This window comes from Polaromonas sp. JS666, from assembly GCF_900103405.1.
Classification (GTDB): Bacteria; Pseudomonadota; Gammaproteobacteria; order Burkholderiales; family Burkholderiaceae_C; genus Polaromonas.
The window spans coordinates 1-42,000 of sequence record NZ_FNHX01000018.1; the positions used below are offsets into that span (position 1 = coordinate 1).

Here is a 42,000-nt window from a genome sequence, read left to right on the forward strand (position 1 = left end):
CCGTCCTGCCAGGTCAAGCTGCTCAGGTTCTTCGCGCCATCGTAGGCAGCCGTGATGGTGCGGCCGTCGGGCGCGGTGATGGTGGAGATCAGGCCATCCGAAGTGGCGCTTCCGCCCACGGGCAGCGTGTAGCCAAAGCTGATGGCACGGCCCATGTTGTCCGTCACCTGCGTCAAATAGCCGGCGGCCGGCACACCGGCACCCGCCGCCGTGCTGTAGCTGTAGGTGAGGGTATTGCCCTTCTTGTCGGCGGAGGAGGTCAGCTGGCCCGCGCTGTTATACGTTTCCAGCACACCGGATGCTGAATCAAGGAAGCGGTAGCCACCGCCGGCGGCGGTCACGGTGTCATTGATGCCGGCATTGGCCGCATAGCCGCTGCCGCCCGTGCCCAGGCCAAAGCTGGTGATGCGGCCGGTGCCGCGGTAGGCCTCTATGCCCGCGCCACCCACCTTGACGTTCAGGCGCTTATGGAAGCTGCTGGACCACAAGGGGCCAAACGAGGGCAAGTCCTTGAGCTGGGCGGCCGAGGTCAAGCCGTCGGCCTTGGCCACTATCTGGCGCGTCGTGTCGTAGGTGATGTACAGCGGCTGCCCGCCTATGCTCACCTCGGTGGGCACAACTTCCTGCTTGGCACCCGTCATGGGTGTGATGGAGCCACTGCCGCTGAGCCGGCCCTGGCAAACCGGGCAGTCCTGCAGCCCTGAATAGACGTCGATGATGTTGGCGCAGGCACCGGCAGTCTTGTTGACGCCGGTTTTGATGAGACGCGAATCCTGGCAGGAATAGGCCACGTAGGCATGCAAGCCCATATCCTTGTTTTCGGTGACTTGCACGACGCCATCCCAGCCCTGGCAGGAAGCGACGTTGCAGCTCCAGGTGGTGGTGTCCGTTCTCTTCAGTCCGCAATAGGCATTGTTGTTGACCGCCGCCGGGCTTGAAGGCTCGACGCAGTTGTTGTACTGGCCTTGGCCGGACAAGTCGTTATAAGCCTGTTTGGCAAACGTGGAGTAGGTGACAAAGGTGGCGTCGTAGCACGAGCCGAAATCGCAGCGACCGGCTCTTCCAGACGGGTAAGCTGCGCTGTAGTAGGTATTGATGGTCGACACCATCGCGTCGTAGAAATCATTGACCGTCGCGAAGCAGTTGCCGTCCAGATGGTAGTCGCCATAGACCTCGGCGGCACTGTTCCCCACCGAGCCCCCGTTGCTCCAGCAATAGTCCAGGCGCGGACTCGCCGTCGTCGTCGCGGCCAAGGCCGGCGCCATGCAGGCCAGCAAGACCAGGCCGCAAAGCCAGCTTGCAAAAGTGATGCCTTGACGGCGGATGTAGTGAGCTGGATTTTTCAATTGCTGGCTCCGGTGATTTGCTGGACCCGGTTCAATGCGTCGTAAACGCGGGTGATATTTCTTTGCAGGTTGCCCGAGGGATCCTTGACCTGTTCACCTGTCTTGTTGCCGGCGTTGTCGAGGGTGTAGGTGATGGTGTTGCCTTTGGCGTCGGTGACGCCGGTCAGGCGGTGCGCAGCGTCGTAGCTGTAGCCCAGGCTTGTACCGTCGGGCAGGGTCGCGCCCGTCAGCTGGCCCGCGTTGTCGTAGGTGTAAGTCGTGGTCCGTGCTGTGCCACCTGGCGGTGTCACCGTCACGCTGCTGGTCCAGCCGCGTGGGGTGTAAACCATGTCGGTCACCACGCCCTTGGGGTCCACCATCTGGCGCACGCGCCCTGCTCTGTCATACAGCGTGAACTGGGTGACATGGCCGGCGGGGTTGGTGATGGTCTGCAGGTCGCCGGCGGCATGGCCGGTTTCATTGGGTGCGGTGCCGCTGAAGGCGGCCGCCGTGTAATAGGCATACGTCGTCGTGCGGTTCAGCGTGTCCTTGGCCGTCAGCACGCGGCCGGCAGCGTCATAGGTGTACTGGGTGGTGACGACGGAGGCATCCACCGGCACGCTTGCCACGTTGGGCGCGGGGTAGGCCGAGGGAATAAACGTGCCGGTGTAGCGGGCCTGCCCCTTGGTGATGCGGATGTCGTCGTAGTAGACGGCATTGGACGTGTTGTTGTAGCCGAACATCATGCCGTTGGCGTTACCGACGGCCGCGGTCCAATTGCAGTTCCCATTGCCCTGGCCGTTGATATAGGAATAAATGGTGCCGCCAATCCTGACATAGGCCACATGAATCCACGTGTTGGCCAAACCAGCGAGATTCCCCCCAAATATGCAAGCTGGGCCGCTGCTACTTTGCAGCACAAGGCGATTGCTTCCAAAGTAGAGGTCGTCATACACGGCGTTGTTGCCAAGCCGGACTGCAATCGTATTGGCCGTGGTACTGGCAGGCTTCATCCAGAATTCCACCGTGAAGTCCCCGGGAAGCGAATAATCGCCGGGAACAATCCCGAGGTCACCGTAGTCGGTCGATCCGGGGATGTATATGGACGATCCCCCAAACTTGCTTTCCGTGGTGCTGATCTGCGCGTTCCGGATAAGCGTACCCGTACCTGCCCGCGGGCTGCTGTCTATAACGACCTTGGAGCCATGGGCGCCGTCGGCATGCAGCAGCAAGATGTTTTTCGCGTAATGGGTGTCCGCCACCTTGGGCTGCGCCGGGTTCAGGTCCAGGGGGTCGCCAAACTGCTGGGTCGGAGGCGTGAAGCTTCCCCAGTACCGGATCGCGCCATTCGTGATCCTGACCTCATCGAGGTAGCCATTGAGGCTTCCGCCCCCGTTGAACACCTGGCGCCCCAGCTCAAAGCGCCCGTAAGAAAAAGCATCCGAGTTGTTATGGTTCACGACGGCACCCGCCTGAACCCCGTCCAGGTGCATGATCCAGTTGCCGTTGCTTCGGCTCAGCGCCACGTGGTGCCACACACCAGCCGTAATGACAGGGCCTGTGATGGAGCGGTTATTGGCCCAATAGCTCTCGGCCCAGTAAGCGTTGAGCTTGCCGGTTGAATCGACGGCCACACGGCCGCTGGCGTTTCCCGACGAAGTATCTCCACCCCAGCCAAATATGATCCGGTCCGAGTTGATGGGCGCATTGAGTTTCACAAACGTCTCAATGGTGAAGTCCCCTGTGAGTTTGAGCGTGTTGTCGGGGCCGAAGCCAAAAGCGCCCCCGCTGGTCGTGCTGTCCAGGTTGATGGAGCCTCCGCCGAATTTGCTGTGCGCGCTGGTGGCAGAGGCAGAACCCGCCCGGCCGGTTTGGTTTTTCCGGTACGTGCTGCTGTCCGCAAGCACGGGCGAGCCATTGCCGTCTTCACCGTGCAGCAGCAAAACCACCTTGTCGATCAGGGCATCGCTGCTGGCGGCCGAGGGGTTGTCAAAGTAGGCGCCACTCGCCATCTCGACCACCGACTTGCACAACAGGTTCAAGGGCACGCCGTTGGCCAGCGCGGCAGCGGGCGAGCAGCTGGCCGCCGCGCCGCCGTTCTTGGGATCGGGCTGGCCCTGGTAAACCAGGGTGGTGACCGAGCCCGCCTGGGTCGTCTGCTTGGGCACGCGCCAGTTGTTGTCCCAGGTGGTGGTGTATTTGCGCGCGCCGGCAGGTAAGGTGGCCGTGGTCGGCAGCACCGTGGCGCAATCCACCGTGTTGGCCAGGCCCTCGACACGCGTGACTTCCTGGTTCTTGCCGTCATAGGCATAGCAGCTGCGCACGCCCTGGAAGTTGTCATGCGACAGCAGGTTGCCACGCGCATCGTAAGTCGAGGCATTGCTGGTCGCCGGGGAGCCTGAGCCCGCAGGCTGGCTAATGCCGGCCAGCACGGGATAGCCGTTCGGCATCACGACATTGGTCGTTGATGTTGTTCCGGTGGCATCTGTCACCTGCAGCCCCGTGGGGGCCTGCCAGGTATGGGTGCGGTAATAAGTGTTGCCCACCAGGGTTTCGGTGACCACGGCTTGAGGCGGCGTGGCATAGGTGGCGCTGTAGTGGTTCGTGCCCAGGGCGCCGTCGCTGGAGATGGCGCGGCCGGCCGTGTCGTAGGCCCAGGTGGCCAGGCGCACATTGTTCTCATCGGTTTTGCCGGTCAGGGCCCAGGGCAGGCCGGTGTTCTCATACTGGAAGGTACGCGTCTTGCCATCCTGCCAGGTCAAGCTGCTCAGGTTCTTCGCGCCATCGTAGGCGGCCGTGATGGTGCGGCCGTCAGGGGCCGTGATGGTGGAGATCAGGCCGTCGGAGGTGGCAACCCCGCCCACGGGCAGCGTGTAGCCGAAGCTGATGGCACGGCCCATGTTGTCGCTCACCTGTGTCAGGTAGCCGGCCGCCGGCGCGGCGGCACCTGCCGCCGTGCTGTAGCTGTATGTGAGGGTATTGCCCTTCCTGTCGACCGACGAAGTGAGCTGGCCCGCGCTGTTATAGGTTTCGAGCACACCCGAAGCCGAATCAAAGAAGTGGTAACCGCCACCGGCGACGGTCACGGTGTCATTGATGCCGGCATTGGCCACATAAGCGCCGCCGGCCAGGCCAAAGCTGGTGATCCGGCCGCTGCCTCGATAGGCCTCCAGGCCCGCGCTTCCCGCCTTGATGTTCAGGCGTTTGTGGAAGCTGCTGCTCCACAAGGGGCCAAACGAGGGCAAGTCCTTGAGCTGAGCGGCCGACGTCAAGCCATCGGCCTTTGCCGTCATCTGGCGCAGGGTGTCATAAGTGAGGTACAGCGGCTGGCCGCCTATGCTTACTTCAGTGGGCACGACTTCCGTCTTGGCGCCCGTCATGGGCGTGATGGAGCCGCTGCCGCTGAGCCGGCCCTGGCAAGCAGGACAGTCCTGCAGCCCCGAATAGACGTCGACGATATTGGCGCATACCCCTGCGGTGGTGTTGGGGCCGGTCTTGATCAGGCGCGAGTCCTGGCAGGAAAATTTGACGTACGTGTGCAGATCAGCGTCATTAACATCCGACACCTGCACGCTGCCATCCGATCCTGTCGTGGTGTCGGTTCTCTTCAGGCCGCAATAGGCAGTGTTGTTCGTCGCTGCCGGGCTCGAGGGCTCCAGGCAGTTGTTGTATTGGCCCTGGCCGGCCAAAGCGCCACCCGCATGCTTGGAAAAGGTTGAAAAGGTCACATAAGTGATGCCATAGCAGGCGCCAAAATCGCATCGCCAGGTTTTTCCTTGAGGCCAGGCCGCGTCGTAATGCTGCTGGATCGTGGACACCATCGCGTCATAAAAATCATTGACCGTTGAATAGCAATTGCCGGCCAAATAGGGGGTGCCGTATAGATCAGGATTGGAATTGCCTTGGGAATACCCATCCGTCCAGCAGTAATCCAGGCGAGGGCTGGGGGTTGTCGTCGCGGCCAGAGCCGGCGCCATGCAAGCCAGCAAGACCAGGCCGCTGAGCCAGCGCCCAAAGGCCATGTTGATGAAACCGATGTGTTGCAAACCTGCCGCCGCGCCCGAACGCAGTCGACTCACCCACACCCCACTCGGCGCAAGCCCTCGAAACCATCCCATGGAATCCCTCGTTGATTTGTTCTTGTCGCTTTTATCGCGCGCGAGCACGCAAATGAGCCCGCAGTCTAGTGAGGGGTATGGCGCTTGTCACCCTTCATCTGCATGAGGCAAATCGTGAGTGTGCGTATGAGACAACGAAATCTTGCGCCTGGAAAATTTCACGCTTATCAATTTCACAGGCTTCTGGCAGAATCCCGCCGGCCTATGCCATGCCGAGTGCGGTTTCAATTCAATCTCAATCTGAATTGAGTACCTTCTCAGTAGTTGAATGCGCGAAGTTACGAAGAAATAATTTGCGCATCAACGTGCGCATCTAGGCAACCCAGGCTGGCTAAAAAATATTTTTTTGTTCGCGTGTATCCGGCGTGCTCAAGCCTGCGGTGCAAGCTCATAGTCCATCACATACGAATGCCTGCCGTCGGCAATCTGTATGCCCAGCGTGCCGCTCAGGCCCGTGAGCTCATCGGTCCCTGAATCGGGCACCACGCTGACAGTCAACTGCGGCGCGCCGCGGTTCATGGTGCCGCTGTGCTGCAGCACAAAGCTGCCGCTTTTGCCGTGCAGCGTGCCCGTCACGCGCTCGATCGCGACATAACCGGCCGAGCCCTTGACGGCCGTGCCGGCGCTCAGCATCTCGCCCTGGCTGGTGGCCTGCAGGTCGCCGCTGAAGGTCTTGTTGATGGTGAGGCGTCCCATCAGCGGACCGGCGTCCGCATTCGCAAGCGCTTGCGGAGCTAGCTTGACTTCAAAGGTTCCGGTGGCTTGGGGCATGGCGTTGGCTTTCAAGAAGAGGTGGCAATACCAGCCATGATGCCAGAGCGCCCTCGGCTTTACCTCTGCCCGAAAGGCCTGGCCGGCACCGTCTGCAGATACGCATACAGCGCCTGCGCATCGACGTCGTTGAGCGCGCGCAGCGACTCAAAGGGCATGACGCTGATGGCTGTGCCGTCGGGGCGCTTGCCGCTGCGCAGCATGGCGACAAAGGCGCCGGCGTCCTTGTAGCGCGGCATGGCGCTGCCCTCGCCCGGTGTCAGGTTGGCGGCGGGTGCCCAGTCGGGCGGGCCGCCGGGGATCTTGCCGCCGGCCAGGCCCGCGCCGTGGCAGCCTATGCACATATTGGCGACGTAAGCGCCGTGGGCGGGGGTCACGCCTTCCGCAATCGGTTTGGCGGGCGGCAGCGTGTGGTCGATTTTTTGCGCGGCATCCTTGATGACATCAAAGGCATAAAGCACGCGCACCGGCAGGGGCAGGTCCAGCATGGCGGCGCCGCCCATTTTGGGCGGCATGGCCTTGACGTAGGCGACCAAGGCGCCCAGGTCTTCGTCGGTCAGGCGGTTGTAGTCTTCGCTGGGCATGACAAACACCGGCCGGCCGTCGGGCTTGACGCCGTGGCGCACGGTGCGCACCCAGTCTTCGGGTGTGTAGCGCGCCACCACATTGCCTTCGCCGGGCGTGATGTTAGGGCCGGCCAGGCGCATGCCCTTGCCGTCGTTCATGAATTCGCGGCCCGCGCCGCTGGCGCCGTGGCAGTCGGCGCAGCCGCGCGAGTTGTAGAGGTAGGCGCCGCGCTCCAGCGCCTGGGCCGTGGCCGGAATGGCCACGGCTTGCACGGCCACCTTGACCTGCCGCTGGCTTTTGCTGCCGGCCATCTGGCTGCCGACCACGGCCGTGCCGGCCAGCAGCAGCACCACGGCGCCGGCAAAACCGACGCCCCATTTGATCCATTGTTTCATCGCTTTTTTTCGGGGTCTTGTTGTGGGGTGCAGGCTGGGTCGCTTCATGGCCGCTTGTGCTGTTTTGGGCAAAGGCGGGATTTTAGAAGTCCCCTAAGGAAATAACAGCGGAAATATTTGCCTGCGCTGGGCTACGCGGGCCAAATAGGGCCGAATCATGTCGAGCCGGCGGTGCCGGCTAGCCCGAATTGCTATGCTTGCCGGGTGAGCGACCCGTCCCCTTCCCCCGCCGCCAAGATTCGCCGCATTGCCCACCTCGACATGGACGCGTTTTTTGCGTCCGTCGAGCTGCTGCGCTACCCGCAGCTCAAGGGCCTGCCGGTGGTCATAGGCGGTGGTTGGCGCAAGGTTGATGAGGAGCTGCGCGCCGCGCAGGGCGAGCGTCCGCTGCGTTTTATCCCGGTGGAAAGTTTTCCGCTGCTCAAGGACTATGTGGGCCGCGGCGTGATCACCACGGCCACCTATGCGGCACGGCAGTTCGGCGTGGGTTCGGCCATGGGCATGATGAAGGCCGCCAAACTCTGCCCGCAGGCGATTGTGCTGCCGGTGGATTTTTCGGAAATCCGCAAGTACTCGCAGCTCTTCAAGAGCACCATCACCGAGATCGCGCCGCTGATGCAGGACCGCGGCGTGGACGAGGTGTATATCGACTTCACCGACGTGCCCGGCGGCCAGCGCGAAGGCGGGCGTGTGCTGGCGCGGCTGATCCAGAAGGCAATTTTTGAAAAGACCGGCCTCACCTGCTCGGTGGGCGTGGCTCCCAACAAGCTGCTGGCCAAGATGGCCAGCGAGTTCAACAAGCCCAACGGGATATCCATCGTTTACGAATCGGACCTGCAGGAAAAGATCTGGCCGCTGCATGTGCGAAAAATCAACGGCATAGGCCCCAAGGCCGGCGAGAAGCTCGCGAAGCTGCACATCCACACGATCGGCGAACTCGCTGCGCAGGACCCGGGCTGGCTGGTCGACAACTTCGGCAAGGCCACGGGCGCCTGGATGCACGAGGCCGCCTGGGGCCGCGACGACCGCCCGGTGGTGACCGAAAGCGAGCCGGTCAGCATGAGCCGCGAAACCACCTTCGACCGCGACCTGCACGCGGTGCGCAACAAGGCCGAACTGGGCGCCATCTTCACCGACCTGTGCCTGCGGCTGGGCGAAGACCTGCAGCGCAAGGGTTATGTCGCCAAAACCATAGGCATCAAGCTGCGCTACGACGACTTCAAGATCGCCACGCGCGACCAGACCGCTGACAGCTATACCGATGACGGCGCCACGATCCGGCGCCTGGCCGGCCAGTGCCTCAAGCGCGTGCCGCTGGAGAAAAAGCTGCGCCTGTTGGGCGTGCGCGCATCCACCCTGGCGCGCGCCGGCGAAGTGCCGCTTGCCGATGAGAAAAAACCTTCCGGTGCAGCTGAGCACGCGGAATCGAACACCACCGACCAACTGTTCTGACTTCCTTAAGTTGGCAACTGCAACGCCTCCCATTGGCGTAGCAATTCGACCTGTCGGTGGAGTTGGCCAGTCGTCATGGTTTGGGAACCCCAAACCGGTACGCGTCCCGCGTACTCTCCCAGCAACCAGAATTGCCGGACCGCCATGAAGCGTGCGATGGCGGCAAGGTCGGCATCTGGGACCGGGCGTCTATCCCGGTAGGCGGAGATGAAATTTTTCCACTGCATTTTCACCTTGCTGCTCACCTCACCGTCAGGCACGCGCGGGTAGAGGTTCCATGGGTAGACCGCAAGCTCATACGCCAGGTAGCCCGGGCCCGCCTCGTCGAAATCGAAGAATATTGCCTGGCGTTGTCCTTCGGCGTCGGTCGTGACGAAGTTGTTCTGGCCGTGTGCGTCACCATGGCATAGCACGCGGCTCAGTTCACCCATGGCCAGGATGTCATCGTGCAGCCGCAAGCCCAGCTTCTCGAATTGCGGACGCAATTCGCCGGTCATGGACGGCGCACGAAGCAGTCCCTCCAGGGGCCTGAGGAGAAGGTAGTTCAGGCCAAGCACATAGGCGCTCTCCGGCCCCTGGTAGCTTTCGCCCCCTTGGTGCAAGGCGGCCAATCCGTGCGCAAAGGCCTGCACGTCAGCTGCCGCTTCACCCGTGAACTCCCCATCCAGATATTCGAAGAGCATCAGCATCCGGGTGCCTTCCGGCAGCGGCACCTGTATGGCTATTTCGCCGGTCGCCGTTGTGACGCAGCGAGAGACCTGGCAGCCGACGTGGGCCCAATGCTCCAGTGCGGCGGCCTCGAACAACGCGTTGGGATCACCCCGCGGCCGCTCGGCACAGAGACGCGCCACAACGCGCCGCCCGCTGGCAAATCCCAGTCGATAGACCTGATTGAAACTTCGCCGCAGGAACTCGCTCTCGACGACTTCGCCGAGTCCATAGCGGGCCTGCACAAGGGCGGCGATGCTGCTTGCCGTTGGCGTCGATTGCGCGATTTCCAGTTGCATGTTTGTCCCGCAAGAAAGAAGGGCGCGATTATGGCGCAACGGCGCGCAGACTCGAACGGCCGCTTCTGGCCGGATGCCGCCATCCTGGCTCAAGCCGCAAGGGCCTAAAGCAGGTGGTCGCTATTGAGCCGCCGGAATTTCGTACCGCGCAAATGAGGTGGCCCCTTTCTGAACGACGCTGTGCAGCGTGAAGCCGAAGTCCTCATAGAGCTTGCGTAGCCCTTGCCGGTCCGCGACGCAGTCCAGCCGAAGATAGGCGCGCCCGAGCTGTTGGGCGCGAGCCCGGGCATACGTCAGGAGCTCAATCGAGACCCCTTTCTTTGCCCACGCTCGACGAATGGCGAGCTTGTGAATGAAGGCAGAGGTGCCCGGCAGGATCTCGGGCCAAAAATAGGCATCCGCCAACTCGAACTTCATGACGCCAACCACCTGCTCGCCGTCAAGGGCGACGTGAAAGAGCCCTGCGCTTGTGTCCTGCAGGACACGTTCGTGGCCAATATCGGCTCCTGACCAAAGTGCCCTACCGCCGTCGGCGAGCCAGCGGGCAGCGTCCTGCAGGACGGAGGCAATCATTGGCGCATCTGAGGGGCGCGCTTCCTGGATGTTCATCGCGGCAAAGAGAGGTTGATGTCAATGGTGGAGTGACCGCACTGAAGATCCCATGTTGGCCTGCAGTCGCCGATGGGATAACAGGCATTCTGCCAGCGCTTTGGGCCCGAAGCGGGCGTAAACCGCCCGCATGCCTCAATCCAACGAAGATATCTCAGCCCCCGTCAAGGACCCCGGTCAGCGCGCCACCACCACGATTTCATCCTGGTGGTTGGCAATGTGAAACGCATGGGCCATAGCGAAGTCGGCCTTGCCGAGCGCGCCATAAGCAAAGTGCGGCTTGAGCGGGCCCTGGTGGCGCGTGAAGCGCTCAATCGCGGCACGCAGCCGGGCCGATGCGGGATGCCAGTCGCCTTCGCGGTGAAGGGCCGGCGCGCCGGGAATGGGCTCGCTGAGGCTGTGGCTCATCTGCCCGCGCCATTTAAAAAATGCAAACGCGGCTGCACCGGCGGTGTTCTGGAAAAAAGCGCTTTTGGGCTGCGGAAAACCGTCCAGGCTCATTTCCACGCTTTGCGCCATATGCTCCAGCACCGAGACCATGGGCCACTGGCCGGTGGTTTTGACGCCGGCCGCCTTGTCCAGCGTGTCCAGCCAGCGCAGGGCGTCATCGAGCGAGCCTACTTTGGGGAGGTCGGCCATTACAAAGTCTCCGGTCAAAGCCAGTGTGGTGGCGGCTAGGAAGTTGCGGCGGTTCATAGCCGGAATGCTAGCAGTCGAGGGGGCGGCTGCGTGTTCCCCAGGTGACTGGTTGCCGGGTCTTGCTCCGGCGGGGCGCGCTCCCCTCCTCCCTCTACCTTCATCTTCCTGTCCTCTCTGCTGAGAGCTGCTGACCGGGGTTGCCCGGCGGCAACTCACTTTTCTTTGCTTCGCCAAAGAAAAGTAAGCAAAAGAAAGGCGACCCTGGTGTCTGCGTCCCCTGCGCTTCGCTCCGGGGCAACCTGCGGTGCTCGGTTCAGGCGGGGTCTCGCTCGAACTCGCTGCGCTGCGCTTCGCTCAGACAATCGCGATCCCTTATCCGCCTGAACCTGCGCTCCTCGGCGCATACACAAGGGGTGGGGACAGAAATACCAAACAGCCGAAAACAGAAAACCGAATACCTAAAACCACAAGGACACGCCATGGCGTGTCCTTGTTTGTATTTGTCTTCTTGGTTTTCTGTCCCCGCTCCCGATTGCCCCGTCCTGGCTGGGCCGAGGAGCGCAGAGGCAAGCGGATCAGGGCTGGCGTTGTCTGAGCGGAGTGAAACGCAGCGAGTTTAGCCAGACCCCGCTTGGCTCGAGCACCGCAGGTTGCCCCGGAGCGAAGCGTAGGGGACCCAGACTGCGGGTCGCCTTTTCTTTGGTGACTTTCTTTTGGCGAAGCAAAAGAAAGTTACTTGCCGCCGGGCAACCCCGGCCAGCAGAAGCCAGCAGAAAACACCCTGTTGGAAAAAACAGAAAAAAGCTGAATCCACCCCACCTCCCCGCCCGTATTCAACAAAACCCAACAAACCCAAGCCCACATCATGCAAAAAGCCTTTTACCCCCTCCTCACCGGTCTGCTCATGGCCGCGGCCGCCCACGCCGACACGGGCAAACTCCTCCTGACCGGCGGCGTCAGCAGCATTGAAGGCGCGGCCGGCGGCGGCCTGACGCCCTGGGCTGTGATCGGCAGCAATGCCACGGCGGGGGAGATGGGCGGCTCGGCCTATCTGACCCATGTCGGGACCACGGACTACGGCCTGAACATCTACGGCGCAGCGCTGGGCATCCATGACCGCTACGAGCTGTCGATTGCGCGGCAGGACTTCAACACCCGGGATACCGGTGTGGCGCTGGGCCTGCCCGGGCTGCACCTGAAGCAGACCATCGTGGGCGCCAAGTGGCGTGTGCTGGGTGATGCCGTGCTCGACAGCGACACGCTGATGCCGCAGGTGGCGGTGGGCGTGCAGTACAAGAAGCTGGGCTCGACCGGGCTGGACGGCACCCTGGCCGCGCTGGGTGCCAAACGCTCTGGCGTGGATGTGTATGTAAGCGCCACCAAACTTTTCCTGGGCCAGAGCCTGTTGCTCAACGGCACGCTGCGCGCGACCAAGGCCAACCAGAACGGCCTGCTGGGCTACGGCGCGACCTTGGGCGGTAATGAAAACCGCTACACCCTGCAGCCGGAGTTTTCCGTCGCCTACCTGCTCAGCAAGAACGTCGCCGTCGGCGCCGAGTACCGCTTCATGCGCAACAAGCTTGAAGGTGCGGGCCGCGCCGCGGGCCTGGGCAACGGCCTGCGCTCGGAGGACTGGAAAGACATCTTCATCGCCTGGGCGCCCAGCAAAAACCTCTCGCTGACGCTGGCCTATGTGGACCTGGGCGTGATCGTGCCCGCCACGACCGGCAGCCGCAAGCAGACCGGTTATTACCTCTCGGCCCAGGTCGCTTTCTGAGACTCCCCTCCCTCATTCCACCAAGGACACGTCATGAACAAAACCCTGATCTGCCTGGCGCTTGCAGCCGGCAGCCTGCTGTCATCCGCCGCCTCGCTCGCGCAAACCGCGGCCCCTGGCGACCAGCTCTACAAAGCCTTTGGCGAAAAGCCCGGCCTGGTCGCGCTGATGGACGACTTCATGGTGCGGCTGCTGGCCGACCCGCGCACAGGGCCGCACTTCCAGCCGGCCAACCAGCAGCGCGTGAAGGAACAGCTGGTGGAGCAGCTTTGCGCGTTGAGCGGCGGCCCCTGCGTCTACAAGGGCGCGGACATGAAAAGCGCGCACGCCAACCTGGACATCAAAAAATCCGACTTCCACGCGCTGGTCGAGGTGCTGCAGCAAAGCATGGACGCCAAAGGCATTCCGTTTCGCAAACAGAATGAGATGCTGGCGCTGCTGGCGCCCATGAACCGCGACATCATCACGCCCACGGAAAGCGCGGCCAAACCATGAACGCACGTCTACACGCCATCAGCTTTGCCGCACTACTGATGCTGAGTGCCGCGGCGCAGGCCGGCACCCTGGTGGTGTCGGTGCTCGACAAGGAGGGCAAGCCGGTGCAGGACGCAGTGGTGGTGGCGACGCCGGCCAACAAAAACGCCAGGCCGAAAAACCCGCTGCCGCCGCAAGCCACCATCAGCCAGGAAAAAATGCAGTTCATCCCGGCGGTGACAGTGCTGCCCGTGGGTGCGAAGCTGCAATTCGTCAACAACGACCCCTGGGACCACCATGTGCGCAGCTCGCCGGCGGGCATGGGCCAGTTCAACGCGGCGAATGCCGGCTTCGAGCTGCGCCTGGAAGGCAAAACCGAGGGCAAGCCCGCCAAATCCGGCGAAGTCACACTGGACAAGGCCGGCGCGCTGGGCGCAACCTTGCTGGGCTGTTTTATCCACGGCTCCATGCGCGGCTACATCTATGCCAGCGAATCGCCCTGGGCCGGCAAGACCAGCGACCAAGGCATTGCCACCTTCGAGGACCTGCCCGAGGGCACGGCCCAGGTGAAGGTCTGGCAGGCCGACCAGCTGATAGACATCGCGCCGCAGCAGGTCACGGTGGGCACGGTGCAGGCCAAAAACGTCATGCAGCTCACGGTGGTGCCGCGGCGGCGCAGGTCCTGAGGCCACCCTTAACGCTGGCTGTCGTCCTTGTGGGAGTCCGGCTCCAACGGCGCAAGGTCGGATGAATAAATCCGGTCGCCAATTTGCATGGCCCGGCCTTTCTCCCAGGCGGCTTCAAAGGCCGCGAGCTCGTCCGCCGTGGCGCGCTCATGGCGCCGCACCGGCGGCCGCGAATCGCCCGCGTCCTGGCCCGTGCGGAGCACGGCGGGACGGCTGGCCGAGAAGCCCTGGATCTGTTCATTGACCTGCCAGTACACGCCGCTGACCAACAGGTTGTAGCGCGCGGTGGCATTTTTGGCGATGGCTGCCCCCACCTCGGCCAGCCGGGCGGGCGCGCCTTCCCGGTTATCCAGGAAGTCGGTGGAAAGGTCCACCAGCACCAGGTACTGGTGGCCCCGCTTGTCGTTGCGCACCACGCGGAATTTGTAGCTGGCCGACAGGATCCCGTGGGCCTGCATGGTCACCCGTATGGCTTCATACAGCATCTCGCGCCTGAACTCCATGCGCTCGTCAAGGTTCATCTTGACCGGGCCAGTCTCAGGCCCCGTGGCCCCGGGCTTGGGGCTTTTGCTGGCGCTAAAGAGGTTCTTGAGCACGGACATGCTGCACTCGCTTCAGGTGTTTTTGGCGGCAAAGAACACGTAGTCGGCGGTATAGCCTTCCTTGACGCGTTTGCCGGCGTCGGCCTGCGTGGCGCAGCCCCTGGCCGGTGCATTGCCGCCCTCGGTGTTCAGGCGCTGCACGCTGGTGACGCCAGCCATCTTGCCGGGCATGCCGGCGGATTTGGCTGTCAGCAACAGCAGCGGGATGTCGGCGGGGCGCTCGCCGTCGGCCCTGGCTTTCACCGTGCCCACGGTCTTGCTGCCGTCCAGCGCGGTCCAGTGCGGGCCGGCGCCGTGCGTGCCGACTTTTTCGTCCTTCTGGTTAAAGAGGTCCGCCTCGGGCGCGACAAACACCCAGGCCCAGCCGCCCTTGTCGCTGGCGCGGCATTCGTAGATTTGCGAGCCCACCGCATGCCAGGTGAAGGCCGCCTGCTCGTTGTCGGCCGGCTTGAGCGCGGCGGGCGCCGGCTTGCCGGCGTAGGCCTGTGCGGCCGGGCCGCTGGCGCAGGCGCTCAAGAGGCCCGCGCACAGGGCGGCGGCCACAAGGCCCGCATGGAGCCTGGTTTGGGCGACAGCAGTTGCAATCGATGTCATGGCGATCTCCTGGAAGGAGTCCTGCCCATATTGACAGGTCTCCGGGTTAAAGAAAAGAAAAATGACGGGTAAAAATGCCCCAACAACCCCACGGGCGGAAGGGGTGTGGGCCGGCGCGGCGTCCGGCCTACCGGGGACAAACGCCGGCCGGCGCAAATCGGATGCGTTTTTCCGCAAAAAATGTCCATTCCCGCCCGCGTTTGCCGCCCAGGCGGAACTCCCTATACTCAGCCGCATGAAATTGGCCGACACGGACACCCGCAGCCTGCAAGCCCTGATCGCCGGCGCGGCGCAAGGCGACCACGCCTGCTTTGCCGATATCTATGAACGCACCCACACGCATCTGTTTGGCGTCGCCGTTCGTATATTGGGACAAGGACAGGCGGCCGAGGATGTGCTGCAAGAGGCGTATGTGAGTATCTGGAAAAGCGCGGCCGGCTACCGAAGCGAGGTGGACGGCCAACCCATTCAACCCATGACGTGGCTGATCGCCATCGTCCGCAACAAGGCGCTGGACGCCTTCCGGGCACGCGCGCGCCGCAAGGAAAGCGAGCTGCCCGAATCAGGTGAGCTGGACGAGGACGCCATCGAAAGCAGCGCCGCACCCGCCCCCAGCGCCATGCAGCTGCTGGAGCAGGCCACCGAGGCCCTGCATATAGAAGGCTGCATGAACGCGCTCGAGGGCAGCCACCGGCAAAGCCTGGCGCTGGCCTATTACCAGGGCCTGTCGCACACCGAGGTGGCCGCGCAAATGGGCGCGCCGCTGGGATCGGTGAAAGCCTGGATACGGCGCGGCCTGGAAAAACTCAAGGGCTGCCTGGCCGCGCAGGGGGTGGTGGCGTCATGAGATATACCAACCCCGAATTGCTGGAACACCTGGCATCGGCCTATGTGCTGGGCACGCTGGCCGGCGGCGCGCGCCGCCGCTTTGAACGCCTGCAGCGCGACCGCATCGACGTACGCGTGCGTGTCACGCACTGGGAGGCGCGCCTGGGCCAGCTGGCGCTGTCGGTGCCGGCGCACAAGCCTTCACCCCGGGTGTGGGCCGCGATCGCGGCGCGCACGCAGCCCGCGGGTACGCGGCAGGCGCCGCAGGGCAAAACCTCCTGGCTGGGCTGGCTCAAACCCGCCGGGTTTGGTGTTGGCGGGCTGGCGGCCGGTGTGGTCGCGGCGAGCGTATTTTTTATGGCCATGCCCACCCTGTTCATGTCCAGCGGCCAGCTCGCGATGCGCTCGGGCGAAAAGCTGCCGCAAAGTTATGTAGGCCTGCTGACCGACGCCCAGGGCAACGGCAAGCTGCTGGTCAGCTCGCTGCGCCACGGCAAGACCATGACGGTCAAGGTCATAGGCCCCATCACACCGCCCGCCAGCGGCAAGCTGGTGCTCTGGGCCGTGCCGGCCAACGGCCCGGCCTTCTCGCTGGGCGCGGTGCCGACCAGCGGCTCGGCGGTGTCCATACTGCCGGATACCTCTGAAAAGCTGCTGTCCAAGGTCGGCAAGCTGGTGGTGACGCTGGAGGCGGACGCCAACCCCACCAAGCCCGGCGAGACCGTGGTCTTCAGCGGCAATTGCGCCAAGCTGTGGTGAGCCCCCGCGGCACGCACTCCCATCCATGGCGCGCGCGGTGACGATTTTTGTAGCGGTCCTGCTGCTGGCTTACCTGGCCCTTTGCGCGGCGCTGTATGTCTACCAGCGCTCGCTGATTTATTTTCCCCAACCCAAATCCTGGGGCGGACCGGCCACGACGCAGCAGCTCCAGGTCAAGGATGCGGAGCTGGTGCTCACCGCGCGGCAAAGCACCGGGCCCAAGGCCATCGTCTACTTCGGCGGCAATGCCGAAGATGTCTCGGCCAACCTGCCGTCCTTCTCTGAAGCCTTCCCGGGCCACGCGATTTACCTGCTTCATTACCGGGGCTATGGCGGCAGCAGCGGCAGCCCCAGCGAGGCGGCACTGCAAAGCGATGCCCTGGCCTTGTTCGACCACATCGGCAAAACCCATGCGGAGGTCACCGTGGTGGGCAGGAGCCTGGGTTCGGGTGTGGCCGTCTGGGTCGCCAGCCAGCGGCCGGTGGCGCGCCTGATCCTGGTGACGCCTTACAACAGCATCCAGGAACTGGCCGCGCAACGTTTTCCCTGGTTTCCCATTTCCTGGCTGCTGGTCGACAAGTTTGAATCCTGGAAGTACGCGCCCCAGGTCACGGCGCCCACGCTGCTGATCGCGGCCGGGCAAGACGAAGTCATCCCGGCGGCCAGTACCGAAAAGCTGTATGCGCAGTTCAAGAAGGGGACGGCCGCGCTCAAGGTGCTGCCCGGAACCTCGCACAACACGGTTTCGCAGCACCCGCAATACCTGCCCTTGTTTCAATCGATGCTGTGAGCGCCGCGTCCAGCCGGCCAAGGATGCTGCACTTTTTATTTGGTCCGCGCATACTGCCATGTGGCCTTCATTGGCAACAGGCGCTTTGAGCCGGCGTTCAAGGGAGGGGACCACCTCCGTCTATCAAATGGAAGAGAAAAGGGAAAGAAAAAATGAATGTTTTGAAGATCGCTGCGTTTTCTGATGGAAGCACAGGCGGCAACCCCGCCGGCGTGATGATCACCGGCTTCTTTCCTGCCGACGCGGAAATGCAGCGGATCGCCGCGGAAGTGGGTTTTTCGGAAACGGTTTTTGCCGTCCCGGCAGGCGCCGGCTGGCGGGCGCGCTATTTCTCGCCGGAATCCGAAGTGCCTTTCTGCGGCCACGCAACGATTGCCCTGGGCGCGGCGCTGGCCCTTCAACACGGCGATGGCGTGTTTGCCCTGAGCCTGAACAAGGCCGACATCACGGTTGAAGGCAGGCGCAACGGAGACACCATTGCCGCCGCGCTGCAATCGCCGCCCACGCGCAGCCAGGCTGCGCCGGAAGCGCTGGTGCAGGCCACCCTGGAGCTGTTCGGCTACGGGCCGCCCGACCTGGACCCGCGCATTGCGCCGGCATTGGCCCATGGTGGCGCGGATCACCTGGTGTTGACCCTGAACAGCCGCGAAAAGCTGGCGGCCATGCAATACAACCTGAACGCGGGCCGCGAACTGATGAACAAGGCGGGTTTGGTGACCATGCTCCTGGCTTACGCGGAAACGCCCCGGCTTTTTCACACGCGCAACCCCTTTGCGTCGGGCGGTGTGTACGAAGACCCGGCGACAGGCGCGGCCACCGCCGCTTTTGCGGGTTACCTGCGTGACCTGGATTGGCCGCACGGAGGCGCGATCGACATCGTGCAGGGTGAGGACATGGGTATGCGTTCGCGCTTGCATGCCCAGATTCCGCCTGCCCCGGGAGCCTCGATCAAGGTTTCCGGGACGGCGCGCATCATGCACGAGCTGGCTCAAGCCCATTACAAATAAATACGAATTCCCCCGCATCCGATTTCCTTTTCACGTCGTTTGTATAAGGTGCTGATTTGCAGCGCATCCAATTGACCAACACTTCAAGGAGCCCGACATGAACGCTTTTTCCATCCGCAACTTCATTGCCCTGCCCGTCGTCGCCCTGGCCCTGGCCGGTGCCGCCATGGCAGCCGACATCCAGACCACGCCGGTGCAGAACGCGCAGATCGACGATTTCGCGGCCGGCAAGAAGGCCATAGACGCCAAGAACTGGTCCGAAGCCGTGAGCAGCTTCAACAAGGTCGTGGCCAAGAACCCGAAGAACGCCGACGCCTACAACTACCTCGGTTATTCCAACCGCTGGCTGGGCAAGTACGACGAGGCTTTTGCCGCCTACGGCAAGGCCCTGGCGCTGGACCCCAATCACAAGGGCGCGCTCGAGTACTCGGGCATCGCCTACCTGAAGACCCACCAGAAGGCCCAGGCCGACGCCCAGTTGGCCAAGCTGCAGTCCATCTGCGCCAACTGCGAGGAAACCCGCGACCTGGCCAAGGCCGTGGCTGACTACAAGCCGGCCGCCAAATAAGAAGCGTCCAAGAAGCACCCGAACCCCTCCCGGCGCCGCCGTGCCGCCGTGCCGCCGGGAGGTTTTGCCAGCGGTTTGACATGCGCGGCCTGAGCTGATTCGAAAGAGAAAAACCATGACCGACGCCAACCGCCTCAAATACCTGCGCATCGCGCTGCTGCTGATGGGGCTGACCTTTATCTTCGCGCTGTGGCCGCTCACCATGGTCTGGCCTTCGGGCTGGTCCTGGCATGCCGAGGGGCGCTCCTACTACCTGGAGATGATCCTCGGCCTCTATGCGACCCTGGGCGTCTTCCTGCTGCTGGCGTCGCGCAACCCGCTGGCGCACCTGAGCCTGATCTGGTTTACCGTCTGGTCCAGCATCGTGCACGGCGGGATCATGGCAGTGCAGTCCTTCAGCGGCCAGCACACCATGGGCCACCTCTGGGGTGACGTGCTGGCACTGTTTGTGGTGGCCGCCGTGCTGGCCGTATTGACACCCCGCCAAGCCTGAAACGAAAGAAATTCCATGACACACGCTTCTTCTTCATCGCGGATGCTGGCATCCACCCTCTTGTCGCTGGCCGGCCTGGCCTTTTCCGCGGGGGCCGGCGCCGCCAGCCTCTCCGTTTTGGTGCTCGACAAGGAAGGCAAGCCGGCGCCCGATGCGGTTGTGGTGGTCGTGCCCTCGGCCAAAATCGGCGCGCCGCCCAAGCCCCTGCCCGAGCAGGTGACGATTTACCAGGAAAAAATGCGCTTTGTGCCGGCCGTCAGTGTGGTGGGCGTGGGCGCCAAGGCCCAGTTCGTCAACAACGACCCCTGGGAACACCATGTGCGCGCCTCGGCCGCCGGTGCGGCGCAATTTAATAGCACCGCGGGCGAAGGCTTTGAACTGCGCCTGGACGGCAAGCCCGAAGGCAAGCCGGCCAAGACGGCCGATGCCACTTTCACCAAGGCCGGCGCCGTGCTACTGGGCTGCCACATCCACGGCTCCATGCGCGGCCATGTGTATGTGAGCGATTCGCCCTGGGCCGTGCTGACCAATGCCGAGGGCATCGCGCAGATCGAGCAATTGCCCGAAGGCGCGGCGCAGATCAGGGTCTGGCACACCGACCAGCTGATAGACATCGCGCCGCAGACCCATACCGTGACGGCCTCGCCGGGCAAGCTCAGCCTGCAGCTCAGCGTGGTGCCGCGCCGCCGCCGGATCTGAGGGAAGCGGGCGCACACCCGCAAGCTGCCGGCCAACAGGCCGAAGCCATGACGACATATGCCTGACATGTCCGGCGGATACAACCGCTGGCATCACTGACTCGCAAGGATACGTCTCATGCTGCATGCCAATCGCCGCGGTTTTGTCATGGGCCTCATGGCCACCGCCTCGATCACCGCCGTCAAGGCCCAAACCCCAACCCAGGCGACCACCCTTAGCCTGCCGCTCCTGCCCGCGGGCGCGGCGCAGGCCATCGCCACCGACCACGACTACTGGGCCGCCGTGCGTTCGCTTTACACCGTGACGCCCAAAACGGTGAACCTGGAAAACGGCTACTGGGGCATCATGGCCGACCCGGTGCGCAGCGAGTACCAGGCCAAGACCGACATGGTGAACCGCGAGAACTCCTACTACGCGCGTTCGCAGTTCGACGGCGACGCGGGCGAGGCCCGCAAGCTGCTGGCCGCCGCCGTGGGCACCGCCCCCGGCGAAATCGCCTTCACGCGCGGCGCCACCGAAGCCCTGCAGTTACTGATAGGCGGCTACAACAAGCTCAGCCCCGGCGACAGCGTGCTGTTTAGCGACCTGGACTACGACTCCATGCAGTACGCGATGAACTGGCTCAAGGACAGGCGCGGCGTGAACGTGGTGAAGTTCAACATCCCCGAGCCCGCCACGCGCGACGCCGTGCTGCAGGCCTATCGGGACGCCCTGGCGAACAACCCGAAAACCAGGCTCTTGCTGCTCACGCATGTGAGCCACCGCACCGGGCTGGTAATGCCGGTGGCCGAGATCGCCGCCATGGCCAGGGCGCGCGGCGTGGACGTGGTGCTGGACGCCGCGCATTCCTGGGGCCAGATCGATTTCAAGGTGGCCGACCTCGGCGTGGACTTCGTGGGCTTCAACCTGCACAAATGGATAGGCGCGCCCGTCGGCCTGGGCTTTATGTACATCGCCAAAGGGCGGCTGGCCGACATAGACCGCGCGATGGCCGACGAGGACTGGCCGGCCGACGACATACGCTCGCGCGTGCACAGCGGCACCTCCAATTTCGCGGCCCTGCTGACCCTGCCCAGGGCGCTGGCCCTGCATGCGGAAATCGGCCCCAAGGCCAAAGAGCTGCGCCTGCGCTACCTGCGCGACTACTGGGTCAGCCGCGCCCGCGAATTCAGGGGCGTGGACATCCTGACGCCGGACCAGCCCGGCATGGCCGCCGGCATCACCTCCTTTCGCCTGGCCGGCAGGACCACGCCGGACGACTACAAGGCGCTGGTGGCCCAGCTGCGCGACAGCTACGGCGTGCTGACGGTGCGCCGCACCGGTGTGGCCAAGGGGCCTTGCATACGCGTGTCACCGGCGCTCTACACCACCGAGGCCGACCTGGACCGCCTGGTTTCGGCCTTGAAGGCCCTCACCGCGGCCTAAGGCGGTTCCCCCGGCCACACCGGCCGTTGACAGAAGCTTTCACGAAACTTACATTGAAGCCTCGCACGGAGGCTTTATGTTTGATCCCTCTGATCCTTCCAACCCTTCTTCAACATCGGTCCGGTCGCTGTACTGGCACCACATCACGCTGGCCCAGCTGCAGCGTGTCAAGGACTGGCGCGAGGCGCAGCGGGGGGCCCACCCCCTCGAATGCCAGCTCTGGGAAGCGGTGCTGACCGCCTGGCTCATGGGCTGGACGGGCTGGCTGCCGGCCTACGCCTTTGAGGCGGCCTGGGCGTACCCACTGTGCGTGCTGGGCCTGCTGGCGCCGCGACTGTATGTGTATGCCAGGGCGCGGGCGCACCTTGCACGGCGTCTCAGGTGTGACTGGCTGGAATTGGTCGTCTGAACTAGAGTGGTGGGATGAATGCTCCCACCCCACTCTCCCTGACCTGCTTCACCCTCAACACCAGCCATCACATCGCCCACCTGGTGCTGAATCGCCCCGAGGCGATGAACACCATGCACCCGCTGTTCTGGCGCGAGCTGGACGCGGCGCTCACCCACATCCACCAAAGCGGCGAGGCGCGTGTATTGGTGATCTCGAGCACTGGCAAACACTTCAGTGCCGGCATGGCACTGGAGACCTTCGGCAGCGAGATCGCCCTGGACGACAGCAGCCCCGAAGGCCGTGCCGCCATCTTCGACCTGCTTGCCGGCATGCAAGCCACCTTCAGCAAACTCGAAACCCTGCGTATCCCGGTGATCGCGGCCATCCAGGGCGGCTGCATAGGCGGCGCGGTCGACATGGTGACGGCCTGCTGCCTGCGCTACGCCACGGCCGACGCGTTCTTCTGCATCCAGGAGATCAACATCGGCATGGTGGCCGACGTGGGCACCTTGCAGCGCCTGCCCAAGCTGCTGCCGCTGGCCGTCGTCAAGGAGCTGGCCTACACTGGGCGCCGCCTGCCGGCCGCCAGGGCGCTGGGCTACGGCCTGGTCAATGAGGTGTTCGAGTCAGCCGAGGCCATGCTGGCGGCCGCCATGCAGTGCGCGAACGAAATCGCCGCCAAGCCGCCGGTGGCCGTCTGGGGCACCAAACAGGCCGTGCACTATGCGCGCGACCACTCGGTGGACGATGCGCTCAAACAGATGGGCTGGCTGCAGGGCGCGATCTGGAGCAACGCCCATGTGCGCGAGTCCGTGACGGCCATGAAGGAAAAGCGCGCGGGGCAGTTCCCGGGGCTGACGCCGCTGAAGAACTTCAGCGAGTTCGGGCAGTAAGCGCAAGCCGCCTACTGGCGCGCGGTGCGCACGCTGGAGGGCAGCGCCTGCGGGTGGCTGGTGCGAAAGGGGTTGATGTCCAGCCCGCCGCGGCGCGTGTAGCGCGCATAGACCGAGAGCTTGAGCGGTTTGCAGCGCGTCCAGATGTCCATGAAGATGCGCTCCACGCACTGCTCATGGAACTCGTTGTGGTTGCGAAAGCTCACCAGGTACTGCAGCAGGCCTTCCTGGTTGATCTGCGGGCCCGCGTAGCGTATCTGCACGCTGCCCCAGTCGGGCTGGCCGGTGACCAGGCAGTTGCTCTTGAGCAGGTTGCTGGTCAGGGTCTCCTCGACCGGCGGCTCGTCGAATTCGGCAAACAGCAGTTCGGGCGCGGGCTGGTAGTGGATGCACTCCACGTCCAGCCGGTCCAGGTTCAGGCCGTCGAGTTCATGCACGGGTTCGCGGTCGAAGAGCTCGGGGCCCAGGGTAGTGATGCCTACGCCGCTGCCAATCACGGCATTGAGGTCGGCCCGTATGCGCTCGCGCACCTCGCGCGCGTCGGCAAAACGCGTGTTGTTAAAGCTGTTGAGGTAGAGCTTGAAGGACTTGCTCTCGACGATGTTGGGCGACTCGCAGGGCACGGTGATGTGGGCCAGCGCCACCTGCGGCTTGCCGCGCAGGTTGAGCCAGCTCAGCTCAAATGCCGTCCACAGGTCGGCGCCGAAAAAAGGCGGCGTGCCGGTGACGCCGATTTCGGCGCGTTTGCCCTCGCGCGGGATAGGGAAGAGCAGCGAAGCGTCGTATTGGTCGATATAGGCCGAGGCCTTGCCCAGCTGGGATTGTTCAGGGGTGTTCATGTGGACTCGATTGTCTTCTAACCCGCAGTTGTGGCCCTGAAGTGGGGAATCAAGAGGGCCAATAAACGCTCCACCACCCCGGGGGGCAAATCATGGCCCATGCCCTCAATGCTTTCAAAACGCGCGCCGGGAATGCGCCTGGCCGTGTCCTGTCCGCAGGCCATGGGCACCAGCGGGTCGGCGCGGCCGTGCACCACCAGCGTGGGCGCCCTCACCTGGGCCAGCGCCGCGGCGCGTGTGCTGTCGGCGGCAATCGCCACCATCTGGCGCAGCACGCCCTGCGGGTGGAAGCTGCGCTGCGCCGCGGCGGCGACTTTTTCGCGCAGCTCGGCGTCGGGCGTGGGAAAGCCGGGGCTGCCTATTGCCTTGAGCAGCCTGGCCGTGTGGTCCACCGCCGCCTGCACGCCCTTGCCGGCGGGCCGGCTCAGCAACACGCGGGTCACGGCCGGGCTGGCCTCGGGCAGGCCGCGCGCGCCGCTGGAACTCATGATGCTGCAAAGGCTGACCACCCGCGATGGCGCAAGCACCGCCACGCGCTGCGCGACCATGCCGCCCATGCTGACGCCCACCACATGGGCTTTGGCAATTTGCAGCGCATCAAGCACGCCCACGGTGTCGGCGGCCATGTCCTGCACGCTATAGGGCGGGCGTATGCGCCAGCCCAGGCGGAACTTGAGCCCTTCCCAGAGCAGGCTGGGTGAACCCAGGTGGTCGAGGTGCTGGGACAGGCCTATGTCGCGGTTGTCAAAGCGCAGCACCCGAAAGCCCGCGTCGGCAATCGCCTGCACCATGGCCGGCGGCCAGGCGATCAGCTGCATGCCCAGGCCCATGATGAGCAGCACCACGGGCCGGCCCGTGGTGTCGCCGGGGTGGGTGTCTTCGATTTCGATATCGATCTGATTGGCTTTGATCTTCATGATGGATTATGTACACCCCCGTTGGGGCTCACTGCGTGTAGCCCCCTCCCCCCTTGCAGGGGGCGGCGCCAGCGGCCTGGCAAAGCCAGTTCCGCGGCCCCTGCTGGGGGATGCGGATAAGGGCTAAATGAATTCCCTTTCGCGGAGCCATTTGGTGGCAATCCATTTTTCGCCTGATTTCACTGGCTCGCCTCCATGCAAGGTGAGGCTGGTGGGATGCGCCACCGCATAACTGAAAAACACCGCGCTGCCCTGTTGCGGCCGCACGCGCAGGCCTATGTCGGGGAACACCGTGGCGCCGCCCTCCTCGGGTTCGCGCAAATACATGATGAGGCTGGCCACACGCTGGCCGCCGCGCCGCAATATAGCCGCAGTGCCGGGCTCGCCGGGGTCGAAGTAGTCGTAATGCGGCTTGTACTCGGCGCCGCGCCGGTAGCGCAGCACCTGCAGGCCTTCGCCGTTGCGCACCGGCCAGTTCAGCAGCCTGGCGATGCGGGCCTCGATGCGGCGAATCGCCTCGTTCTCGCCGCGCGTGTAGAACATGCCGTGGCTGGTGCGGTCGTGGTTGAGCTCTTCGCCGCCGGTGCGTATGTCCACGGTCAGCGAGCGCGCCAGGCGCGACTCGGCCGCCGCAATGAGCGCCTCGCATTCGGCAGCGCTGAGCAGGTTGTCAAACACCCAGAGCTCGGGCGCGCTGCGGTGTTCACGCACCGTTACCCATTTGTCGCCCGCGTCCACCATGGCGCCGGCGGCGTCGGCCCGCACACGGGGCACAGCCTGCGCGGGCTGCGGCATCGCTGCTTCGCCGGCGGCCTGCAGGCCCAAAGCCCGGTTGGCGGCAGTGGCATGCCAGCCGGCGTCCAGCAGCGCCTGGAAAACCTCATGCTGCCCATGCCCAGCCGCGAGCTGCTGCGCCACCCAGTCCTGCATCTCGCGCGTGATGGCCTGGGTTTGCATGGCGGGCGGGGAAGGATACGGCCGCTCAGGCGGCCTGTTTGCGCCGGAACACCAGCCGGTCGGGTTCCGAGGCCTTGGGGTCGAAGCGGTAACCCTCGGCGTCAAAGCTTTCGAGCTTTTTGATCGTGGCGATTTTTTTCTCGATCGCGTAGCGCAGCATCAGGCCGCGCGCGCGTTTGGCGTTAAAGCTGATGATTTTGTACTTGCCGCCCTTGAACTCCTCGAACACGCAGCTCACCACGCGCGCCTTGAGCGCCTTGCGGTCCACGGCCTTGAAGTATTCCTCGCTGGCCAGGTTGATGACCACGGGCGTGGTGTCGGCGGCGGCGCGTTCATTGAGGTAGTCGGAAATTTGCGAGCCCCAGAACTGGTAGAGGTTTTTGCCCTGGGGCGTGGCCAGCGCCGTGCCCATCTCGAGCCGGTAGGGCTGCATGCGGTCCAGTGGCCGCAGCACGCCGTAAAGGCCGCTCAGGATGCAGACGTGGTCCTGTGCCCAGTCAAGTTGCGCGGCGCTCAAGGTCCTGGCGGCCAGCCCGCCATACACGTCGCCGTCAAAGGCCAGCGCGGCCTGTTTGGAATTCTTGGCGGTGAACTTGGGCGACCAGGCCTGGTAACGCGCCACATTCAGGCCCGCCAGCGCGTCCGACAGCTTCATCAAGCTGCTGATCTGCTGCGGGGTCTGGGTTTTGAGCACTTCAATGAGCTGCGCCGACTGGCGCGTGAACAAGGGTTGGGTGTGGGTGTCTACGTGCGGCGGCGTGTCGTAGTCCAGCGACTTGGCCGGCGAGATAAGAAACAGCATGCTTTGAGTTATTGGGTAAGAACCTGTTTACGGTCTAAACGGGGTCGCGTTGGGGTGCAATCGGGATGAGTGGGCCGACCGGGACCGCCGCATGGGCTCATGCCCATGCAAGGGCTCGGGTGGCTCAATCGCCCGATTTCACCCCAACCCGAAGGGCAAGTGCCTTTTCGGGCGGTCTGCGGCGTTGCGATGCTAACCCATAGCGGTGCTATGGGCAGCGCACCGCGCCTTGCATCCCATCCCGAGAAGGCACTTGCGCGACCCTGTTTAGACCGTAAACAGGTTCTCACCAACCCCCACTTTACGACAGCCGGGCCGCACCCTTCGCGCCAGGCGGCAAAGGCCTCAATCCAGGTCACTGGCCAACGAAGCCAAGGTCTCCGCGGGAATGTTCACATGCGCGGGGTAATGCGTATGGTCGCAGCCGAGCTTCACGCCGGCGCCGGCTTTGACCGCCGCGCGCATGGCCGGGTCCAGCTCGAAGCGCACAAAGTGCACGGCCGAGGTTTTTTCGTCGTTCTCGCGGTCCATGTCTTCGTCGGCGATCGCGTAGACGCGGGCATGGCCTTCGACCTCGATGAACATGCGGTCCTCCACACCGATAAGCCGGGCCAGCTCACGTTTTCGCTCGCTGACGTCGGGGTACTCCAGCATCAGCGTGCCCTTCCAGTTGGTCCCGTCGGGCATCAGCGGCGCGTAGGCCTCTATCTCCTGCTCTATGCCTTCCTCCTCGAAAATCTTCTCAATGCGCAGCATCTCCTGGATCTGGTAGCGGATGCTGGTCTCGCTTTCAAACTGCAGGTTGACGTGCTCGCCCAGGCGCACGCTGCGCAGCTTGCGATGGGCGATGATGGCGGGCTTGTTTTCCTTGCGGTATTTGCTGTAGGCCTCCAGCGTCATCAGGGATTCGCGGGTGATCTTTCCGGTGGTCTTCATGGCGGCGTCCTGCTTGTCGGGGCTTATTTCAGGCCGTAGGCCGTGCGTATCAAGGTGAGCGGGTGCTTTTGCGGCGGCGCGCCCAGGCTGTTCACCTCAAAGCCCTGGGCAATGTGGTGGCCGCCCAGCGGGCAGTCGCTGCTGATGACGTCGGGCAGGCCGCCGTCCTTGTGGCTGGCCATGGCCTTGAAGAGCGGCTTGCCGATTTTTAGGGCCTGCTGGTGGTAGGGCACCTTGACGCCGAAAGTGCCGGCATGGCCGGAGCAGCGCTCGTGCGTGTGCACGCTGGTGCCGGGCACCATCTTGAGCATCTCCTCGGTCTTCTTGCCGATGTTCTGCACCCGGCCGTGGCAGGGAATCTGGTAGCTGATTTTGCCCAGCGGCGTGCTGAACTCGGTCTTGAGCAGGCCGTCGCGCCGGCGCGCCATCAGGTATTCAAACGGGTCCCACATGTGTTCCTTGACAAGCTGCACCTCGGCATCGTCGGGATACATCAGCGGCAGCTCCTGCTTGAACATCAGGGTGCAGCTGGGCACGGCGCTCAGGATGGCATAGCCGTCTTTCGCGTACTTCACCAACACGGGGATGTTGGCCTCTTTGCTGGCGTTGACCGAGGCCAGGTCGCCTAGCTCCAGCTTGGGCATGCCGCAGCATTTTTCCTTTTCAACCAGCACATAGGGCACTTCGTTGTGGTCCAGCACCTTGAGCAGGTCGTGGCCTATGCCGGGCTCGTTGTAGTTGATGTAGCAGGTCGAATAAATCACCACCTTGCCGGGCGTCTTGGCCCCGTCCTTGACGGCATGCGGGGGCGATTCGGGCGCGCCCGAGCGGAATTTCTTGGTCGCCAGGTCGGGCAGCCAGGCGTTTTTGTCCACGCCCAGCACTTTTTCCATCACGGCGCGCGCCGGCTTGGTCTTGTTGACCGCATTGGCCACCTGGACCACGATGGGAATGCCGGCGAACTGGCCGTGCACGTCGGTGGACGACAAAAACTTTTCACCGGCGCCAACCTCGCCCTTTTTGAACTTGATGGCTTTGGCGCGCAGCATGGTGTGGGGAAAGTCGAGGTTGAACTCGTGCGGCGGCACATAGGGGCACTTGGTCATGTAGCAGAGGTCGCACATATAGCACTGGTCGACCACTTTCATGTAGTCCTTCTTGTCCACGCCGTCGACCTCGCCGGTCTTGCTTTCGTCGACCAGGTCGAACAAGGTGGGGAAGGCGCCGCACAGGCTCACGCAGCGGCGGCAGCCATGGCAGATGTCGAAGATGCGCTCCATCTCGTGCAGGGCGGCGTCCTCGTGATAGAAGTCCGGGTTTTTCCAGTCGATCGCGTGGCGCGTGGGCGCCTGGAGGTTGCCTTCTGTGGCCATGCTTGCCTCTTCTTTTCGGTTTCTCGTGGGTTTGGGGAAAGGCTCTCGCGCGTAGCCCTTTCCAAAACCCGCCACGCCTTGCGGCGCAGCGAGGGACGGGTTAATCGACCAGTTCGGCCAGCGCTTTTGAATAGCGGTTGGCGTGCGAGCGCTCGGCCTTGGCCAGGGTCTCAAACCAGTCGGCCACTTCATCATGGCCTTCGTCGCGCGCGGTCTTGGCCATGCCGGGGTACATGTCGGTGTACTCGTGGGTTTCACCGGCGACGGCGGATTTGAGGTTGTCGCGGGTGCCGCCGAAGGGCAGGCCGGTGGCGGGGTCGCCGCACTGCTCCAGCCATTCGAGGTGGCCGTGGGCGTGGCCGGTTTCACCTTCCGCGGTGGAGCGGAACAGCGCGGCGACATCGGGCTGGCCTTCAACGTCGGCCTTGTTCGCGAAATACAGGTAGCGGCGGTTGGCCTGCGATTCGCCGGCAAATGCGGCTTTCAGGTTCTCTTCCGTCCTGGAGCCTTTGAGAGCAGCCATGGAAATCTCCTTCGTGGGTTGATGGATGATGAACAAATCGCCAATGCTTCAACGCCGCGCACTTCGAGGCCACGAACAGCCGAAGACCAGAACACCATAGACCTGTTCGGGCGCTGCGTCTAATTGCTGGAATCAATGCATGAAATTGATAAAAGCTATTCACAAACAGCGTTCGATAACAATTTTTAATTACAAGCCATGCCGCCATAGCGCCGCTCCGGGGAGCGGCCAGGGCCATCAATTACGTTATGGTAAATTGATTACGAATAAGTAAACACATCCGCAGGAAGCCCCCCATGCCGGAGACAAACCCCGCCCCCGCCGCACTGACCGCCACCTTCACCAACGGCTATGAATTCGCCCAGGGCGCCGGTTATGCCCTGCCCGAGTACCCTTTTGTGGCGCCGCCCGAGCTACGCACGGGCGAGGTCAAACGCCACGCCGTCGCCATCGTGGGCGGCGGCATCACCGGGCTGACGCTCGCCTGCGCGCTGGCGCAGTACGGCGTGCGCGCCGTGCTGCTGGACGAGGACAACACGGTGGGCGTCAAGGGCGCCTCCTCGCGCGGCATCTGCTACGCCCAGAAAAGCCTGGAAATCTTCAAGCGCCTGGGCATTTACGAGCGCATCGCGGCCAAGGGCGTGCAGTGGAGCGTAGGCCGCACCTTTGCGGGAAGCGATGAGGTCTACGCCTTCGACCTGCGCCAGCAGCAAAGCCATTCGCTGAGCCGGCAGCCGCCGTTTATCAATATCCAGCAGTTTTATGTCGAAGGCTTTCTGGTCGAGCAGCTCTACAGTCCTGCGCCCGAAGGCCGCCTGGTTGACATCCGCTGGAGCCACCGTGTCACCGGCTTTGAGCAGAACGCGGACTTCGCGACGCTGCAACTCGAAACGCCGACCGGCGCCTACGCCCTGGAGGCCGAACATGTGATCGACTGCAGCGGCTCGCGCAGCCCGTTTCGCGCCTGGTGCGGCGCCACGGTGACGGCGCAGCAGGGCGACGACCGCTGGTGCATTGCGGACGTGCGCTTCAAGAACCCGCCGCCCGCGGAGCGCCACACCTGGATAGAGGCGCCCTTTAACGAAGGCCGCGCCGTCTGGCAGCACCTGATGGCCGACGGCGTCTGGCGCATCGACTACCAGATGCCGCCGCAGGCCAGGCCCGAGGATGTCAGCCGCGAGGAGGTGGTGCGCGCCCGCCTCAAAGCGCAGTTCAAAAGCCAGTCGGGCCGGGAGCTGGACGACGCCGACTACGAGATCGTCTGGGTCGGCCCCTATGCCTACCGCAGCGAATGCCTGGACAGCCTGCGCCACGGCCGCGTGTTTTTCGCCGGCGACGCCGCCCACGTGATGAGCCCCTTCGGTGCGCGCGGCGGCAACTCGGGTGTGCAGGATGCCGACAACCTGGCCTGGAAGCTGGCCGCCGTGCTGCAGGGCCGTGCCGCGCCCGCCCTGCTGGACAGCTACCACCAGGAACGCCATGAGGCGGCCGCGCACAACGTGCGGGTCACCAACCGCACGGCGCGCTTTTTGCGGCCGGCGGACGGCGCGGAGCGGCTGTTTCGCAGCGCGGCGCTGGGCCTGGCGCGCGAGCATGTGTTTGCCCGCCAGCTCGTCAACACCGGCCGCATGTCCACGCCCAGCCACTACACACACTCCAGCACCTGCGGGCCGGCCGGTGGGCGGGCGACGCAGAACGTGGGTTTTGCCTGGGCCGACGGCCGCCCCGGCGAACTGCTGGACCTGCTGGGCTGGGCCCACGGCCGTTTGCTGCTGCTGACGTTTGGCGATGTCTCCGCCGCCGCGCTGGCGCGCCTGGCGGCGCTCTCGGTGGAGGCCGGCCTGCGCTGCGTGCAGGTAGTCGGCCCCGGCGAAAAAGCCGCGGCCGTGGAACACGTGGTCGACGCGCAGGGCCACCTGCAGGCGACATGCCATGTCTTCGGCCATGCCTGGGCGCTGCTGCGGCCCGACGGCCATGTGGCCGCCACCGGCGAGAGCGTGGACGCCTCGCTGGTCCACGCGGTGGCCGCCGCGCTGGGCGCCGGCCCCGGCGGAAAGGAAAATCCATGAAAACCGACAGCCCCCTGAGCACCCGCCTGCATTTCCAGGACGCCGACGCTTTTTACGAGTGCCTGCTGGACGCCCACCAGGGCCTGAGCCGCGAGGAATCCGAGCTGCTCAATGCCCGGCTGATCCTGCTGATGGCCAACCAGCTGGGCGACACCGCGGTGCTGAAGGCCTGCGTGGCGGCGGCGTGCAAGACCTGAAACCTATTCACATCACGCAAGACCCTTCTCGGAATGAACCCTTGCCCTCCCCGTTGGGGTGCAATCGGGATGAGTGGGCCGCCCGGGAACGCAGCATGGGCTAACGCCCATGCAAGGGCCTGGGTGGCTCAATCGCCCGATTTCACCCCAACGGGGAGGCAAGGGGCCCAGTCGAATAAAATCGGGGCAGTTCCCCCAACCCCAAGGCGGCATCCCTTCGATGCCGTTTTTCATTGCCCCCATGACCAACGCTGCCGCCCCCGCCCCTGCCGATACCGCCACTCCCGCCGCGGAGGCCGTCAAAGTCCCCACACCGGGGCTGGACAGCCTGGCCAAATCCTTCGAACCGGCCGCCATTGAAAGCCGCTGGGGCCCCGAATGGGAGCAAAGCGGCCAGTACGAACCCACGCTGGATGCGGCCAAGCCGTCTTTCTCCATCCAGTTGCCGCCGCCCAACGTAACGGGCACGCTGCACATGGGCCATGCCTTCAACCAGACCATCATGGATTCGCTCACGCGCTACCACCGCATGCGCGGCCACAACACGCTGTGGGTGCCCGGCACCGACCACGCCGGCATCGCCACGCAGATCGTGGTGGAGCGCAAGCTGCAGGGTGAAGGCAAAAGCCGCCACGACCTGGGCCGCAAGAACTTCGTCGCCAAGGTCTGGGAATGGAAGGAAGAGTCCGGCACCACCATCACACGCCAGATGCGCCGCATGGGCGACTCGGTGGCCTGGAAGCACGAATACTTCACCATGGACCCGAAGATGTCCACGGTGGTCACCTCGACCTTTGTGAAGCTCTATGAGCAGGGCCTGATCTACCGCGGCAAGCGCCTGGTGAACTGGGACCCGATCCTCAAGTCCGCCGTGTCCGACCTGGAAGTCGAGAACGAAGAGCGCGACAGCTTCATGTGGCACATCGAGTACCCCTTCAGCGACGGCCCGCAAAAAGCCGCTGACGGCACGCCGCTGCGCGGCATGCACATCGCCACCACCCGGCCCGAAACCATGCTGGCCGACGGCGCGCTGGCGGTGCACCCGGACGACGAGCGCTACAAACACCTGGTCGGCAAGATGGTCGACCTGCCGCTGTGCGACCGCCAAATCCCGGTGATCACCGACGACTACGTGGACCCGGCTTTCGGCAGCGGCGTGGTGAAGATCACCGGCGCGCACGACTTCAACGATTACCAGGTGGCCCTGCGCCACGACCTGCCGCTGATCACCATCTTCACGCTGGACGCCAAGATCAACGAAAACGGGCCTAAGCAGTACCAGGGCCTGGACCGCTACGACTGCCGCAAGGCCGTGCTCAAGGACCTCGAGGAACAAGGCTTCCTCGAAAAAGCCGTGCCGCACAAAAACATGGTGCCGGTCTGCGCGCGCACCGGCGCGGTGGTCGAGCCCATGCTGACCGACCAGTGGTTTGTCGCGCTCAGCAAGGTCAGCGAGCAGGACCCGACCGGCAAATCGATCGCGCAGAAGGCGCGCGACGCCGTGAGCAGCGGCCAGGTCAAGTTTGTGCCCGAGCAGTGGGTCAACACCTACAACCAGTGGATGAACAACATCCAGGACTGGTGCATCTCGCGCCAGCTCTGGTGGGGCCACCAGATCCCGGCCTGGTACGACGAGGACGGCAAGGTCTATGTCGCCACCAGCGAGGAAGAAGCGCAAAAGCAGGCCCCCGGCAAAAAGCTCACGCGCGACGAAGACGTGCTGGACACCTGGTACTCGTCGGCGCTGGTGCCCTTCTCTTCCTTGGGCTGGCCCGAGAAGACCAAGGAACTGGACCTCTTCCTGCCCTCCAGCGTGCTGGTCACCGGCTACGACATCATCTTCTTCTGGGTCGCCCGCATGATCATGATGACCACGCACTTCACCGGCCAGGTGCCCTTCAGGGACGTGTACATCCACGGCCTGGTGAAGGACGCCCAGGGCAAGAAGATGAGCAAGTCCGAAGGCAATGTGCTGGACCCGGTCGACCTGATCGACGGCATTGAACTGGCGCCGCTGCTCGAAAAACGCTCGCAAGGCCTGCGCAAGCCCGAGACCGCGCCGCAGGTGCGCAAGAACACCGAAAAGGAATTCCCCGCGGGCATTCCGGGCTATGGCGCCGACGCGCTGCGTTTTACCTTCGCCTCGCTGGCCAGCCTGGGCCGCAGCATCAACTTTGACAGCAAGCGCTGCGAGGGCTACCGCAACTTTTGCAACAAGCTCTGGAACGCCACGCGCTTCACGCTGATGAACTGCGAGGGCCAGGACTGCGGCCTCGAGGAACACACGAAAGAACAATGCGCGCCGGGCGGCGAGTTTCACAACTACCTGAGCTTCTCGCAGGCCGACCGCTGGATCTCATCGACCATGCAGCGCGTGGAAGCCGATGTGGCCAAGGGCTTTGCCGACTACCGCCTGGACAACGTGGCCGGCAGCATCTACCAGTTTGTCTGGGACGAGTTCTGCGACTGGTACCTGGAAATCGCCAAGGTGCAGATACAGACCGGCAACGACGCGCAAAAGCGCGCCACGCGCCGCACGCTGATACGCCTGCTCGAAGCCATACTGCGCCTGGCGCATCCGGTAATTCCTTTCATCACCGAAGAGTTGTGGCAGACCGTGGCGCCCATCGCCGGCAAGAGCGGCAAGTTCATAGGCACCGCGCCCTACCCGCAAAGCCAGCCCGAAAAGATCGACGAACAAGCCGAGGCCTATGTCGCCAAACTCAAGACCCTGGTCGACGCCTGCCGCAACCTGCGCGGCGAAATGAAGGTCTCGCCGGCCACGCGCCTGCCGCTGCTTGTGCTGGACGACAGCGCTTTCATGTACAGCGTGGCGCCCGTGCTCAAGTCGCTGGCCAAGCTCAGTGAAGTGAAGGTGTTTGTGAACGAGGCCGAATGGGCCGCGGCCGCGCAAGCCGCCCCGGTGGCGGTGGTCGGCGAAGCGCGTGTCTGCCTGCACATGGAGATCGACGTCGCGGCCGAGAAAGCCCGCCTGGGCAAGGAAGCCACACGCCTCGAAGGCGAGCTCGTCAAGGTCAATGCCAAGCTGGCCAATGAAGCCTTTGTGAACAAGGTGCCGCCGGCGGTGCTGGAGCAGGAGAAAAAACGCCTGGTCGACTTCACCGCGACGCTGGCCAAGATCCACGAGCAGCTGGCTCGGTTGAAGTAAAACCCGCCCACAAAAAAGCCCCGTTCAACGGGGCTTTTTTTATCGGAGGCCGCGTGTTCAGCGGATCATGAATTCGGGCTCGGACCACTGAGAAGGAGTAACTCCACCCGGCACATCCAGCTCCATGGGTGCGCTGGGCAGCTGGTCCATGCCGCTATGCGTGGTGCTGATGGCTTCATGCATGCGGTGCGCCACATACCAGCTCGAGCGCAGGCGCGCCTCGCGTGTGTGCGAGCCCAGGCGCGGCGTGACGAACAGGTTCTTCAGGCCCTTGAGCGGCGAGGTGTCGCCCAGGAAGCTGGCTTCGGCGCCGTCCAGGATGCAGGCCTCGATGCGGCCGTCGCACAGCGCCGCGGCCAGCGCGGCTTCGTCAAACAGCTCGCTGCGGCTGATGCCCACCCACAGCTGGTTGCGCCTGCAGGCGGCCAGCAGTTTTTCATTCACAAAACCGCGAAAACGCGTGGCGTAAAGCATTTGCACCGAGACCGCGTCGGCCTGGCTGACGAGTTCAGACAGGGACACCGGCTGTATGCGCAGGCGCTCCCAGATCGGCGCCGTGTGGTGCACCGCCGGGTCGTAGCCGATCAGCCGCACGCCCAAGCCGTTGAGCATGCCGGCCAGCGTGTGCGCCGTCGGGGCCAGGCCCAGGATGCCCACGGTGCTGCCGTGCAGTTCGCGCCCCATCTGCGTCGTCGGGTGGCGCCGCCCCATCAGGGCCGAGACCAGGCCGCGGCGGTACAGCAGCAGCAGGCTGCTCAGCAGGTATTCGGCGTTGGAGCGCACATTGGCGCTGCTGGCGTGCACGACCTTGATGTCGCGCTCCTTGCAGGCCTCGAGGTCGGTGTTGTCCGTGCCCACATGCAGGCGGCCCACGGCCCTGATCTTGGGCAGGAAGTCGAGGAATTCGCGTGTTACCACGGTCTGCCGCGGGAACACAATGCCCTTGGTCTTGTAGGCGATCTTGCGCAGCGAAGTCAGGTCGTCGGCGAGCTCGGGGTGGTAACCCACGCTGTGGCGGGTTTCCAGCCAGGCCATTGCCTCGGGCACCAGCGCGTCAAGAAGTAAGATGTCCACCCAGTGAGTCCTTTTTTCCCGCAGACCGCAATTCGCGCGGTTTGACCACGTCAAGTCGAGCCTTTGTCCGACCTGAGTCATGTATCAACAACGCAACACTCTAGTCTTTTCTCCGATCAAAGTCGATGCAAAAATTTACATTACACAAAGCTGTATTCCCGGTTGCCGGCCTTGGCACCCGGTTTCTCCCGGCCACCAAGGCCCAGCCCAAGGAAATGCTCCCCGTCGTCGACAAGCCGCTGATCCAGTACGCGGTTGAAGAGGCTTACGCGGCAGGCATCCGTCACATGATTTTTGTGACAGGACGCAATAAACGGGCCATAGAGGACCACTTTGATACTGCTTACGAGCTTGAAAACGAGCTGGAGGTAGCTCAAAAGCTCGCTTTGCTGGATTTGGTGCGCTCCGTCCAGCCCGAAGACATGAATTTCTCCTATGTGCGCCAGCCCCGCTCCCTGGGCCTGGGCCATGCCGTACTGTGCGCCGAACACCTGGTCGGCCAGGAGGCTTTCGCCGTGCTGCTGGCCGACGACCTGATGGTCGGACCCAAAGGCGGCAAGCCGGTGCTGGCCCAGATGGCCGAGCAGTTCAAAGAGCTGCAGCAATCCATCCTGGCGGTGCAGGAAGTGCCCCAGGACCAGACCCGCCGCTACGGCATCGTCGCGACCGACGGCGGCGCCAGCACGGGACTCATGAAAGTGAAAAGAATCGTCGAAAAACCGGCGCCCGAAGTGGCCCCCTCACGCATGGGCGTGGCCGGCCGTTACATCCTGACGCCGGCGATTTTTGAGCACATCCGCAGCCAGAAGGCTGGTGTGGGCGGTGAACTGCAGCTGACCGACGGGATTTCCAGCCTGCTCGACAAGGAAACCGTTTACGCCCTGCAGTACGAGGGCAAACGTTATGACTGCGGCAGCAAGGAAGGCTTTCTGGAAGCCACCGTCGAGCTGGCGCTGCAGCACCCCGAGGTGGGCGTGCACTTCCGCAATTACCTGGACAACCTGCAAATAGGCTGGTCAGGCCGGGAACGCCGCAAACAGGCCTGAAAACCGGGGCGGCCGGCGGCGCCCCAACGGCGCTTACCGCCGTTTCAAGACGTGGATAAAGTCGCTGCCGGCGACCTGCTGCTCGACCAGCTCGTTGCCGGTCTGCTTGGCAAAGGCCTGGAAATCGCGGGTGGAACCGGCATCGGTGGACACCACACGCAGCAGCTGGCCGCTCAGCATTTCCGTCAGCGCCTTTTTGGCTTTCAGGATGGGCAGCGGGCAGTTCAGGCCGCGGGTGTCGAGTTCTTTGTCGATGTTCATGAAAATCCTTGGGTTGCCGGGATTTTAAGCAAAGCGCAAAGGCCCTGAACCGGGCTTTACCCCAGCCGGCAAGCTATTCGGTGCGCTTGGCCCACTCCACAAATTCAGGCTCATGCCCGCGCGTGCGCAGCCAGTCGGCCAGCGCATAGCCGGTGCCGGCAGGCCAGCATTTGAGCTTGTCCAGGTCGTAAAGCCGGTAATCCACCAGCTCGGGCGAGAGGCTGACCTCCCCCGTGCAGACCGCGTGGTAGGCGATGATCACCTGGTTCATGCGCTGGAAGTCGTAGACGCCAATCAGGTCCAGCGAGCTGGTTTCCAGGTTGGTTTCTTCCTTGATTTCGCGCGCTATGCCGCCCTGCGGCGTCTCACCCGCTTCCATAAAGCCCGTGATCAGCGCATACATCTTGCCCGGCCAGGCCGCATTGCGCGCCAGCAGCACCTGGCCGTGGTATTCGATCACCGCGGCCAGCACCGGCGTGGGGTTGTTCCAGTGGGTGAATCCGCAAGCCGGGCAGCGCAGGCGCGCCTTTTCACCGCCGTCTTCCATCTGCGACACCATGGCCAGCGGCGTCGCGCAGTTCGGGCAAAACCGGAATTCATGGGTCATGGCAGGCGATCAGAAGGGAAAATAAAAGAAAGAAAACGCGGCTTTCCGCTATTTTTTCAATAGCAGCAAGCCCGCGTCGGTTGGGCTTCAGGCCGGGAACACGCCGGTAGACAGGTAACGGTCGCCGCGGTCGCAGACCACAAACACGATCACCGCGTTTTTCACGGTCTTGGCGATCTCCTGCGCCACCCAGAGGGCACCGGCGGCCGAGATTCCGGCAAATATGCCTTCCTCGCGCGCCAGGCGCCGGCACATGTCCTCGGCGTCGGCCTGGCTGACCAGCACCAGTTCATCGACCTGGCGCGGGTCGTAAATCTTGGGCAGGTATTCCTGCGGCCATTTGCGGATGCCGGGGATGCGCGAACCCTCGCTGGGCTGGGCGCCGATCACCTTGATGGCCGGGTTTTTCTCTTTCAAGTAGCGCGAAACCCCGGTAATCGTGCCCGTCGTGCCCATGGCGCTGACAAAATGTGTCACCTTGCCTGACGTATCTGTCCATATTTCAGGCCCCGTGGTCTCGTAATGGATGCGCGGGTTGTCGGCATTGGCGAACTGGTCCAGCACCCGGCCCTTGCCTTCTTTCTGCATCTGGTCGGCCAGGTCGCGCGAGTATTCGATGCCCGCGCTTTTGGGCGTCAGGATCAGTTCGGCGCCAAAAGCCTTCATGGTCTGGGCCCGCTCTATGCTCAGGTCCTCCGGCATGATCAAGACCATCTTGTAGCCCTTGATCGCGGCCGCCATGGCCAGGGCAATACCCGTATTGCCCGAAGTGGCTTCGATCAGCGTGTCGCCCGGCTTGATGTCGCCGCGCTCCTCCGCGCGCTTGATCATCGAGAGCGCCGGCCTGTCCTTGACCGAACCGGCCGGGTTGTTGCCTTCAAGCTTGCCGAGGATCACATTGCCGCGTGCGGCGTTCTCGGCGGCGTAAATACGTTGCAGCGCGACCAGAGGCGTTTTGCCGATCGCGTCTTCAATGGTGGGATAGTTCATGACCACACTGTGCCATAATTTGAGGCTTCGCTCATTCCAGCCCGGGTGGTGAAATTGGTAGACGCAGGGGACTCAAAATCCCCCGCCGCAAGGCGTGCCGGTTCGATTCCGGCCCCGGGCACCACATCCCGAAAGCCGTCTCATGACCCTTGTTCATGGACGGCTTTTTTGTTTTTGCCTCCACGGTGGCGGGCAATCCCAGGCGGCTGTTTTTGCCGCCGGATTTTTGACCCTGCCGCTTGCAACGCCATTTAATAAGGCGCATTCTTCAAGCGCGGCCGGCCTTTCTTTCTGCGCCCTCTCGCCGCGTCTGGAGTCCGTCATGTGCAGCTTGCGTCATTGGCTCTGTCTCCTTCTCTCAAGCACTTTGCTGCTGGGCACGGCCCACGCGGCCACAGCACCGCCGCCTGCGGCGCAGGCCATGATCGATGCGCTGAACCGGGCCACGGCGGCGGTGGTGGGCGTCAAGGTCACGGCGATGGAGGACGCGCGCTCCGCCGAAACCCTGGGCCTGCGGCGCGCGGGTTCGGGCGTGCTGATCAGCCAGGACGGGCTGATCCTGACGATTGGCTACCTGATGCTGGAAGCCGAGCAGATCGAGGTCGTGACCCAGGACAACCGGACGCTGCCGGCGCGCGCCGTGGCCTACGACCTGGCCACGGGTTTCGGCCTGCTGCGCCCGCTGCTGCCGCTGCGCAATGTGGCGGTGGCGACGCTGGGCAGCAGCAGGGACCTGCAGCCGGGCGAGCCGCTGATGGCGGTGACCGGCCCGCAGCCCGATGACGATGGCGACGTGAGCATGACGCGGCTGGTCAGCCGGCGCGCGTTTTCGGGCAGCTGGGAATACCACATTGAATCGGCCCTCTTCACCAGCCCGCCGGTGCTGGCCAGCGGCGGCAACCACAGCGGCGCGCCGCTTTTTAACCAGCGCGGCGAACTGATAGGCATAGGCTCGCTGTTTGTGTCGGATGCGACCAATGAAAACCGCCGCCTGCCGGGCAATATGTTTGTGCCCGTGGATTTGCTGCGCCCCATACTCGCGGAGCTGCAGCGTTCGGGTTACAGCGCCAAGAGCCGCAGGCCCTGGCTGGGCATCACCTCCAACGACCAGGGCGGGCGCATACAGATACTGCGCGTGAGCAAGGAAAGCCCGGCGGAGCTGGCCGGGCTGTCGGCGGGTGACGTGGTGCTGGCGGTGGACGATGCGAAGGTCGCGACGCTGGAGGCCTTTTACAAAAAGCTCTGGGACCATGCCGCGCCCGACGCGGAAATCCGGCTCACGGTGCTGCAGGGCGCCGAGGTCAAGACCATCGTGCTGCGCGCCCAGGACCGCATGCTGACGCTCAAAAAGCCGCCAGGTATCTGAGCAAGCTAAGCCGGAAGCGGCGCCGTACGGTGCAGGTCCCTGCCTATCGCCTGGAAGTGCAGCGCGGCCGACGGCGCGGCTTCGGGCTCCGCATCCAATTTAAATTCATCGACCGCCGCCTGCAGCTGCAGGGTCTGCTCGGCCAGCGAAGCCGCCGCCGTGGAGGCCTGCTCGACCAGCGCGGCGTTTTGCTGGGTCGCCTTGTCCATCAGCACCATGGCCTGGTTCACATGCGCGATGCCGTTGCTTTGCTCGACCGAGGCGGCGGAGATCTGCTCGAGCAGGCTGCTCACGCGCTTGACGGCCTGCACGATGTCCTGCATGGTGCGACCCGCCTGGCCGACCAGTTCGGAGCCGCTCTCGACATGCGCGACGGAGTCCGCGATCAGCGCCTTGATTTCGCGCGCCGCCCCGGCGCTGCGCTGCGCGAGGCCGCGCACCTCGCTGGCCACCACGGCAAAACCGCGGCCCTGTTCGCCGGCGCGCGCGGCCTCCACCGCCGCGTTGAGCGCCAGGATGTTGGTCTGGAAGGCAATGCCTTCGATGACGGCGATGATGTCCACGATTTTTCGGGAGCTGCCGCTGATGGCCGCCATGGTGTCCACCACCTGGGCCACCACCGCGCCGCCGCGCTCGGCCGTGCCCGATGCGGTGGCCGCCAGGCCGCTGGCTGAGCGCGCATGCTCGGCGTTGAGCCTGACGGTGGAAGTCAGCTCCTCCATGCTGGAGACGGTTTCCTCCAGCGAGGCCGCCTGCTCCTCGGTGCGGCGCGACAGGTCGGCGTTGCCGGCCGCGATGTCACCGGAAGCCAGGGTGATGGAATCGGTGGAGGCCTTGATGCGGCTGACCAGGTCGGTCAGCGTGTCTTCCATGTCGCCCAGGGCGCCCAGCAGGCGGCCGAAATCGCCGCCGCGTTCGGTGGAAAACTCCTGGCTCAGGTCGCCGGCGGCCACGGTTTCGGCGATGTAAATTGCTTCATTGAGCGGTTGCGCGATGCCGCGGGCGAGGCGCCAGGCCACGGCCGCGCCCACCAGCAGCGCCGCCAGTGCCAGGCCTATCATCCAGCGCCGTGCCGATGCGATGCCGGTCTCGACGGCCTGGCCGCCGGCCCTGGCCTGCCGCGCCTGCGTTTCGGCCAGCGCGGCCAGTTCCTGCTGCAGCTTGCCCAGCGATGGCGCGGCCTCGCCGGCCCAGGAACGGACAGCACCCTCGCGGTCGCCGGTTTCGATCTGTTTTACCACTTTGGCCAGCGCCTGCGCATAGGAAGCCTGCGCGCCGCGCACGCTCGTCAGCAAGGCCTTTTCCTCTGGCGGCGGGGTGCCGGCTTCCAGTGCCACCAGGGCATCCGTCATGTTCTTGTCGCCCATCGCAATTTGCCGGCGCGCGGCGCCCGCCAATGCGGGATCAGCCGCGAGGGACAGCTCCAGGGTGGCGCGCGCACTGGATTGCGACCAGTTGCCCAGCGCCGCCGCCGCGCCGGCGCGCGACCAGGCGTCGCCGCTCAGGTCACGGCTAAAGGCGCTGGCGCCGGCCAGCTGGCCCAGCCCCACCGCCAACAAGCCGCCCGCCAGCAGCAATACCAGCCCAAAGCCCGCGCCCAGCCGCGTGCTGATTTTCAGATTGTCCAGTTGCATGGTGTGTCTCCTGCAAGCCGCTTCCGCCTGAAGCTGCGGGAGAGGGCTTGCTCATGGACGGTATCAAGAAAGGCTGCCCTGCTTGCGGCCGAACAGGACGCGAAACAGGGCTTTGTTTATTGAATTGACTTGGTTTGATGGCCGGGTCTTGCTCCGGCCTTGCGCGCTCCTGCCTCCTCCTCCTTCCTCTTCTTGGTTCAGCTGGCCGGGTCTCGCCCCGGCAGGCGAGGCACTTTTGGCGAAACCCGCAAAGCGGGTTTTCTTTGTTCGCCAAAGGCGCGCTACGCGCGCGGGGTTTGCTCACTTCGCGCAGCGAAGTTACGCAAACACCAAAAGTACCCAAAAGAAAGGCGACCCGCAGTCTGGGTCCC

At 64.1% G+C, this 42,000-nt stretch carries 39 protein-coding genes, 1 tRNA gene and 1 pseudogene; 20 read left to right on the forward strand and 21 right to left on the reverse strand.

Annotated elements, in window-relative coordinates; all coding sequences use genetic code 11:
- The 4 genes and pseudogenes from BLQ85_RS23220 to BLQ85_RS23235 form a co-directional block, all read right to left on the reverse strand.
- Window positions 1-1,346, reverse strand: a pseudogene (locus tag BLQ85_RS23220) (hypothetical protein); the annotation flags it as partial.
- Window positions 1,343-5,371 carry a LamG-like jellyroll fold domain-containing protein gene (locus BLQ85_RS23225; protein ID WP_175456185.1) on the reverse strand — a complete coding sequence of 1,343 codons (4,029 nt, stop codon included), beginning with the start codon at window positions 5,369-5,371 and terminating at the stop codon, window positions 1,343-1,345. The pseudogene BLQ85_RS23220 and the gene BLQ85_RS23225, both read right to left, overlap by 4 nt.
- A 441-nt stretch (window positions 5,372-5,812) precedes the next feature.
- Window positions 5,813-6,214, reverse strand: a complete 402-nt coding sequence (locus BLQ85_RS23230; RefSeq protein ID WP_074580375.1) for a DUF3224 domain-containing protein — start codon at window positions 6,212-6,214, stop codon at window positions 5,813-5,815.
- 59 nt (window positions 6,215-6,273) lie between these two features.
- The gene (locus BLQ85_RS23235; protein WP_074580342.1) at window positions 6,274-7,176 is read right to left on the reverse strand and encodes a c-type cytochrome; all 903 of its coding nucleotides are present in this window, start codon (window positions 7,174-7,176) and stop codon (window positions 6,274-6,276) included.
- A gap of 261 nt (window positions 7,177-7,437) precedes the next feature.
- Between BLQ85_RS23235 and BLQ85_RS23240 the strand changes: the two genes are divergently transcribed.
- A complete protein-coding gene (locus tag BLQ85_RS23240; RefSeq protein WP_254806511.1) occupies window positions 7,438-8,628 on the forward strand; it encodes a Y-family DNA polymerase in 1,191 nt (396 codons plus the stop codon).
- A 5-nt stretch (window positions 8,629-8,633) separates the two neighbouring features.
- Here BLQ85_RS23240 and BLQ85_RS23245 read toward each other — a convergent pair whose 3' ends face one another.
- From BLQ85_RS23245 to BLQ85_RS23255, 3 genes are all read right to left on the reverse strand, one after another.
- The gene (locus BLQ85_RS23245; RefSeq protein ID WP_074580344.1) at window positions 8,634-9,635 is read right to left on the reverse strand and encodes a phosphotransferase enzyme family protein; all 1,002 of its coding nucleotides are present in this window, start codon (window positions 9,633-9,635) and stop codon (window positions 8,634-8,636) included.
- 120 nt (window positions 9,636-9,755) lie between these two features.
- On the reverse strand, window positions 9,756-10,244 hold the full coding sequence (locus tag BLQ85_RS23250) for a GNAT family N-acetyltransferase (RefSeq protein WP_074580345.1): 489 nt from the start codon (window positions 10,242-10,244) through the stop codon (window positions 9,756-9,758).
- 177 nt (window positions 10,245-10,421) lie between these two features.
- Window positions 10,422-10,883 (reverse strand): DUF1569 domain-containing protein, encoded by a 462-nt coding sequence (locus BLQ85_RS23255; RefSeq protein ID WP_254806509.1) that lies wholly within the window; start codon window positions 10,881-10,883, stop codon window positions 10,422-10,424.
- Window positions 10,884-11,748: 865 nt separating this feature from the next.
- On the opposite strand from BLQ85_RS23255, the gene BLQ85_RS23260 reads away from it, so the two are divergent.
- Genes BLQ85_RS23260 through BLQ85_RS23270 form a run of 3 tightly spaced genes read left to right on the forward strand, consistent with a single transcriptional unit; the run spans window position 11,749 to window position 13,820 of the window.
- Window positions 11,749-12,660: a DUF3034 family protein gene (locus tag BLQ85_RS23260; protein ID WP_074580347.1), complete on the forward strand. Its 912-nt coding sequence runs from the start codon at window positions 11,749-11,751 to the stop codon at window positions 12,658-12,660.
- 33 nt (window positions 12,661-12,693) lie between these two features.
- Window positions 12,694-13,155: a group I truncated hemoglobin gene (locus BLQ85_RS23265; RefSeq protein WP_074580348.1), complete on the forward strand. Its 462-nt coding sequence runs from the start codon at window positions 12,694-12,696 to the stop codon at window positions 13,153-13,155.
- Entirely contained in the window at window positions 13,152-13,820 is a 669-nt protein-coding gene (locus BLQ85_RS23270; RefSeq protein WP_074580349.1) for a cupredoxin domain-containing protein, read from the forward strand. Before BLQ85_RS23265 ends, BLQ85_RS23270 begins: the two co-directional genes overlap by 4 nt.
- An 8-nt stretch (window positions 13,821-13,828) precedes the next feature.
- Here the strand turns inward: BLQ85_RS23270 and BLQ85_RS23275 are convergent, their stop codons facing one another.
- Both BLQ85_RS23275 and BLQ85_RS23280 read right to left on the reverse strand, forming a co-directional pair.
- Window positions 13,829-14,422, reverse strand: coding sequence for a hypothetical protein (locus tag BLQ85_RS23275; RefSeq protein ID WP_074580350.1), 594 nt, complete (start codon window positions 14,420-14,422; stop codon window positions 13,829-13,831).
- A 12-nt stretch (window positions 14,423-14,434) separates the two neighbouring features.
- The gene (locus tag BLQ85_RS23280; RefSeq protein ID WP_074580351.1) at window positions 14,435-15,016 is read right to left on the reverse strand and encodes a DUF3455 domain-containing protein; all 582 of its coding nucleotides are present in this window, start codon (window positions 15,014-15,016) and stop codon (window positions 14,435-14,437) included.
- 235 nt (window positions 15,017-15,251) lie between these two features.
- On the opposite strand from BLQ85_RS23280, the gene BLQ85_RS23285 reads away from it, so the two are divergent.
- The 10 genes from BLQ85_RS23285 (at window position 15,252) to BLQ85_RS23330 (ending at window position 22,869) form a co-directional block, all read left to right on the forward strand.
- The gene (locus BLQ85_RS23285; RefSeq protein ID WP_074580352.1) at window positions 15,252-15,863 is read left to right on the forward strand and encodes an RNA polymerase sigma factor; all 612 of its coding nucleotides are present in this window, start codon (window positions 15,252-15,254) and stop codon (window positions 15,861-15,863) included.
- Window positions 15,860-16,603 carry an anti-sigma factor gene (locus BLQ85_RS23290; RefSeq protein WP_074580353.1) on the forward strand — a complete coding sequence of 248 codons (744 nt, stop codon included), beginning with the start codon at window positions 15,860-15,862 and terminating at the stop codon, window positions 16,601-16,603. Before BLQ85_RS23285 ends, BLQ85_RS23290 begins: the two co-directional genes overlap by 4 nt.
- A 25-nt stretch (window positions 16,604-16,628) precedes the next feature.
- Window positions 16,629-17,393, forward strand: coding sequence for an alpha/beta hydrolase (locus BLQ85_RS23295; protein WP_074580354.1), 765 nt, complete (start codon window positions 16,629-16,631; stop codon window positions 17,391-17,393).
- Window positions 17,394-17,545: 152 nt separating this feature from the next.
- The gene (locus BLQ85_RS23300; RefSeq protein WP_074580355.1) at window positions 17,546-18,400 is read left to right on the forward strand and encodes a PhzF family phenazine biosynthesis protein; all 855 of its coding nucleotides are present in this window, start codon (window positions 17,546-17,548) and stop codon (window positions 18,398-18,400) included.
- Between the two features lie 97 nt (window positions 18,401-18,497).
- Complete coding sequence (locus BLQ85_RS23305; protein WP_074580356.1) at window positions 18,498-18,968, forward strand: tetratricopeptide repeat protein; 471 nt, start codon at window positions 18,498-18,500, stop codon at window positions 18,966-18,968.
- Between the two features lie 115 nt (window positions 18,969-19,083).
- Window positions 19,084-19,461, forward strand: coding sequence for a DUF6632 domain-containing protein (locus BLQ85_RS23310; protein WP_074580357.1), 378 nt, complete (start codon window positions 19,084-19,086; stop codon window positions 19,459-19,461).
- A 15-nt stretch (window positions 19,462-19,476) separates the two neighbouring features.
- Window positions 19,477-20,160, forward strand: coding sequence for a cupredoxin domain-containing protein (locus tag BLQ85_RS23315; protein WP_254806510.1), 684 nt, complete (start codon window positions 19,477-19,479; stop codon window positions 20,158-20,160).
- A 117-nt stretch (window positions 20,161-20,277) separates the two neighbouring features.
- Window positions 20,278-21,585, forward strand: coding sequence for an aminotransferase class V-fold PLP-dependent enzyme (locus tag BLQ85_RS23320; protein WP_074580359.1), 1,308 nt, complete (start codon window positions 20,278-20,280; stop codon window positions 21,583-21,585).
- A 76-nt stretch (window positions 21,586-21,661) separates the two neighbouring features.
- Window positions 21,662-21,994, forward strand: coding sequence for a hypothetical protein (locus BLQ85_RS23325; RefSeq protein WP_083336970.1), 333 nt, complete (start codon window positions 21,662-21,664; stop codon window positions 21,992-21,994).
- Between the two features lie 14 nt (window positions 21,995-22,008).
- Entirely contained in the window at window positions 22,009-22,869 is an 861-nt protein-coding gene (locus BLQ85_RS23330; RefSeq protein WP_074580360.1) for an enoyl-CoA hydratase-related protein, read from the forward strand.
- A gap of 11 nt (window positions 22,870-22,880) precedes the next feature.
- Here BLQ85_RS23330 and queF read toward each other — a convergent pair whose 3' ends face one another.
- The 7 genes from queF to BLQ85_RS23365 all read right to left on the reverse strand — a co-directional run bounded on the left by queF (window position 22,881) and on the right by BLQ85_RS23365 (window position 29,216).
- Window positions 22,881-23,708: an NADPH-dependent 7-cyano-7-deazaguanine reductase QueF gene (gene queF / locus BLQ85_RS23335; RefSeq protein ID WP_074580361.1), complete on the reverse strand. Its 828-nt coding sequence runs from the start codon at window positions 23,706-23,708 to the stop codon at window positions 22,881-22,883.
- Window positions 23,709-23,725: 17 nt separating this feature from the next.
- Complete coding sequence (locus BLQ85_RS23340) at window positions 23,726-24,625, reverse strand: alpha/beta fold hydrolase (RefSeq protein WP_074580362.1); 900 nt, start codon at window positions 24,623-24,625, stop codon at window positions 23,726-23,728.
- Window positions 24,626-24,748: 123 nt separating this feature from the next.
- Window positions 24,749-25,582, reverse strand: a complete 834-nt coding sequence (locus BLQ85_RS23345; RefSeq protein ID WP_074580363.1) for a 2OG-Fe(II) oxygenase — start codon at window positions 25,580-25,582, stop codon at window positions 24,749-24,751.
- A gap of 25 nt (window positions 25,583-25,607) precedes the next feature.
- Window positions 25,608-26,384: a peroxide stress protein YaaA gene (gene yaaA / locus BLQ85_RS23350; protein WP_074580364.1), complete on the reverse strand. Its 777-nt coding sequence runs from the start codon at window positions 26,382-26,384 to the stop codon at window positions 25,608-25,610.
- 345 nt (window positions 26,385-26,729) lie between these two features.
- On the reverse strand, window positions 26,730-27,320 hold the full coding sequence (locus tag BLQ85_RS23355; RefSeq protein ID WP_074580365.1) for a DUF3501 family protein: 591 nt from the start codon (window positions 27,318-27,320) through the stop codon (window positions 26,730-26,732).
- Between the two features lie 23 nt (window positions 27,321-27,343).
- Window positions 27,344-28,693, reverse strand: coding sequence for a (Fe-S)-binding protein (locus BLQ85_RS23360; protein WP_074580366.1), 1,350 nt, complete (start codon window positions 28,691-28,693; stop codon window positions 27,344-27,346).
- Window positions 28,694-28,793: 100 nt separating this feature from the next.
- Window positions 28,794-29,216 carry a rubrerythrin family protein gene (locus BLQ85_RS23365; protein WP_074580377.1) on the reverse strand — a complete coding sequence of 141 codons (423 nt, stop codon included), beginning with the start codon at window positions 29,214-29,216 and terminating at the stop codon, window positions 28,794-28,796.
- 296 nt (window positions 29,217-29,512) lie between these two features.
- Here BLQ85_RS23365 and BLQ85_RS23370 point away from each other — a divergent pair, with 296 nt between their 5' ends.
- The 3 genes from BLQ85_RS23370 to BLQ85_RS23380 all read left to right on the forward strand — a co-directional run bounded on the left by BLQ85_RS23370 (window position 29,513) and on the right by BLQ85_RS23380 (window position 34,651).
- Entirely contained in the window at window positions 29,513-31,285 is a 1,773-nt protein-coding gene (locus BLQ85_RS23370; RefSeq protein WP_074580367.1) for an FAD-dependent oxidoreductase, read from the forward strand.
- A complete protein-coding gene (locus BLQ85_RS23375) occupies window positions 31,282-31,482 on the forward strand; it encodes a DUF2783 domain-containing protein (protein ID WP_074580368.1) in 201 nt (66 codons plus the stop codon). The genes BLQ85_RS23370 and BLQ85_RS23375 overlap by 4 nt, the downstream gene beginning before the upstream one ends.
- Before the next feature lie 220 nt (window positions 31,483-31,702).
- Window positions 31,703-34,651 (forward strand): valine--tRNA ligase, encoded by a 2,949-nt coding sequence (locus tag BLQ85_RS23380; protein ID WP_074580369.1) that lies wholly within the window; start codon window positions 31,703-31,705, stop codon window positions 34,649-34,651.
- Window positions 34,652-34,708: 57 nt separating this feature from the next.
- On the opposite strand, the gene BLQ85_RS23385 is transcribed toward BLQ85_RS23380, so the two are convergent.
- Window positions 34,709-35,725: an NAD(P)-dependent oxidoreductase gene (locus BLQ85_RS23385; RefSeq protein WP_074580370.1), complete on the reverse strand. Its 1,017-nt coding sequence runs from the start codon at window positions 35,723-35,725 to the stop codon at window positions 34,709-34,711.
- Between the two features lie 125 nt (window positions 35,726-35,850).
- On the opposite strand from BLQ85_RS23385, the gene galU reads away from it, so the two are divergent.
- Window positions 35,851-36,771 (forward strand): UTP--glucose-1-phosphate uridylyltransferase GalU, encoded by a 921-nt coding sequence (gene galU, locus BLQ85_RS23390; protein ID WP_074580371.1) that lies wholly within the window; start codon window positions 35,851-35,853, stop codon window positions 36,769-36,771.
- 33 nt (window positions 36,772-36,804) lie between these two features.
- On the opposite strand, the gene BLQ85_RS23395 is transcribed toward galU, so the two are convergent.
- The 3 genes from BLQ85_RS23395 to cysM form a co-directional block, all read right to left on the reverse strand.
- Complete coding sequence (locus BLQ85_RS23395; RefSeq protein ID WP_007867181.1) at window positions 36,805-37,032, reverse strand: sulfurtransferase TusA family protein; 228 nt, start codon at window positions 37,030-37,032, stop codon at window positions 36,805-36,807.
- Between the two features lie 73 nt (window positions 37,033-37,105).
- Window positions 37,106-37,639 carry an NUDIX hydrolase gene (locus BLQ85_RS23400; RefSeq protein WP_074580372.1) on the reverse strand — a complete coding sequence of 178 codons (534 nt, stop codon included), beginning with the start codon at window positions 37,637-37,639 and terminating at the stop codon, window positions 37,106-37,108.
- A gap of 87 nt (window positions 37,640-37,726) precedes the next feature.
- A complete protein-coding gene (cysM, locus tag BLQ85_RS23405; RefSeq protein WP_007867183.1) occupies window positions 37,727-38,629 on the reverse strand; it encodes a cysteine synthase CysM in 903 nt (300 codons plus the stop codon).
- Between the two features lie 39 nt (window positions 38,630-38,668).
- On the opposite strand from cysM, the gene BLQ85_RS23410 reads away from it, so the two are divergent.
- Window positions 38,669-38,753: transfer RNA gene (locus BLQ85_RS23410), tRNA-Leu, on the forward strand.
- Window positions 38,754-38,951: 198 nt separating this feature from the next.
- Window positions 38,952-39,995 (forward strand): S1C family serine protease, encoded by a 1,044-nt coding sequence (locus BLQ85_RS23415; RefSeq protein WP_074580373.1) that lies wholly within the window; start codon window positions 38,952-38,954, stop codon window positions 39,993-39,995.
- Between the two features lie 5 nt (window positions 39,996-40,000).
- Here BLQ85_RS23415 and BLQ85_RS23420 read toward each other — a convergent pair whose 3' ends face one another.
- Window positions 40,001-41,629: a methyl-accepting chemotaxis protein gene (locus BLQ85_RS23420; protein ID WP_074580374.1), complete on the reverse strand. Its 1,629-nt coding sequence runs from the start codon at window positions 41,627-41,629 to the stop codon at window positions 40,001-40,003.
- Window positions 41,630-42,000 lie beyond the last annotated feature (371 nt).

Bases quoted from the DNA above. Each gene is read 5' to 3' on its own strand.
- BLQ85_RS23375 (WP_074580368.1), top strand. From the start codon at position 31,282: ATGAAAACCGACAGCCCCCTGAGCACCCGCCTGCATTTCCAGGACGCC.
- BLQ85_RS23275 (WP_074580350.1), bottom strand. From the start codon at position 14,422: ATGTCCGTGCTCAAGAACCTCTTTAGCGCCAGCAAAAGCCCCAAGCCC.
- BLQ85_RS23285 (WP_074580352.1), top strand. From the start codon at position 15,252: ATGAAATTGGCCGACACGGACACCCGCAGCCTGCAAGCCCTGATCGCC.
- BLQ85_RS23365 (WP_074580377.1), bottom strand. From the start codon at position 29,216: ATGGCTGCTCTCAAAGGCTCCAGGACGGAAGAGAACCTGAAAGCCGCA.
- BLQ85_RS23320 (WP_074580359.1), top strand. From the start codon at position 20,278: ATGCTGCATGCCAATCGCCGCGGTTTTGTCATGGGCCTCATGGCCACC.
- queF (WP_074580361.1), bottom strand. From the start codon at position 23,708: ATGAACACCCCTGAACAATCCCAGCTGGGCAAGGCCTCGGCCTATATC.
- BLQ85_RS23415 (WP_074580373.1), top strand. From the start codon at position 38,952: ATGTGCAGCTTGCGTCATTGGCTCTGTCTCCTTCTCTCAAGCACTTTG.
- BLQ85_RS23400 (WP_074580372.1), bottom strand. From the start codon at position 37,639: ATGACCCATGAATTCCGGTTTTGCCCGAACTGCGCGACGCCGCTGGCC.
- BLQ85_RS23265 (WP_074580348.1), top strand. From the start codon at position 12,694: ATGAACAAAACCCTGATCTGCCTGGCGCTTGCAGCCGGCAGCCTGCTG.
- BLQ85_RS23355 (WP_074580365.1), bottom strand. From the start codon at position 27,320: ATGAAGACCACCGGAAAGATCACCCGCGAATCCCTGATGACGCTGGAG.
- BLQ85_RS23235 (WP_074580342.1), bottom strand. From the start codon at position 7,176: ATGAAACAATGGATCAAATGGGGCGTCGGTTTTGCCGGCGCCGTGGTG.
- BLQ85_RS23270 (WP_074580349.1), top strand. From the start codon at position 13,152: ATGAACGCACGTCTACACGCCATCAGCTTTGCCGCACTACTGATGCTG.
- BLQ85_RS23260 (WP_074580347.1), top strand. From the start codon at position 11,749: ATGCAAAAAGCCTTTTACCCCCTCCTCACCGGTCTGCTCATGGCCGCG.
- BLQ85_RS23330 (WP_074580360.1), top strand. From the start codon at position 22,009: ATGAATGCTCCCACCCCACTCTCCCTGACCTGCTTCACCCTCAACACC.
- BLQ85_RS23240 (WP_254806511.1), top strand. From the start codon at position 7,438: ATGGACGCGTTTTTTGCGTCCGTCGAGCTGCTGCGCTACCCGCAGCTC.
- BLQ85_RS23310 (WP_074580357.1), top strand. From the start codon at position 19,084: ATGACCGACGCCAACCGCCTCAAATACCTGCGCATCGCGCTGCTGCTG.
- galU (WP_074580371.1), top strand. From the start codon at position 35,851: ATGCAAAAATTTACATTACACAAAGCTGTATTCCCGGTTGCCGGCCTT.
- BLQ85_RS23250 (WP_074580345.1), bottom strand. From the start codon at position 10,244: ATGAACATCCAGGAAGCGCGCCCCTCAGATGCGCCAATGATTGCCTCC.
- BLQ85_RS23245 (WP_074580344.1), bottom strand. From the start codon at position 9,635: ATGCAACTGGAAATCGCGCAATCGACGCCAACGGCAAGCAGCATCGCC.
- cysM (WP_007867183.1), bottom strand. From the start codon at position 38,629: ATGAACTATCCCACCATTGAAGACGCGATCGGCAAAACGCCTCTGGTC.
- BLQ85_RS23295 (WP_074580354.1), top strand. From the start codon at position 16,629: ATGGCGCGCGCGGTGACGATTTTTGTAGCGGTCCTGCTGCTGGCTTAC.
- BLQ85_RS23340 (WP_074580362.1), bottom strand. From the start codon at position 24,625: ATGAAGATCAAAGCCAATCAGATCGATATCGAAATCGAAGACACCCAC.
- BLQ85_RS23370 (WP_074580367.1), top strand. From the start codon at position 29,513: ATGCCGGAGACAAACCCCGCCCCCGCCGCACTGACCGCCACCTTCACC.
- BLQ85_RS23420 (WP_074580374.1), bottom strand. From the start codon at position 41,629: ATGCAACTGGACAATCTGAAAATCAGCACGCGGCTGGGCGCGGGCTTT.
- BLQ85_RS23230 (WP_074580375.1), bottom strand. From the start codon at position 6,214: ATGCCCCAAGCCACCGGAACCTTTGAAGTCAAGCTAGCTCCGCAAGCG.
- BLQ85_RS23300 (WP_074580355.1), top strand. From the start codon at position 17,546: ATGAATGTTTTGAAGATCGCTGCGTTTTCTGATGGAAGCACAGGCGGC.
- BLQ85_RS23290 (WP_074580353.1), top strand. From the start codon at position 15,860: ATGAGATATACCAACCCCGAATTGCTGGAACACCTGGCATCGGCCTAT.
- BLQ85_RS23395 (WP_007867181.1), bottom strand. From the start codon at position 37,032: ATGAACATCGACAAAGAACTCGACACCCGCGGCCTGAACTGCCCGCTG.
- BLQ85_RS23255 (WP_254806509.1), bottom strand. From the start codon at position 10,883: ATGGCCGACCTCCCCAAAGTAGGCTCGCTCGATGACGCCCTGCGCTGG.
- BLQ85_RS23280 (WP_074580351.1), bottom strand. From the start codon at position 15,016: ATGACATCGATTGCAACTGCTGTCGCCCAAACCAGGCTCCATGCGGGC.
- BLQ85_RS23325 (WP_083336970.1), top strand. From the start codon at position 21,662: ATGTTTGATCCCTCTGATCCTTCCAACCCTTCTTCAACATCGGTCCGG.
- BLQ85_RS23360 (WP_074580366.1), bottom strand. From the start codon at position 28,693: ATGGCCACAGAAGGCAACCTCCAGGCGCCCACGCGCCACGCGATCGAC.
- BLQ85_RS23380 (WP_074580369.1), top strand. From the start codon at position 31,703: ATGCCGTTTTTCATTGCCCCCATGACCAACGCTGCCGCCCCCGCCCCT.
- yaaA (WP_074580364.1), bottom strand. From the start codon at position 26,384: ATGCTGTTTCTTATCTCGCCGGCCAAGTCGCTGGACTACGACACGCCG.
- BLQ85_RS23345 (WP_074580363.1), bottom strand. From the start codon at position 25,582: ATGCAAACCCAGGCCATCACGCGCGAGATGCAGGACTGGGTGGCGCAG.
- BLQ85_RS23315 (WP_254806510.1), top strand. From the start codon at position 19,477: ATGACACACGCTTCTTCTTCATCGCGGATGCTGGCATCCACCCTCTTG.
- BLQ85_RS23305 (WP_074580356.1), top strand. From the start codon at position 18,498: ATGAACGCTTTTTCCATCCGCAACTTCATTGCCCTGCCCGTCGTCGCC.